Source organism: Natrinema zhouii (genome assembly GCF_013456555.2).
In the GTDB taxonomy this organism is placed as follows: Archaea; Halobacteriota; Halobacteria; order Halobacteriales; family Natrialbaceae; genus Natrinema; species Natrinema zhouii.
On the sequence record NZ_CP059154.1, the window covers coordinates 506,013 to 563,683 of the forward strand.

At 62.2% G+C, this 57,671-nt stretch carries 48 protein-coding genes, 1 tRNA gene and 2 pseudogenes (1 of these 51 only partly in view); 25 read left to right on the top strand and 26 right to left on the bottom strand.

Translation table 11 applies throughout. The features are described from left to right. The 5 genes from dnaJ to HYG81_RS21250 all read right to left on the bottom strand — a co-directional run. Positions 1-349, bottom strand: partial view of a molecular chaperone DnaJ gene (gene dnaJ, locus HYG81_RS21230; protein WP_180841688.1) — the 5' portion only. Its footprint begins 830 nt before the window's first position; only the first 349 of its 1,179 coding nucleotides appear in the window; its start codon is at positions 347-349; the stop codon falls past the left edge of the window. A gap of 295 nt (positions 350-644) precedes the next feature. Beyond that, positions 645-896: a hypothetical protein gene (locus HYG81_RS21235; RefSeq protein WP_180841689.1), complete on the bottom strand. Its 252-nt coding sequence runs from the start codon at positions 894-896 to the stop codon at positions 645-647. A 215-nt stretch (positions 897-1,111) separates the two neighbouring features. Beyond that, complete coding sequence (gene dnaK / locus HYG81_RS21240; RefSeq protein WP_180841690.1) at positions 1,112-3,067, bottom strand: molecular chaperone DnaK; 1,956 nt, start codon at positions 3,065-3,067, stop codon at positions 1,112-1,114. A 199-nt stretch (positions 3,068-3,266) separates the two neighbouring features. After that, positions 3,267-4,487, bottom strand: coding sequence for a nucleotide exchange factor GrpE (locus HYG81_RS21245; protein WP_180841691.1), 1,221 nt, complete (start codon positions 4,485-4,487; stop codon positions 3,267-3,269). A gap of 183 nt (positions 4,488-4,670) precedes the next feature. Then, positions 4,671-4,841, bottom strand: coding sequence for a hypothetical protein (locus tag HYG81_RS21250; RefSeq protein ID WP_180841692.1), 171 nt, complete (start codon positions 4,839-4,841; stop codon positions 4,671-4,673). Positions 4,842-5,206: 365 nt separating this feature from the next. Between HYG81_RS21250 and HYG81_RS21255 the strand changes: the two genes are divergently transcribed. From HYG81_RS21255 to HYG81_RS21275, 5 genes and pseudogenes are all read left to right on the top strand, one after another. After that, positions 5,207-5,860, top strand: a complete 654-nt coding sequence (locus HYG81_RS21255; RefSeq protein ID WP_180841693.1) for a ribonuclease HI family protein — start codon at positions 5,207-5,209, stop codon at positions 5,858-5,860. A gap of 306 nt (positions 5,861-6,166) precedes the next feature. After that, entirely contained in the window at positions 6,167-7,648 is a 1,482-nt protein-coding gene (locus HYG81_RS21260; protein WP_180841694.1) for a DEAD/DEAH box helicase family protein, read from the top strand. A gap of 415 nt (positions 7,649-8,063) precedes the next feature. Further along, positions 8,064-8,745 (top strand): annotated as a pseudogene (locus HYG81_RS45685) (DUF2270 domain-containing protein); the annotation flags it as partial. Between the two features lie 209 nt (positions 8,746-8,954). Beyond that, positions 8,955-9,464, top strand: a pseudogene (locus tag HYG81_RS21270) (hypothetical protein); the annotation flags it as partial. 81 nt (positions 9,465-9,545) lie between these two features. Next, positions 9,546-10,652, top strand: coding sequence for a glycosyltransferase (locus HYG81_RS21275; protein WP_180841695.1), 1,107 nt, complete (start codon positions 9,546-9,548; stop codon positions 10,650-10,652). 27 nt (positions 10,653-10,679) lie between these two features. Here HYG81_RS21275 and HYG81_RS21280 read toward each other — a convergent pair whose 3' ends face one another. Continuing rightward, positions 10,680-11,537, bottom strand: a complete 858-nt coding sequence (locus HYG81_RS21280; protein ID WP_180841696.1) for a universal stress protein — start codon at positions 11,535-11,537, stop codon at positions 10,680-10,682. Positions 11,538-12,038: 501 nt separating this feature from the next. Between HYG81_RS21280 and HYG81_RS21285 the strand changes: the two genes are divergently transcribed. Then, positions 12,039-12,320 carry a DUF2238 domain-containing protein gene (locus tag HYG81_RS21285; RefSeq protein WP_226376008.1) on the top strand — a complete coding sequence of 94 codons (282 nt, stop codon included), beginning with the start codon at positions 12,039-12,041 and terminating at the stop codon, positions 12,318-12,320. A 317-nt stretch (positions 12,321-12,637) separates the two neighbouring features. Further along, positions 12,638-13,069, top strand: a complete 432-nt coding sequence (locus tag HYG81_RS21290; RefSeq protein WP_226376009.1) for a response regulator — start codon at positions 12,638-12,640, stop codon at positions 13,067-13,069. Between the two features lie 160 nt (positions 13,070-13,229). On the opposite strand, the gene HYG81_RS21295 is transcribed toward HYG81_RS21290, so the two are convergent. After that, the gene (locus HYG81_RS21295) at positions 13,230-14,807 is read right to left on the bottom strand and encodes a sulfatase (protein WP_180841698.1); all 1,578 of its coding nucleotides are present in this window, start codon (positions 14,805-14,807) and stop codon (positions 13,230-13,232) included. Positions 14,808-14,978: 171 nt separating this feature from the next. Between HYG81_RS21295 and HYG81_RS21300 the strand changes: the two genes are divergently transcribed. Further along, positions 14,979-15,998 (top strand): lysylphosphatidylglycerol synthase transmembrane domain-containing protein, encoded by a 1,020-nt coding sequence (locus HYG81_RS21300; protein ID WP_180841699.1) that lies wholly within the window; start codon positions 14,979-14,981, stop codon positions 15,996-15,998. An 89-nt stretch (positions 15,999-16,087) separates the two neighbouring features. Here HYG81_RS21300 and HYG81_RS21305 read toward each other — a convergent pair whose 3' ends face one another. Continuing rightward, complete coding sequence (locus HYG81_RS21305; RefSeq protein WP_180841700.1) at positions 16,088-16,603, bottom strand: metal-dependent hydrolase; 516 nt, start codon at positions 16,601-16,603, stop codon at positions 16,088-16,090. Between the two features lie 121 nt (positions 16,604-16,724). On the opposite strand from HYG81_RS21305, the gene HYG81_RS21310 reads away from it, so the two are divergent. Continuing rightward, entirely contained in the window at positions 16,725-17,249 is a 525-nt protein-coding gene (locus HYG81_RS21310; RefSeq protein ID WP_180841701.1) for a DedA family protein, read from the top strand. A 248-nt stretch (positions 17,250-17,497) separates the two neighbouring features. Here HYG81_RS21310 and HYG81_RS21315 read toward each other — a convergent pair whose 3' ends face one another. Together HYG81_RS21315 and HYG81_RS21320 are read right to left on the bottom strand one after the other, a co-directional pair. After that, complete coding sequence (locus HYG81_RS21315) at positions 17,498-18,919, bottom strand: aryl-sulfate sulfotransferase (RefSeq protein WP_226376010.1); 1,422 nt, start codon at positions 18,917-18,919, stop codon at positions 17,498-17,500. A gap of 343 nt (positions 18,920-19,262) precedes the next feature. Continuing rightward, the gene (locus HYG81_RS21320; RefSeq protein ID WP_180841702.1) at positions 19,263-20,540 is read right to left on the bottom strand and encodes a cation:proton antiporter domain-containing protein; all 1,278 of its coding nucleotides are present in this window, start codon (positions 20,538-20,540) and stop codon (positions 19,263-19,265) included. A 343-nt stretch (positions 20,541-20,883) separates the two neighbouring features. On the opposite strand from HYG81_RS21320, the gene HYG81_RS21325 reads away from it, so the two are divergent. Continuing rightward, positions 20,884-21,819 carry a diacylglycerol/lipid kinase family protein gene (locus HYG81_RS21325; RefSeq protein ID WP_180841703.1) on the top strand — a complete coding sequence of 312 codons (936 nt, stop codon included), beginning with the start codon at positions 20,884-20,886 and terminating at the stop codon, positions 21,817-21,819. A 140-nt stretch (positions 21,820-21,959) separates the two neighbouring features. On the opposite strand, the gene HYG81_RS21330 is transcribed toward HYG81_RS21325, so the two are convergent. Then, positions 21,960-22,535 carry a diadenylate cyclase gene (locus HYG81_RS21330; protein WP_180841704.1) on the bottom strand — a complete coding sequence of 192 codons (576 nt, stop codon included), beginning with the start codon at positions 22,533-22,535 and terminating at the stop codon, positions 21,960-21,962. 636 nt (positions 22,536-23,171) lie between these two features. On the opposite strand from HYG81_RS21330, the gene HYG81_RS21335 reads away from it, so the two are divergent. Continuing rightward, on the top strand, positions 23,172-24,704 hold the full coding sequence (locus HYG81_RS21335; RefSeq protein ID WP_180841705.1) for a DUF790 family protein: 1,533 nt from the start codon (positions 23,172-23,174) through the stop codon (positions 24,702-24,704). A gap of 152 nt (positions 24,705-24,856) precedes the next feature. Next, positions 24,857-25,309: a response regulator gene (locus tag HYG81_RS21340; protein WP_180841706.1), complete on the top strand. Its 453-nt coding sequence runs from the start codon at positions 24,857-24,859 to the stop codon at positions 25,307-25,309. A 21-nt stretch (positions 25,310-25,330) separates the two neighbouring features. On the opposite strand, the gene HYG81_RS21345 is transcribed toward HYG81_RS21340, so the two are convergent. Beyond that, complete coding sequence (locus HYG81_RS21345) at positions 25,331-25,558, bottom strand: DUF5795 family protein (protein WP_180841707.1); 228 nt, start codon at positions 25,556-25,558, stop codon at positions 25,331-25,333. A 199-nt stretch (positions 25,559-25,757) separates the two neighbouring features. On the opposite strand from HYG81_RS21345, the gene HYG81_RS21350 reads away from it, so the two are divergent. Beyond that, complete coding sequence (locus HYG81_RS21350; RefSeq protein ID WP_180841708.1) at positions 25,758-26,087, top strand: hypothetical protein; 330 nt, start codon at positions 25,758-25,760, stop codon at positions 26,085-26,087. A gap of 18 nt (positions 26,088-26,105) precedes the next feature. On the opposite strand, the gene HYG81_RS21355 is transcribed toward HYG81_RS21350, so the two are convergent. The 4 genes from HYG81_RS21355 to HYG81_RS21370 all read right to left on the bottom strand — a co-directional run bounded on the left by HYG81_RS21355 (position 26,106) and on the right by HYG81_RS21370 (position 29,362). Continuing rightward, positions 26,106-26,885 (bottom strand): MOSC domain-containing protein, encoded by a 780-nt coding sequence (locus HYG81_RS21355; RefSeq protein ID WP_180841709.1) that lies wholly within the window; start codon positions 26,883-26,885, stop codon positions 26,106-26,108. An 80-nt stretch (positions 26,886-26,965) separates the two neighbouring features. Beyond that, complete coding sequence (locus HYG81_RS21360; protein WP_180842950.1) at positions 26,966-27,220, bottom strand: HalOD1 output domain-containing protein; 255 nt, start codon at positions 27,218-27,220, stop codon at positions 26,966-26,968. Between the two features lie 337 nt (positions 27,221-27,557). After that, the gene (locus HYG81_RS21365; RefSeq protein WP_180841710.1) at positions 27,558-28,691 is read right to left on the bottom strand and encodes an SMP-30/gluconolactonase/LRE family protein; all 1,134 of its coding nucleotides are present in this window, start codon (positions 28,689-28,691) and stop codon (positions 27,558-27,560) included. A gap of 368 nt (positions 28,692-29,059) precedes the next feature. Continuing rightward, on the bottom strand, positions 29,060-29,362 hold the full coding sequence (locus HYG81_RS21370; RefSeq protein WP_180841711.1) for an amphi-Trp domain-containing protein: 303 nt from the start codon (positions 29,360-29,362) through the stop codon (positions 29,060-29,062). Positions 29,363-29,503: 141 nt separating this feature from the next. Here HYG81_RS21370 and HYG81_RS21375 point away from each other — a divergent pair, with 141 nt between their 5' ends. The 4 genes from HYG81_RS21375 (at position 29,504) to HYG81_RS21390 (ending at position 35,067) form a co-directional block, all read left to right on the top strand. After that, positions 29,504-29,806, top strand: coding sequence for an ArsR/SmtB family transcription factor (locus HYG81_RS21375; RefSeq protein WP_180841712.1), 303 nt, complete (start codon positions 29,504-29,506; stop codon positions 29,804-29,806). 321 nt (positions 29,807-30,127) lie between these two features. Next, on the top strand, positions 30,128-31,288 hold the full coding sequence (locus HYG81_RS21380) for a sodium:calcium antiporter (RefSeq protein WP_180842951.1): 1,161 nt from the start codon (positions 30,128-30,130) through the stop codon (positions 31,286-31,288). Positions 31,289-31,465: 177 nt separating this feature from the next. Continuing rightward, on the top strand, positions 31,466-32,545 hold the full coding sequence (locus HYG81_RS21385; protein WP_180841713.1) for a sodium:calcium antiporter: 1,080 nt from the start codon (positions 31,466-31,468) through the stop codon (positions 32,543-32,545). A gap of 308 nt (positions 32,546-32,853) precedes the next feature. Next, entirely contained in the window at positions 32,854-35,067 is a 2,214-nt protein-coding gene (locus HYG81_RS21390) for a PQQ-dependent sugar dehydrogenase (protein WP_180841714.1), read from the top strand. A 93-nt stretch (positions 35,068-35,160) separates the two neighbouring features. On the opposite strand, the gene HYG81_RS21395 is transcribed toward HYG81_RS21390, so the two are convergent. The 3 genes from HYG81_RS21395 to lrp form a co-directional block, all read right to left on the bottom strand. Continuing rightward, the gene (locus HYG81_RS21395; protein WP_180841715.1) at positions 35,161-37,248 is read right to left on the bottom strand and encodes an outer membrane protein assembly factor BamB family protein; all 2,088 of its coding nucleotides are present in this window, start codon (positions 37,246-37,248) and stop codon (positions 35,161-35,163) included. A gap of 15 nt (positions 37,249-37,263) precedes the next feature. Next, positions 37,264-38,202: a twin-arginine translocation signal domain-containing protein gene (locus HYG81_RS21400; protein ID WP_180841716.1), complete on the bottom strand. Its 939-nt coding sequence runs from the start codon at positions 38,200-38,202 to the stop codon at positions 37,264-37,266. A gap of 303 nt (positions 38,203-38,505) precedes the next feature. Then, complete coding sequence (gene lrp, locus HYG81_RS21405; RefSeq protein WP_180841717.1) at positions 38,506-38,961, bottom strand: HTH-type transcriptional regulator Lrp; 456 nt, start codon at positions 38,959-38,961, stop codon at positions 38,506-38,508. A 746-nt stretch (positions 38,962-39,707) separates the two neighbouring features. Here lrp and HYG81_RS21410 point away from each other — a divergent pair. Then, a complete protein-coding gene (locus HYG81_RS21410; RefSeq protein WP_180841718.1) occupies positions 39,708-40,379 on the top strand; it encodes a lamin tail domain-containing protein in 672 nt (223 codons plus the stop codon). A gap of 329 nt (positions 40,380-40,708) precedes the next feature. Here the strand turns inward: HYG81_RS21410 and HYG81_RS21415 are convergent. The 4 genes from HYG81_RS21415 to HYG81_RS45350 all read right to left on the bottom strand — a co-directional run bounded on the left by HYG81_RS21415 (position 40,709) and on the right by HYG81_RS45350 (position 43,729). After that, a tRNA-Glu gene (locus HYG81_RS21415) sits at positions 40,709-40,783 on the bottom strand. 163 nt (positions 40,784-40,946) lie between these two features. Continuing rightward, positions 40,947-42,332: an alkaline phosphatase family protein gene (locus HYG81_RS21420; protein ID WP_180841719.1), complete on the bottom strand. Its 1,386-nt coding sequence runs from the start codon at positions 42,330-42,332 to the stop codon at positions 40,947-40,949. 54 nt (positions 42,333-42,386) lie between these two features. Next, positions 42,387-43,607: an inositol-3-phosphate synthase gene (locus HYG81_RS21425; RefSeq protein WP_180841720.1), complete on the bottom strand. Its 1,221-nt coding sequence runs from the start codon at positions 43,605-43,607 to the stop codon at positions 42,387-42,389. Beyond that, complete coding sequence (locus HYG81_RS45350; RefSeq protein ID WP_255647649.1) at positions 43,604-43,729, bottom strand: hypothetical protein; 126 nt, start codon at positions 43,727-43,729, stop codon at positions 43,604-43,606. The genes HYG81_RS21425 and HYG81_RS45350 overlap by 4 nt, the downstream gene beginning before the upstream one ends. A gap of 180 nt (positions 43,730-43,909) precedes the next feature. On the opposite strand from HYG81_RS45350, the gene HYG81_RS21430 reads away from it, so the two are divergent. The 7 genes from HYG81_RS21430 (at position 43,910) to HYG81_RS21460 (ending at position 53,521) form a co-directional block, all read left to right on the top strand. Beyond that, a complete protein-coding gene (locus tag HYG81_RS21430; RefSeq protein WP_180841721.1) occupies positions 43,910-44,710 on the top strand; it encodes a TatD family hydrolase in 801 nt (266 codons plus the stop codon). Between the two features lie 3 nt (positions 44,711-44,713). Next, on the top strand, positions 44,714-45,544 hold the full coding sequence (locus HYG81_RS21435) for a sugar phosphate isomerase/epimerase family protein (protein ID WP_180841722.1): 831 nt from the start codon (positions 44,714-44,716) through the stop codon (positions 45,542-45,544). Between the two features lies 1 nt (position 45,545). Next, positions 45,546-46,577 carry a UbiA family prenyltransferase gene (locus HYG81_RS21440; RefSeq protein ID WP_226376012.1) on the top strand — a complete coding sequence of 344 codons (1,032 nt, stop codon included), beginning with the start codon at positions 45,546-45,548 and terminating at the stop codon, positions 46,575-46,577. A 299-nt stretch (positions 46,578-46,876) separates the two neighbouring features. Continuing rightward, complete coding sequence (locus tag HYG81_RS21445; RefSeq protein ID WP_180841723.1) at positions 46,877-49,930, top strand: PAS domain-containing sensor histidine kinase; 3,054 nt, start codon at positions 46,877-46,879, stop codon at positions 49,928-49,930. A gap of 1,099 nt (positions 49,931-51,029) precedes the next feature. Further along, positions 51,030-51,878: a sugar phosphate isomerase/epimerase family protein gene (locus HYG81_RS21450; RefSeq protein WP_180841724.1), complete on the top strand. Its 849-nt coding sequence runs from the start codon at positions 51,030-51,032 to the stop codon at positions 51,876-51,878. 100 nt (positions 51,879-51,978) lie between these two features. Next, on the top strand, positions 51,979-52,716 hold the full coding sequence (locus HYG81_RS21455) for a fumarylacetoacetate hydrolase family protein (protein ID WP_180841725.1): 738 nt from the start codon (positions 51,979-51,981) through the stop codon (positions 52,714-52,716). A gap of 100 nt (positions 52,717-52,816) precedes the next feature. Then, positions 52,817-53,521 (top strand): MBL fold metallo-hydrolase, encoded by a 705-nt coding sequence (locus HYG81_RS21460; protein WP_180841726.1) that lies wholly within the window; start codon positions 52,817-52,819, stop codon positions 53,519-53,521. Between the two features lie 19 nt (positions 53,522-53,540). Here the strand turns inward: HYG81_RS21460 and HYG81_RS21465 are convergent, their stop codons facing one another. From HYG81_RS21465 to HYG81_RS21475, 3 genes are all read right to left on the bottom strand, one after another. Beyond that, on the bottom strand, positions 53,541-53,846 hold the full coding sequence (locus HYG81_RS21465) for a hypothetical protein (protein ID WP_180841727.1): 306 nt from the start codon (positions 53,844-53,846) through the stop codon (positions 53,541-53,543). Between the two features lie 155 nt (positions 53,847-54,001). Continuing rightward, entirely contained in the window at positions 54,002-55,093 is a 1,092-nt protein-coding gene (locus HYG81_RS21470) for a DNA topoisomerase IV subunit A (protein WP_180841728.1), read from the bottom strand. A gap of 49 nt (positions 55,094-55,142) precedes the next feature. Then, entirely contained in the window at positions 55,143-57,629 is a 2,487-nt protein-coding gene (locus HYG81_RS21475) for a DNA topoisomerase VI subunit B (protein WP_180841729.1), read from the bottom strand. Between the last annotated feature and the right edge of the window lie 42 nt (positions 57,630-57,671).

Sequence of the window (57,671 nt, forward strand, 5' to 3'; positions counted from 1 at the left end):
AGATGTCGCCGAGACCGCCGCCACCCATGCCGCCGCCCATTCCGCCACCGCCCATGCCGCCGAACGGGCCGCCCCCCATCCCGCCGGCACCGCCGGCGTCGCTCGCGTCGAAGCCGTGTTTCTCGGCCTGTTCGTAGCGGTCATGACCCATCTGATCGTAGGCCTCGCGCTTTTCCTCGTCGGTCAGGACCTGCTTTGCCTTCTGGATTTTCTTGAACTTCTCCTCGGCATCGGGGTCGTCGCTGACGTCCGGATGGTACTCGGTGGCCTTCGACCGATACGCCTGTTTGATCTCCTCGGCAGACGCGTCGGAGCTCACGCCGAGAACGTCATAGAAGTCCTCGCTCATTCGTTGTTCACCCGATAGTCGGTTGAGACACTTGAAACGAACGTTCCGGACGTACCTTTTTCCGCCTCGGGTTCGCTCGCTTCGCTCGGAACCACTCGGCGCAAAAATCTACGCTAAAAAGGCCGCTCGCTCCCGGTGGTCGCTCGCGGGTGCAGTGCTTGCGCCTTCACCGCAGCGGTAACTCGAACGCTGTGGAGGACTCACGTACTATAAGGCGTGAAATGCCCCCATTCGATCTCGTCTCGAGACGGATCGGACGGAGATGTTCCGAGAGGACGCCGTGCTCGCGATATTCCTAGTTTGAACCGTTTTTCGGAAACTCAGTGAAATTGGCAAGGGCTAATACGAGAAGGGCAACGACACCGGCAGCAATCACAGAACCGTCTAAACGTAAGAGTACGAACACTGCAGACATAACAATAATTACATGTACAACAATTAGTCTGGGTATATAGTTTCGTTTCTCTCCAATTATTTGATTTACCACGACAAATGCTGATCCCCAGAAGAAGCCAACTAGCAGTGATAACAGATCTATCCTAGACATGAATATTATATGTAAAATAATGTAATAACTGTTGTGGTAGAATCATGATCCGAAATAAAATAATTTCTTAGATGTTAGCAGCCGTATACCATATGATCCCCCGTCATCTCGCCGAGATGTTGAAAACTAGTCGCTTTAGACGGATCAGTCTCGTAGGCCCATCCCTTGAAGTTCTGATCGACGCTAGAATCGTCTGACGGGTTAACGAAGACTCGTTACTCGTCGTCTTCGGACTCGTCCTCGTCGAAGTCAACGTCCTCGAAGTCGGCGTCGACGAACTCCTCGCCCTCGCCGTCGGCAGCGCCCGCGTCAGGACCGGGGTTCGGGCCGTCGCCCATGCCGCCGGGGCCTGCGCCGGCCGCACCGCCTGCGCCTGCCGCGCCGGCACCCGCTGCGCCGCCGGCCGCACCGGCGTCCGCGGCACCGGCTTCCTGGTAGATCTGCTTGCCGATCTCCTGAAGTTCCTCGCTCAGGTTCTCGGTCGCCGTCTCGATGTCGTCAGCGTCGGCATCGTCGTCGTCGATCGTCGCCTCGAGGTCCTCGATCGCGTCCTCGATGTCCGCACGAAGGTCGTCATCGACCTGCTCGTCGTTCTCCTCGAGCAGCGTCTCGGCGCGCTGGATCGTGGCCTCGGCGTTGTTGCGGGCCTCGATGCGCTGGCGCTTTTGCTGGTCCTCTTCGGCGTGTTCTTCGGCTTCGCGCTGCATCTTCTCGATCTCGGAGTCAGAGAGTCCGGCGCCGCCCTCGATGGTGATCTCCTCGGTGGTGCCGCTGCCCTTGTCCTCCGCGCTCACGTTGACGATGCCGTTCTCGTCGATCGAGAACGTGACTTCGATCTGGGGCGTTCCGGCGGGGGCCGGCGGGATGCCGGTCAGGTGGAATTCGCCGAGCATCTCGTTTTCCGCGGCCAGTTCGCGCTCGCCCTGGAAGACCCGGACCTGCACCGTGGTCTGGTTGTCCGCCGCGGTGGTGAAGATCTTCGACTCCTCGGTCGGGATCGTCGTGTTCTTCTCGATGAGGCGCTCGAAGAGGCCGCCCTTGACCTCGATACCCAGCGAGAGCGGCGTCACGTCCAGCAGGACGATGTCGTCGACCTCGCCGCCCAGCACGCCGCCCTGAATCGCTGCGCCCAGCGCGACGGCCTCGTCGGGATTGACGTTCTTCTGGGGCGCTTTTCCGGTCAGCTCTTCGACCTTCTCGGCGACCTGAGGCATCCGGGTCGACCCGCCGACGAGGAGGACTTCGTCGATCTCGTCCGCATCGTAGCCCGCGTCCTCGAGCGCCTGCTCGGTCGGCTCGACGGTCCGGTCGATCAGGTCCTGCGTGAGCGACTCGAACTTGGCACGCGTCATCGACTCCTCGAGGTGGATCGGGCCGTCGTCGGTCGCCGTGATGAACGGGAGGTTGATCTCGGTCTCTTTTCGACTACTGAGTTCGATTTTGGCCTCCTCGGCGGCGTCCTTGAGCCGCTGGAGGGCCTGGCGGTCCTCGCGGAGGTCGATGCCGTGTTCGTCCTCGAACTCGTCGGCGAGCCAGTCGATGATGGCCTCGTCCCAGTCGTCGCCACCGAGGTCGTTGTCACCGTTGGTCGCGACGACTTCGTAGACGCCGCCGCCGAGATCGAGAATAGAGACGTCGAAGGTACCGCCACCGAGGTCGTAGACGAGTACGGTCTGGTCGGAGTCGTCGTCGAGGCCGTAGGCCATGGAGGCGGCCGTCGGCTCGTTGATGATGCGCTCGACCTCGAAGCCGGCGATCTCGCCGGCGTCTTTGGTTGCCTGACGCTGTCGGTCGGAGAAGTATGCGGGAACCGTGATGACGGCCTTCTCGACGTCGTCGCCGAGATAGTCCTCGGCGTCGCGTTTGATCTTCTGGAGGATCATCGCCGAGATCTCTTCGGGCGTGTACTCCTCGCCCTCGATCTCGACGGTGTAGTCTTCCTCGCCGATGTGGCGCTTGATCGAGGCGATCGTCTTTTCCGGGTTCTGAATCGCCTGATTCTTCGCGGGTTTGCCGACGAGGCGCTCGTCGTCGTCGGTGAAGGCGACGACGGAGGGTGTCGTCCGTTCGCCTTCCGCGTTGACGATAATCTCCGGATCGCCGCCTTCCATCACCGCGAACGCGCTGTTCGTCGTCCCGAGGTCGATTCCGAGAATCTTGTTGCTTGCCATAGTGGACGGGTATTGTGCGCACTTTGTTTTAAAGGTTACTAGGCAGAATGAGGATCCGAATAAAATCCGGAAACCACGGCTCTCAGCCTCGCTCGCGACAGTTGGGCTGCAGTAAAAACCAGGGTCAAATCCGGCCCTCTGTCGAGCAGTGGCAGACCGAAACGCGATACACCGACGACTCGAGCGGCGTCCGCTCGCGCTACTTGTTCGCGTCGTCTGCGTCGTCCGCTGCCGTGCCCTCGCGGTCATCGTCGGCGACTTCGCCGCCGAGTTCAATCGCCTTACCGTCGTCATCGTCGTCGGTAGTCGCCGATTCGTCGGTCTCGGTCGATTCGTCTGGGACCGTGTCGGCATCCGCGTCGGTTCCGTCGGCTGCCCCATCGTCAGCATCGGTCTCGTCAGTCGCGTCGCGCTGCTCGTCCGATTCGTCGGTCGCTACCTCCTCGTTCTCGTCTGCGCCGTCGTCGTCATCCCCGTCCCCATCTGCGAACTCACCGTTCGAGACGGTCACCTGAGCGTTCTGGATGACTTTCTCCCCCATCTCGTAGCCGGGCGTGTAGACATCGGCGATGGTTCCTTCGGGCTGGTCGCTGTCGACCTGCATCATGACCTCGTGGCGCTGCGGGTCGGCCTCGGTCCCGGGATCGGGGTCGATTTCCGAAACGTTCTCGTCCTCGAGAATGCGATCGAACTCGCGCAGCGTCATATCGACGCCGTCCCGGAGCGTGTCGACATCGCCGCTCTCCTCCTCGAGCGCGCGTTTGAGGTTGTCCCGGACGCCGATGAGGCGCTCGACGAGGTCCTCGGCGGCGCGGTCCTTGATCTGCTGTTGGCGTTTCTTGGCGCGTTTCTTGTAGTTCTGGAAGTCCGCCTGTTTGCGCTTGAGGCGACTCTTCAGGTCCTCTATCTCTTCCTCGTACTCCTCGAGTTGCTCGTCGCGCTCGTCCAAGGCCGACTCGTACTCGTCGAGCTGGTCCTGGAGTTCGCCGATCGTCTCGGCCTGGGACTCGATGCGTTCCGTGAGATCCTCGAGTTCCGCGCGCTGGTGTTTGACGGTCCCGTTGAGATCGCGGGCCTCCTCGACGATCGAGTTGACCTTGCGGGCGAGTTCGTCGTCGTACTCGGTCACCCGATCGAGCATACGCTGGACGTCCTCGCTCGTTTGGGGTGCCTCCCCGTCCTCGTCGGCATCGCCCGCGGTCGTTTCGGTCCCCGCTGCCGCTGTCTCGTCGGCTACGTCCGCGCTCGAGTCGGTCTCTGTGGCCGCTCCTGCCGATTCCAAGTCGGTCGATTCGGATTCCTGTTCCGAATCCCCGTCCATCGACGTCTCGTGATCGACGTCGGCCGTCTCGCCGTCGTCGGATTCCTCCTCGGACGGGACACCCTGGGCTGACGCGTTCGTGCCCTCGTCTTCGCTCATGTGGCAGTCAACGAACAGCGGTAATAAAAGGGTTGAGGTACGGCGGCTCGCATCCAGTGAAACGGAAAACTGAACTGATCACTACGGATGCGAAGTGAGCACTGAAGTTTTTATCAGGTTTCAATGGTATCTGGCGAGTCGTGCTGAACTGATAGCGCGTCTCTCGCTCCGCTGCTCCATTGATCAGTTGGCGATAATCCGGGCGATCCAGACGATCGGGATCACCGGGATGGCCAATCCGGTGACCAGAAGCACGATGGCGATTAGGACTTTCTCGGCGCGACTCGACCCGTGCCATATCGACTGCCACATATCATCGATCGCCTGTGCCGTTCGCTGAATCAATCCAGCCATAGATGATACTGAGAGTATAAAGACGGAAAATTTCACGGCATGCAAGGGATCGGGAGTCCCCGTTTCGCAGCGTCTGAGACAGTTGTTTTCACAGCTACCTCTTCCACTTCTCCCCGGATAATACGAGTGGAACCAGATCGCTCTATTGTGCCGGATATAGCCTCTCTATTCAGCAGGCCGTTCGTATCAGCCGCTGCGGATTTCAGGGGGCTGACTGATTCAAAGTGGTCCGCCATCGGTACCACCTGAAGCAATTATCCCGCTTGACCACCGAGGACCGATATGCAGTGGTGCGACCAGCCAGCGAAATCGTTCGGGAGCGAGGGTGTGAAGGCCCGGAACCGAAGCCAGAGGGGGCGAGTGGCGTGACCGACGACCCCCTCCCGGCAGAACATCTCTCACCGCTCGCCACGCTCGTCGACGAGGTACTCGCGGGTGTCGGGTACGAGGTAGCGGCCGCCACCGACGCCGTCGACGATACCGTCCCCGGCTACGGCGGCCTATTCGACCCCGTGACCACCCCGGCCGAGTTGCGTCGCGCGCTCGAGAGCCTGCTGGGGTCGGGACTCACCCGGCCACCCGTTCCCGAATCGACGAGCGACACGTTCGTCCTCTACATCGACGGCAGTTCACGCGGCAACCCCGGCCCCGCAGGGGCGGGCGCTGTCATCATGGACGATACGGAGGACCAACTCGCTCGTCTCGGCCGCCCCGTCGGCTCCCGGACGGGGAACAACACCGCCGAGTACGTCGCCCTCCAGCTCGGGCTCTCCGAACTGTTGGCTCGCTACGAGCCACGCAGGCTGGACGTGCGCATCGATTCGATGACGGTCATCCGAGACGTCTGGGGTGGCGATGACCCGACGGAACCGGGCGTCGAGACGTACAGCGAGGCCGTCGCGGCGGCACTCTCGAGCATCCCGGACCACCAGTACACGCATCTGGCCGACAGCGACCCGAACCCCGCCGACGCACTGGCGACAGTGGGAGCCGATATCGCGGCTTTCGGTCCTGGATAGGGGCGTTACGCCGCTTTCGATTCGAAATCCCGGCACCGTTGAAATCCGCAGAAGCGACTCGAAACCACGTACTGACTCCACCCTCTCTGTTTAGCGGTGACAGCTTCCGTTGGGCGCACGGGACTCGCTTTCGTCGATAAACGCCAGAAGATGCCTATCGCCATGGATACGTGTGCGTTCTCCGACTGTACTTGCCACGCATCACGAGTAATAGGCACCCACGTCTGGGAGAATGGGGTTGTCCACGAACCGATCGAAATAGCGCTCGTAGTGACGATCTCGAGGTCGCAAAATACCCGACCGTATATGTGGGTCTGCCCCCGATTGTGTCCCGTGACGCCGACACCGGCCGACGAATCGACCGCGATCGAACTCCGGTACGAGGACGGGACGATCCGGATCGACGGCCTCGAGAGAGCCACCGTCTCGCCGTCGTCGCTTCGCACCGCCGTCCCCGGCCCCGAGCCCGACCGGCGGACTGACGGGTGGCGCGTCCCGGCCTTCCGGTACGCCGACCTCCGTGCAGCGCTGGCGGGGACGGACGCCGTAATCGATGACCGCGTTCTCGATCTCGAGTCCGTGCCCGCCCTCGAGTCCGCGTACGAACTCCGCGATTATCAGGCGACGGCGCTCGAGGCGTGGCTCGAGACCGATCGCTGGGCCGACGGCCCGGCCGAGTCAATCGGACGAGCACCCGCCGGCATCCTCGAGCTCCCGACCGGAAGCGGCAAGACCGTCATCGCGCTGAAGGCGATCGAACGGCTCTCGGTGCCGACGCTCGTCGTCGTGCCGACGATCGACCTGCTCGAGCAGTGGCAGCGAGAACTCGAGCGCGAATTCGAGCGCCCGATCGGGCGCTTCGGCGGCGGCGAACAGCGTCTCGAACCGATCACCGTTTCGACGTACGACTCGGCGTACCTGAAAGCCGATTCGGTGGGCGATCGGTTCGGGTGCGTCGTCTTCGACGAGGTCCACCACCTCGGCGGCGAGGGCTACCGCGAAATCGCGCGACTGCTGGCTTCTCCCGCCCGCCTGGGGCTGACCGCAACGTTCGAGCGACCCGACGGCGCACACGAGGTGATCGAGGACGTCGTCGGCCCGCTGGTCCACCGCGTCGACGTGGACGAACTCGCCGGCGACCACCTGGCGAACTACGACGTCAAGCGACTCGAGGTCTCGCTCACCCCCGACGAGCGCGAGGAATACGAGCACAATCAGGAGGTGTTCACGAACTACCTCGCCCAGTCGAACATCGAGATGCGGAGCGGCTCTGACTATCAGGAACTCGTCAAGCGATCGGGCAACGACCCCGACGCGCGCGAGGCGCTGCTCGCCCGCCAGCGCGCACGGGAGATCATGTTCGGGAGCGAGGCGAAACTCGAGGCGCTGGCGGGGGTTCTCGACGACCACCGCGGCGATCGGGCGATCGTCTTTACGGCACACAACGACCTCGCGTACGACGTCAGCGAGCGGTTTCTGATTCCGACGATCACCCACCAGACCGACAATGTATTAGCAGACGGTCGTTCCGAGCGCGAGTATATCTTGGATCGCTTCCGCGAAGGTGACTATACGAGACTCGTCACGACCAACGTGCTCAACGAAGGAATCGACGTACCAGAGGCTAGTGTTGGCGTCATTCTCTCGGGAAGCGGGAGCGAGCGCGAGTTCAAACAGCGCCTCGGACGGATCCTCCGGCCAAAAGAGGACGGCGGTCGGGCGATTCTATACGAGATTATCTCCAAAAACACCAGTGAAGAACGGATAGCAAGACGTCGTCGTGACTAATGGCGATTTAGTATACCATGATCCAAAGGGGGTGATGCTACGTTTGCTCTCGTCGCGGTTAGCAGCCAGCGGACTGGTTTTGGTGGTCCAGTGTGGCGTGTGTGGATGCTTAGATGCCCGATTCAGTGCGTGATCTGCCTCTGATTTTCACGGCAACCGCTGGGGAAGATTATGGGAACATTTGTCAGTGGTAGGAATAGCCATTAGGCCGTCGATCGCAGGCTTGTAACGAATATTTGGGTGACGGTTTTGTAGCGAACTGGGAGCGTTCGGCCCTTATCCTGTACGTATTAGCCGGCTCCCGAATAGCAGATAGTCGAAGACAAGCTGCTCGGATCCAAGCCCGTTCCAAATCCGAGTAGAGTAGTCGAGGAGATGGCCCTATTAGTGTAGTCGTCGAGAGCGTATACTCGCGATGCCTCCAGAATCAGCGAAAGATATCGATCCCGGCAACGCAGAACATCGCGAAATCGGGGAGGGATTATTAGAGGAAGAAATGGCACCGAGCTCGTCGATGGCACACCTCTACCGAGGTGAGATCCATCGAATGAAATTTTGGCGCGAACGACTCGACCGAACGTCAAACTGGGCCGTTATCGTCATGAGCGGGGTCCTCACGTGGGGCTTTTCCGGCCGCAACCGACCGCATTACATCCTCCTATTGGGACTTGCGGCACTAACCGCCTTCCTAATTATGGAGGCACAGCGGTATCGCGGCTACGATCTCTGGCGTGGACGCGTTCGGACGCTCCAAAAAAAACGTCTTCGCGTACGGATTAGACCCGTCTACAGGCCTTGAAGATCCGTCGTGGCGGGAGAGGTTGAGCCAAGACTACCGGACGCCAGTTATCAAGATTACTCGAGAGGAAGCAATTGCGCACCGCCTTCGCCGGATCTACCTACTACTCTTTACAATTATGTTGGGTGCGTGGACGATCCGAGTTACCGCATTCGCACAAACACCATGGCCCGCCAGTGCATCAATCGGTGTGATCCCTGGTCTCCTCGTAACCGGTATCCTCGTCACGCTATACCTCTTCGCAGTTCTCGTCGCCGTGCGGCCGCGGACGTGGCGAGCCGAGGACGAACTCCATTCAGGGATTCCCGTGCGTTCCCAGAACACCTCTCTGGTATGGCCATGCGGCCGCGATGAGCGGTGCGACCGCTGGTTAGATTGACCGCAAACTTCACGAGTACGCGTTTCTCGACTCCTGTGATCTCCGTCTCGACAGAGACTAATGAACGACCATGACTGTACGGATATCAGTAAGAATACGTGGATCGACTCGAAAGGCCTACCCGGTTGATGGAGGATCAGCGCTTTCTCGAGTCGGAATGGGATTATTGTCTGGTGCTGGACGCCTGTCGGTACGACGTATTTAGCGAAGTGTACGATGACTATCTCGACGGAGAACTGGAAAAGCGGCGGAGTCCCGGCTCGTCGACACCGGAGTGGGCCTATCGAACGTTCACCGACGACTACGACATCGCGTACTTTTCCGGGAACCCGTTCATCAACGACCTCGGGATCCCCTTGAACGAACTCAAGTGGGGCGCCAGTTGCGATTACGAGTGGACGGCTGCTAACCACATTAGCGAGGTCTTCGACGTCTGGAAGACCGGTTGGGACGACGATCTCGGGACGGTCCCGCCGGAGAGCTTGGCGGCGGCGTTCCGCGATCACTCCGAGGCCGTCAAGCGGGCCGATCGGACGGTCCTCCACTATATGCAACCACACGCACCGTATCTCTCTCGCGGGAAGGGGCAAAAGCTCAAGCAGATCCAGAAGGGGATTCGGAGACAGGAGGAAGCCGAAACGGTGGCGAACCGGAGCGAGGCGTTCACGCTCGAAGCGGTCAGGGACCAGTACCGAACGCTCTACAACGAGGTGGCCTGAATGAAAATCGGATTCTTCACGGACAGTTACTTCCCCGAAATCGACGGTGTCACATATACGATCAAGCTTTGGCGAGAGGAGTTAGAACGAAACGGACACGAAGTGTACGTCGTCTACCCGGAGGGCGACTACGAACCCGGTGACCGCGAAATTCCGGTCACATCGGTCTCGAACCCGTTCTACCCCGGCTATCGAATCCCACTCTTTAGACGGCCGTCTACGCTCCCTGATTTGGACGTCGTCCACTGTCACGGTCCGGCACCGGTCGGCATTCTCGGTCGTTACTACGCGCGGAAACACGAACTGCCCGCGATATACACCCACCACACGCCGCTCGAGGAGTACTTCCATCAGAACGTCAAATTCGAATCGGTCGCCGCCGCGCTATCGAAGCTATATGTTCCTCTCGAGAACGCGTTTCTCCGGAGTTTCGACGCCGTGACTGCCTCGACCAAGCGGATCGAACGCGACGTCGAACACGTGCCGCTCCCGGTCGGACTCGATATGAAGTTCTTCCAGCCGACCGAGACCGACTGGTATCCGGATCAGACGGTAATCGGATACAGCGGACGACTTAGTATGGAGAAAAACGTCAGCGAGATCCTCCGCGTCGCCGAGACCCTTCCCGAGTACCACTTCGTCATCGTCGGCGATGGCCCCTACCGCGATTCCCTCGAGGCCGCCGCCCCCGAGAACGTCGATATCCGGACGTTTCTTCCTCGGGAGGAGCTGCCGATCTTTTACTCCTCGATCGATGTCTTCGTCACCGCGTCGACGGCGGATACGTTGGGTCTGTCCACGCTGGAGGCCAACGCCTGTGGCACGCCCGTCGCCGCCGCCGACGTGCCCCCGTTCGAGCAAACGATCGGTGCCGCCAACGGCGAGCGCTTCGAGTACGGCGACCGCGCGGCGATGGCCGACGCCATCGAGAGCTGTCTCCGTACGGAGCGCGATACGAGGGCCGCCATCGAACGGTACGACGTCCGGCGCACGATGGATAATCTCGAGTACCTGTATCGCAGCGTGCAGTCGTCAACCGACGAGGTGCCGACGACCGCCGACGACCGCTGGGGATTCTCCGAGGACTCGCAGGGATCGCTCGACTGACCGCCTGATCGGCGCTCCGGCGGCCACTCAGGCGTCGCGGCGATTCGTCGTCAAGACGGGGGTCGGCGCAGTGCGGAGTACTCGTTCGGAGATACCGCCGAGGAATCGCTCGTCCAGTCCCGTCCGACCGTGGGTTCCCATCACTACCAGATCGATCCCCTCGGCGTCGGCGTACGAGGTGATCTCCGTCGGTACCGATCCCGACTCGACGGCGGTCACGACGTCGTCGACGCCCGCGTCGTTGGCCGTCGCCTCGCCGTCCTCGATCAGGTCTCTCGCTCGACTCTCACGATCGGATTCCCCGCCGAGCGATCCGAGGAGCTGGTCCTCGAGAACGGCGAGGAGATGGAGCGTCGCGCCGTGGTGCTTCGCGACGGCCGCGCCCGTGCGCAACGCGGTCGTCGCGTGTTCGCTTCCGTCGGTCGGGACGAGGATAGACTCGTACGGATAGATCGGCGTGTCGTCGATCGCGCGAACCGTCAGTACCGGCATCGGCGCCGTATTGACGACCTGTTCGGCGACGCTCCCGACGACATATCGTTCCAAACCGTCTCGACCGTGGGTCCCCATCGCTATGAGATCGACGTCCTTCGTCTCGGCGTAGTCGACGATCGCTTCGTGGGGGACTCCCTGAACGATGTCCGTGGTAACGGGAGCATCGCTGTCCGCAGCCCGTTCCCGCGCGTCCGAGACGATCTCGTCGCCCTCGTGCTCGAGGACGTCCACGACGTCGGTCCCGATGCGAGTCTGACTCAGCTCGTTCGTGTCCGCGACGTAGAGGAGGGTGACAGGCGCGTCGTGATCGCTGGCGATCTCGAGCGCGTGATCCAGCGCTACCGTCGCCGAATCGCTCCCGTCGACGGGAACGAGAATGCGGTCGTACATGGCCGTCATCGACTACGACCCGGATCGGTATACCGTTTGATCCGACGACGGAGTGACATCCTCCCGTCGCCGGACATGATCGTCGACGAAGTGGCAGTGACACGGTGAACGATTATCCGGATCCCGGTAATGGTCTAGAACGGTTCGGATTCACTGTGACGGCACCAAAACCACGCGTCCGGCGAACAGGTGAAACCGGCGTTCGGCGGATCGTGAATCGCCTCTTGCACGCGGGAATTGTCGCCGCGCTCGCTGCGGGAATCCGGCGTCGCGATCCGAGCGTGATTGTCAACGGTGCCCTCTCGCTGACGTTCGGCTCGTTACCGCGATACCTCGAACGGCGATACGACGTTCACTTTCGGCCGTGGCAGCGGGAGTGGATCTCGACGGCTGCATTGGTCCACCACGCTCGGCATGCTCGGCCCGTACGATCGCATCTGGTAGTGGGACCATCTCGCACACACGCTCTCGGGGGTCGTCTTTGCCGGTGTCGCGGACGTGGTGTACCGATCCGACGTCGACGGGGAACGCCACGCTTCGAGTCGCTCTAGGACGGCGTTCGTCGCCGGAATCACGTTCGGACTCGGCTTCGTCTGGGAGGTATTCGAATACATCGTCCACGCGCTCGGCGATCGGATCGGGTTCGACCCCTTGCTCGTCCACTACGGACGGCTCGACGCCGTAGGTGATCTCGTCTTCGATCTGCTCAGGGCAGCGATCGTCCTCCTGTTCGGGCGGGATCGGTTATCGAATCTCGTCGACGCGGAGGGAGACGAATCATAACGCTCTGAACGAACTATTCTTCCTCGGGGAGATCGACTAGTTGGACCGAACTGAGAATATCAGTCCGTAACATGGATGCCTTCTCCTCGCCGAGATGATCGTTCTCTTCGAGCACGTCGATTAGCAGTAGTTGGTAGTACGGTTTCTTTATTCAGGGTTGGGAGTGAAAATCACGGTCAGTATAGGTGAAGCAGTTAACGGAACGGCTATCGATGTGACTGTTTGTCACTCCAAAATAATTAGCGAATAGATTTAACGAACTAGAGAGAGAAAACCCAGACAGCTACTGATTAAGCGATAGAGCCTCATTGATTTCTGTGACTAAAAGTAATACTACCCCTGATATTCTACTCGTAGAGGATAACCCTGGAGACGTTCGATTAACTCAAGAAGCCTTTCGAGGTGCCAAGTTTGATGTGAGAATGCATATTGCCTCAGATGGTAGTGAGGCGATTAATTTTTTAAAGGACAAGGAGTCACCGTGTCCTGATTTGGTGTTGTTAGATCTAAATCTTCCCCGCAAAGATGGATTTGACGTGTTAGAGGAAATGCAGAATGATTCTGAACTGGAGCGCGTTCCGGTGCTTGTCTTGACCAGCTCGACAGCCAGGGAAGATATTATTTCGAGTTATAAGCAACACGCGAATGCTTACTTAACGAAGCCTGATAGTCCAGAATTATTTATTGAATTAGTTAAGTCGGTTGAGGAGTTTTGGTTAAAGAGAGTACGATTGCCTCCCTGTTCTTGAGTAGATTAGAGGTAGGTAGTCACCTCGACGGTAAGTTCGCATCTGTAGTTACCGAATCACTCGATTCAGTTTCAGAGGCAACTTTAGCTAAAGAAACCATGTCACTATCTACTGTTAGTTCTACGATTGCATCGCAATAGGAGGGAATAGCGATAACGTGTTACTCGAGATAGCCGAGCTCGCGAAGTCGCTCGCGGGTCTCCTCGTCGGCGTCGGCCAGCGCCTCGTCCGGGTCGCCGGCCGCCGCGTCGGGATCGTCCCACGCACCGCCGACGGCCTCCTCGAAGCGGGCCAATGCCCGTTCGGCTGCGGCGACGGCGTCGTCGGCTGCTGGATCCACCGGTGACTCCTCTTCCGGATCTTCGTCGAGTCGGTAAGCCTCGTCGGGGATACGGTCTGCGCGGACGTACTTCGCGTCGGTTCCGCGGGCGGCTCGCATCCGCGAGTAGGCCCGGTGATCATCGGGCAGATCGATCCCGGCCTCGCTGGCCTTCTCCTCGAGGTGGTGGAGTTCGATCACTGGCTGGGCGTATTCGACGAACGCGTAATCTCCACCGCTGTCGTCGTCCTCGAGGATTGCCTGCTGGCCGGGGTCCGGCTCCGCAAACCCGTCGAAGGCGCGATACTCGTCGGACAAGAGCGATCGCGTCGAATCGAACCCGGTGAGGCCGCCGCCGTTCGTCTCGAGCGCGTCGTCGGGATCGACGTCCAGCGTTTCGAGGACGGTGTGATAGCAGTCGAGCAACTCGACGAGATCGTCGCGCCGATCGGCCTCGAGCTCGGGGTGTTTGATCAGCAGCGGGACGTTGATTAGCTGGTCGTAGAGCGCGAACTCGTGGCCGTAGAGGTCGTGTTCGCCGTGGAGTTCTCCGTGGTCGGCACAGACCACGACGGTGGTCTCCTCCCATTGGTCGGTCTCGCGTAACCAGTCGAAGAGCCGGCCGAGTTCGGCGTCCATGTGGGCGATCTCGGCGTCGTAGAGCCCGCGAATCGCGTCCCACTCCTCGTCGTCGATCTCCCAGGCGCCGGAATTGTACTCCTTGGAGTTCTGGCAGACGTCATCGGGATCGACGCCGGGGGCGAACTCTTCGCGGAACTCTTCGGGCGGATAGTAGGGTAAGTGGGCGTCCATCAGGTTGACGAATGCGAACCACCCCTCACCGCTCTCGCTATCGTCGATGAACGACTTCGTCCGATCGATGACCGACGGCGTCTTCGAATCTGCCCCTTCGCCGCTGGCGAGTTTAGAGTGGGCCATCGCACCGAGGTGGACGAGCTCCGACGCCAGATTACGTAGATAGTCGTTGTCGTTGATAGTCTGCCACGCGCTGGCCAAGGGTCCTGAGAGGACTTCGCCGGGGAGCACCTCGAAGAACGAGTCCTGCTCGTCGAATCCGTCGGTGAGACCGGTGTAGGGCGTGATCCAGGCGTTCGAAGAGTAACACGCCGTGTCGTATCCCGCCGCCGACAGGATCGACGCGAGAGTAGTCTCGTCCTTGAGGTACGAACTCCCCTGATCGGCCCCGTGCTGACTCGGGTATTGACCGGTAAACAGTGAGGCATGGACAGGAAGCGTCCACGGTGCGGGCGCAACGGTCGATTCGAAGACGGTGGCCTCCGCGGCGAACCGCGAGAGTTGGGGCGTCGTCTCCCGCTCGTAGCCGTACGGTCCGAGATGATCCTTCCGGACCGTGTCCAGAACGACGAAGAGGACGTTCGACTGCTGAGTTCCGTTCATTATCCGGGACAATTGAGTCCATCCCAATAAAACGAATCAACTCGGCACAATCATGGCACTCGTTGGAGAACTCGATTATCGTTGGCGTCGATCGACGGCGGAACGATACCAATTCCTGCCTTCTGCAGCGGTGATCAGACGTTTCAAGTTCGCTGATGATCAACACCCGCTATGGAAGAGCAGAACCGACGCGCACTCCTTATCGGCGCTTGTGGAACTATCGCCGTCTTTGCCGTCCTGTTTTTCGTCGTCGGTGCGCGCGACGTCGTCGACTCGCTTCGGTCGGCCGCGCCCTCGTTAGTTATTACAACCTTCGCTCTCGCGCTGTGCTGGCTGGCCGCGTGGAGCCTCATACTCCGGACGGTTCTCGTCTCCCTCGGCGTCGAAATTCCGATCAGCAAGGCGTTTTTCGTCTACGCTGGTACCGTCTTCGCCAACAACGTCACTCCGTTCGGCCAGGCCGGCGGCGAACCGGTCGCGGCGCTGTTGATCTCGAAAGTCTCCGACGCGCACTACGAGACCGGCCTCGCGGGGATCGCCAGCGTCGACGTGCTCAACGTCGTCCCTTCGGTGTCTCTAATCCTCCTCGGGGTCGGCTACTATGCAACCACCACTACCGTCGGGGAGCGCCTCGAGACGGCCGTCGGCTCGGCGGTCGCGCTGATCACGGGTATCGTCCTCGCCATGGCCCTCGGCTGGCGGTATCGGTCCGTGATCGTCGACCGCCTTCCCGCAGTCATCGCTCCTCCTCTCGGTCGGCTCGGATTCGCTCCGTTCGATAGCGAGACGTTTCGGGCGGACTTGACGGAGCGGCTGGAGCGATTCTTCGAGAACATCGAGCGCATCGCGACGGATCGACGGCGTCTCGGCGCCGTCGTTGGTCTCTCGTTGGCCGGCTGGCTCTTCCAGACCGCCGCGCTCACGGCCGCGTTCGCCGCGATCGGTTACAGCGTTCCGATGTACGTCCTGCTGTTCGTGATCCCATTGGCGAACCTCGCGGGAGCGGCCCCGCTCCCGGGCGGCCTCGGCGGCATCGAGGCCGCCTTTGTCGCGCTGCTCGTCCCAACAACTAGCGTCGCGGCGTCGGCGATCACCGCTGCCGTGCTCGTCTTCCGCGGAGCGATCTACTGGATGCCAGTTCTGATCGGCGGACTCTCGGTATCGGCGTTCGGCGTCCGGGCGTTGGAGTGACCGCTCGAACCCCGGATCGACCGAGCGGTCGATTTCCCTTTGGTACGAACAGTCAGGTATCCACCATTCGCGACGTCCGTCCCGAGTGGCTAGTCGGATCGTCGAGACAGCTTCTCGTCGTGCCCGCTTGCGGCGCCGCTATCGGACGATCGGTGGCGGTTCGACGGTAGTTCGTCCGTCCGCCAGAGGAGGACTCCGATCGAGGCCGTCCACCACAGTAGCGTTGCTACCATTCCGTGAACGGGAACTCCGAGGCCCGTAGTCGTCCCGAGTGGGAACAGCCATTTGATCCCCATCGGCGAGAGCGAATCGATTGCGAGATGTGAACCGATCGCCAGCCCGGCGGCGAGCGCGTCGCTTCGGTTCCGACGGACCACGTACGCACCGAACACGATTGCGGCCGCGAAAAGCGGCGTGTGTGTGAGCCCGCGGTGTACGAACGGCCAGCCCCACGCTGCGGGAAACCAGAAATCGACGTCAGGGAAGAGTCCGAGGGCGATCCCCAGTCGCGGGTCGGCGTCGGTGAACCCGCGAACGAGCGCGTAGCCCACGACGGCGTGGGTGGCGAACGCGCCGACGAGAAACAGGGCCCGTTCCGCCTCCATGGGGAAAACGTTCGGACGGCGACCCCACATAGCTTGTGATTCGATCACACGCTATGGCGACGAGACTCGAACCGGTTGAAAACCAACACTGCTTACATTCGGGACGGAATATTCCCGGCCGATGGGGCCGCTACAACTCGAGGGAATACCGACCTGGCTCGAGTCGCTGTTCACGTCGGAACTCGCGTTCGCGGTGTTGCTCGGAATCTGTATCCTCGAGGGCGCGATGATGCTACGGTTTATGCCCAGCGAACTGGTCGTTCCGGCCGCGCTGGCGCTGATCGGGTCGTCGATTCCGAAGGCAATCGCTATCGTCGCCGTCGCAGTTGTCGGTACGACGATCGGTCAATTCCTGCTCTTCTGTCTCGTCCGCCGGGCCGGGCGCGAGTACGTCATCCAGAAGCGCTGGTTCCCGCTGACTGAGTCGCGACTCGAGCGGTTCGACGGCTGGTTCGACCGTTGGGGTGGTATCGCCGTCGCCGCAAGTAATACGATGCTGGTTGTCCGGGGACTGCTCACCGTCCCCGCCGGTCTCTCCGAGATGGACGGCCGGACGTTCCTCGTCCTATCGACGCTCGGATCGCTGTCTTTCCAGTTGATTCTCGCCGCGCTCTACCTGTTCGGCGGCTACCTACTGGCGTTGTAATCCCGGACAGTTTCGATTCCGCTCAAGCGCAAGTCCGAGCCGGCCATGAATCCGATTCGGACCGTTCACGCCAATCCCGTGCGAGGGAAAACCGAGACCACTCTAGGCGGGACATATACTAGAACGTCCGCTCGCTACCGGTAGTCGCTCGTGGATGCAGTGTTGGAACCTGATCGCAGCAATGCCGCTCCCTTTCCGGTCGATTCAGTGAAATCTGGAATTCGGCCTGTCCCGTTCGATCGACCGAATCAGTCGCCCTGTCGGTAGACAGGGAGTCGGAACCGGACGCCAACGTCCCGGAGTTTCCATCTGGTCTCCAGTCCGATCCACGTCAGGCCGGTCAGCAGCGCGATCGCGACGGCGGCGAACTCGGTGGCGCCCATCCAGACCGGCGTCGCGAAGAGGAGCCCGTTGTAGACCCGGTGTGGAAGAATCGACTCGAGGAGGTCGCCGGCCCACCCGAGCGGGTTGAACCCGAAGACGCTGTCGTCACCGCCACCGCCGTCGTCGTCTGTCCGCGATTCGAGGCCGAGTTCGGCCGCGCTTTCGCCGCCCTCGCTCTCGGGCCCGGTCTCGAGGCGCTCGGCCTCGTAGGGCAGCGTCGACTCGACCTGCCAGACGATATCGCCCGACTCGTTGACTTCCATGACGCGGTTACCGTGGCTGTCGGCGATCAGCGTGTTCCCGTTGGGGAGTCGGTCGGCGTCGCGGGGCCACTGGATCCGGTCGTCCGCCCACTGCCAGGTGCGGTTCCACTCGCCGTCCTCGCGCTGGAACTCCTGAACGCGGCCGTTCTCGGAGTCGGCGACGACGATCGCGGGTCCGCCCTGCGACTCGGGAATGTAATCGGGGTTGTGCTGTTCGTACTGGATATCATAATCGTCCTCTTCCCCGAGCGTCCAGTCCTCGACCAGCCCTTCCCCGGGATCGAGGAAGACGACTTGATCCTGGTTTCGGAGACTGGCCACGATCCGCCCTTCGTGTTCCCCCTCTTCGATGAATTCGACGTCATTAATGTGGGCCCAGTCCTCGGGGTACGGTCCGCCCTCCTCGACGGGGAAGTCGCTCTGGGCGTCCCAGAGCCACTCGACGACTTCCGTCTCGGTGTTCACGACGAACACCTGATCGGCGACGATATCGGCGATCGCGATATGCGTTTCGTTGAGTCGCGTCGAGTCGTGCCACTCGCCCGCGGTCTCCTTGTAGTCGTATCGCTTGTAGATCACTTCGACCTCGCCGGTCTCGAGGTCGGCCCGCTCGATGACGTTCAGGGCGCACGGCGGGTCGCTACACGTCGGTCCCTCGCTGTGGATCGTGTCTGTCGCGGCGTACTCGACGGTCAACGGATCGCCCTCAACGGGATCGACGTCGAAGTACTTCGTCCGCGTGTTATTGTAGTACATGACTTCGCCGTCGGGCGCGTAGGCGGTGATCGTCCCTGCACGTCCCGATTCCGTCACGACCGTGTGGTTCTCCGTCGCCGGGGCCTCCGGAACGTCTTCCTCGGACGCGGTCGAGAGACCGTTCGTCGACGCGCTGGCCACGGCGGCCGCCGAGAGGAGGATAATTACCAGGAGCAGTACTCGGAGCCGATTCCGAGAGAGCTCCGAACGGAACCGAGAAAGCACCGATCGACTGCTCACGTGCGACGCCAGTGATCGATCAGTCACGGTTCGGTCACCCGCGAGTATCGAAACGCCTGCTGGAAGCCCATTGGATTTTATTTTCTAAGCGAGATATTAGTGTCTTTTGTGAACGATTTAACCGGGGGTATAGACCGGTTAGCTGTACATCTCCGGAATAACCGGGTGCAGATCTCTCGAGAACGACGTTTCGGAACGACGCCCTGCCGACAACACGAACAGCGCGAAAACTTGGTCAGGATCATCTCGAGGTTCCGTCCGGTCGGATTGACCGATTAGTACGGACGCCCGCTCGGCTCGAGTCCGCATTTGTCTCTCCCATTCACAGGAAAGGGAGAACGATCGAGAGGGCCGTACTCTGCTCGCTCGCTCACCCCTCCGAGAATGCCGACGATTGATCGCTCTCGTCCGACGACTGTGGGTTATCGATCAGATGGCCATACAGCTTCGTGAACGGCGTGGCCGTGATCCCGTGGACGAGTATCGAACTCGCGATGACGAGACTGGTCGCCCCCCAGATGATCTCGTTGCCCAGTATTCGGTGGGCGACCGTCGCGTAGAACAGCGCCGCGATCCCGATCGGGCCGAACCAGCCCGCGAACAGCGAGTCGCGAGTCCCGTCGATCGGTCGAACTGCCTGCCGGAAGATCACCACTATCGGCAGGCGCCGAAGGAGCAAGACGCCGGCCGCGAGGGCCACGCCGGCCCAACCGAGCGAAATCCATTGGTCGATCGGCAGCGCGATACCGAAGAAGACGAAGATCGGGAACGTGAACAGGCGGAGCACCGTCTCCTGGACCTTCTGGTCGTCGGATTCGTCGGTAGCGTCAGCAAACTGATTGAACAGCAGTCCGGCGACGAAGGCCGCGAGGATGCCGTCACTGCCCAGTAACTTGACGCCGCCTAGTACGGCGAAGGTGAGCGCGACGGTGACGCTCAGCAGTGACGTCTCCTCGAGGAACTCGTGTTCGCGGGACTCGCGTTCGATCCAGCCGGCGGCCGCACCGATCGCCGCGCCGACGAGCACGGCGGCGCCGACCTCCCAGAGGAGTGTCGAGACCAGCCAGTCGGTGATCGCCCGCTGGGGCGGATGCTGGAGTACCAGAATCGGAAGGAAAACGAGCGGGTACGCGAGCCCGTCGTTGGCCCCCGACTCGGCGGTGAGGAGGTCCCGGATCGACGCCGGAATGTACTGCTCTGCGGTAGTGCCCGTGACGATCGTTCCGGCGAGGACCGGGTCCGTGGGGGTGATAATCGCCCCGATGAGCAGCGCGATCCAGAGCGGGACGCCCAGAAAGAGATAGACGAGTCCGCCGCTGACGAGCCACATGCCGATCATTCCGGGAACGAGGACCGCCACCATCGAGCCGATGTGTGTCCGGAGGTACCGTTGGGGGAGACGGAGCGCGGCGGCCATGACGGCCAGGCCGACGGTGAGACGGGCGAACTGTTCCATGATCGTGAACGGATCAGCCCAGTGTGAGAGACGGAACAGTCCCAGACCGAGAGGGCCGATCACGATCCCGAGAATTACCGACGCCATTGGCTCCGAGAGAAAGTATACCTTATTTCGCATCAATCCCGCAACGAGACTCAATGCCACCGTCAGGCCACCGATTGTGACGAGCGCGATATTGAGCTCTTGCATAGTATCGCTTCCGAACGTTGGTCCAGAATCCGAATCTCCCGAAAAACGGGCGCGTGTAACGGCCGTTTGCTGAGAAATGGCATAGAGGTTCGGCCTGCGAGCGTCGCGCCAGCCGCCGCACGGTCGTGACAGTAGTACCGTCCGCCGGATCAACACACGCACTGACGCGAACCGCCGAAGAGACCGTCCACCGGCCGATGAGAGTAATGTTCGCAAATACCATCATCGGCGGTGGACGCATGAGCGTACTGTCGTAGGTGCGGAAGAGTGACCGCAACGAGGCACAATCTCCCGGCCGCATCCGGGCCAGAGCACTTGAGCGCTCATCCCGTCCGATTCCGTCATGACCAGTGGAGACGCGGGTTCGACCGACGGGACGACCGAGGACACGCGTCGCCTCATTCTCAACCCGACGAGCGGGGACGGAGATCACGTCGAGCGAGTCAGTCGACTCGCCGCTACCCACGGGTTTCGAATCGTCGAGACCGAACGCGCCGGGCACGCGATCGACCTCGCGGCGCGGACCGCCGCCGATGGCGTCGACCTCCTCGCGGTCTGCGGCGGCGATGGAACCGTCCACGAGGCCGTTCAGGGACTCGTCGCGGCCGACGCGCTCGAGGACGTGGCGCTCTGTATCATCCCGGCGGGAACGGCGAACATCGCCGCGTCGGCGCTTGGAATCGAGCACCTGCGAGACGGGTTCGCGGCCGCGGACCGAGGCGAGACGAAGCGAATCGACCTGGGAATGGCCGACGGCGAGCCGTTCGTGCTGTCGGCTATTGCGGGGCTCCCCGCAGCGGCGAGTACGGCCGCCTCCGGCGGTCTCAAAGAGCGGGTCGGCACGCTCGCGTTCGTCATCGAAGGCCTGCGGACGGCACGGGAGTTCGACGGACTCGAGGTGGCGGTCGACGCCGTCGCAGGCGACGGGGAGTACGCCTGGCAGGGCGAGGCGCTGTGTCTGGGGATCGGGACCCTTCGGCGTTTCACCGGCGAAAACGAACCGTCAAACGCCCGGAACGGTCGTCTCGAGGTGACGATCGTCGATCGAGTGCCGCCGACGGACGTGATCACCGAGGCCGTCGAACGACGATTCCTCAGTCGCGAGACGCCCCACGTGACGACGATCGAAGCGTCCCAACTCGAGGTCGTCGCGCTGAAAGACGAGCCGGTTCGGTTCAGTCTCGACGGGGAACGCCGGGAGTACGAGACGGTCGAGATCGGCGTTCGGCCGCGAGCGCTCCGCGTTTGCGTGGGGGAGGAGTACGGTTCGCGAACGTGAGCCGGGTCCGAACTCTGTTTCAGAACGGAACGCGAACACGGGCCCGTCGTCGCCGATTCAACTGGAGCGGTAGCGCGGAGTCCCCCTCCTCAAGGAACGAGCGAAGCGAGTGAGTAGGGAGGAGCGCGTTCGTTTACCGGTCAGGAATAGGTCTGGAGATTCCACTGTCCGCCGAGTTCGGTTCGCTTGGCGGTGTCGAACGACCCGCCTTTGAAGCGCGTCACGCGGCCGGTTTCCTCGCTGAGCGTCACCGTCGAAATCACGTTCTGCCGTTGGGAGGTGTCCAGCGCGCTCATGTGACGCGCCCCCATCCAGTCTTCGTACTCCGCGGCCGGTTCGTCTGCGGCCTCGAGGTCGCCGGGCGTGAGGTCCCGGAACCGAACCATCTGTTCCTGGACGACGCCGTCGACGCTCACGACGACCGCGCCGTCTCGAGTCATCGCCACCTCTCGCGCCGTCTCGAAGAACGATTCCAGATCGAGACAGACGTCGCGACAGCGGTCCGTCGGCCACGTGTTGTGCCCCATCGGATCCGCGAAGTCTGCGACCGAGGGACCGGTGACGACGGCGACGTACATCCCCGGACCCTTGACGTACTGTTCGTCCCACCGGTCGAAGTCGAGACTGATCCCCTCGAGCGAGTGAACGAGACAGTCGATCAGTTCCCGAACGCCGTCGTGGGTCTCGTACGCGATCCGGAGGTCCGAATCGACCATACGAACCGTTCGGGACCGACGGTGGTAATTTCGCTGCCTGAACGGGGTCGCTTCCGACCGAGACAGCGTTCGATCGCGAATGCAGATAGAGACCCTGCTCTCGTCTCGCTCGAGACGGGGGTTCAATACATCACTTCGAACTGATCAACCGGTGCGATGGCGCACGCTGTCGACCGACCGAGCGCTAGCGAGGGCGGCGACGACACCGTGCGAGGGATGAGCGAATAGTGCGGGACCGGAGGTCCCGCATACCATTCGAACGGGCGCAAAGCGCCCGTGAGCAGACGAAGTGAGCGTTAGCGCGGGACCGACGGTCCCGCGAACCATCCGAACGGGTGCTTCGCACCCGTGAGGAGAAATCGGTTGGAGAGGGTGTGGCGATTCCGTGCCGCCAGCATGAGTAGACCGCTCCCCCGTCACCGTCACGAATGTTCACAGAAGAGGAACGCTTTCACACCGCCATTGAACTGCCGAGCCGTCACCGGCAACCGCTAAACGGTCACGCGAATTGGCCGCCGATATCCCATCAATCGGTGCTTGCGAGATAAACCGGCACAGACCCAATCGTCCCCTAGACTCAGCCACCAATTGACTCGTCCGGGTGACTTTTGACGCTACCACACCGACTCGAGGTAGATGCTGACGAAGGACCTGCTTCGCGTCTCGCGGGCCGGCGGTGGGTATCACCCCCAGTTCGCCGGCCGCGAACACCGCCCGCTCGCGGCCCGCGTCATCGGCACGTATCAGGGCCACGTCGGCGACCCCCGTGCGGAACTCGAGACCGCCCTGGCCGAACTGGAGCGCGGCGCCGAGGACTTCAAACTCGCGCGGGGACTCGCAGCGCTGCTCGAGCGGGAGACGTCGTTCGAGACGGACGCCGAAATCGAGCCCGAACGGGCGCGTAAAGCCGCGTTCGAGGCGGCCGAAGCGGTCGGTGTCGTCACCGAGGACGAGCGCACGATGGCGCTCATCCGCGCGAGCGAATCGATTGACGTGTCGGCGGACGGCCTCGACACCGCGTTGTACGCCGATCTCGAGGAACGGCAGGTCCTGACCGCGGTCGAGCCCCGGTGGGATCCGGACGGACTGCTCGCCCAGTACAACCTCTCGCTGGCAATGACTTCTCTATTCGACGCGACCGAGGTGCGGGTGCGCTCGAGCGATCCGAAGGCGTTGATCTCGGCGATCAAGCGGTTGCGGCTGATGTACGAGATTCACCGGACCGACGGCGACTCCGCGGACGACGATGCGGGGCTCTCCGAACGCGAAGTTATCGTGACGGGGCCGACCCACCTCTTTCGTGCAACCAGGCGCTACGGGACGCGCTTTGCGCGGCTCCTGCGAACGGTCGCGAAGGCCGACCGGTGGCGCCTCGAGGCGACGATCGACGACCGCGGAACCGAGCGAACCCTCGAGCTTTCGCACGAGGACCCCGTCCGGGTGCCCGACGCGGAGCCGATCGCGGACGTGTCCTTCGACAGCGGCGTCGAGGCCGATTTCGCCGCTCGCTTTACAGCTCTGGATCTGGAGTGGGACCTCGTCCGCGAACCGGAGCCGCTTGCCACGGGAACGCGGGTGATGATTCCCGACTTCGCGTTCGAGTACGAACACGGAGACTTTCGGCTCTATTTCGAGATCATGGGATTCTGGACGCCGGAATACGTCCGGAAAAAGCTCTCGCAGCTGGCGGGTCTCGAGGACGTGGACATGCTGGTCGCCGTCGACGAATCGCTCGGTGTCGGCGAGGAGATCGCCGCCCGCGACCATCGGGCGATCCCCTACTCCGGGACGGTGCGGGTCAAAGACGTCGCCGACGTCCTCCGGGAGTACGAACGCCAGCTGGTCGCCGAGAGCGCGGCCAGTCTCCCCAACGCGCTGCAGCCGGCGGACGACGCCGTCACGGTGGACGAACTGGCGGATCGCCACGGAGTGAGCGCGGACGCGCTCGCGGACAAGGCCTTCCCCGACCACGAACGGGTCGGCCGGACGCTGGTTCGACCCGCCGTCCTCGAGTCGGTAGCCGACGAGGTCGAGCCGGGGATGGCGCTCGCGGACGCCGAAGCGATCCTCGAGGAGTCCGATCTCTCCGACTCGAGTGCGATCCTCTCGCGGCTCGGCTATCGCGTTGAGTGGGAGGGACTGGCCGGAGGGACGCTCGTCGAACGATAACGGACGTTACCGGATAACGGACGTTACCGGCCGTAATCGAGAACGGCAGAGTTACCCGGCAACGGCGGCCGATCTTCCGTCACCGGTGATATGGATCCAACGTGCTTTGTGATCAGCCTTAAGCCCCCATCCCCCGTTTCGAGAGATACGTAGTGTCCCATCAATCATCTCCCGAACCTGTTTCCATCTTACTCGTCGAGGACAATCCCGGCGATGTTCGCCTCATAGAGGAGGCGTTCAAAACGGCGGGGTTTGAGACGGTCTTTCATACGGTTGCGGACGGCACCGCTGCCCTCGAGTTCCTGCGGGAGCAGGTGCTGTCCGCGGACGGTGCCGACGTCGATCTCATGTTACTCGATCTGAATCTCCCGAGAACGAGCGGATTCGAGGTGCTCGAGGCGATCAAGGACGAGACAGCGTTCACGTCGCTTCCGATCATCGTACTCACGAGTTCGGAAGCGACCGAGGACATCGTCAGGAGTTACGAACTGTGCGCGAACGCCTATCTCACCAAGCCGAGCGATCCGGCCGAATTCGCCGAACTCGGTCGTGCGGTCGAAGCGTTCTGGATCGACGAAGCGACGCTGCCACCCGTTCCCTCGTGAGTCGAGGCGGGTTCGTCCCGATCAGTCCCGATCCGTCTCGCTCCAGTCACAGTCCTGGCACTTCCGGCCGGTGACGAGTTCGGTCACCGACGGCATGTACGTCACCGTCAGGACGGAGCCGCCACACGCTGGACACTCCTCGTCGGCCTCCCCGATGGAGTCGACCTCCATGACGGAGTCGCCCTCGACGATCTCGGCGAGTTTTTTGGCCGTCACCATTCGCCCTTGAACGACGCGATTCTCGCTCACACTCGGAATTTCGGACGGGACACCCTAAGCGTTTCCTGACGCGGTCGCCGATCGACGCGGTCTGGTCGTCAGGTCGATCCCGTTTTCGAACCACTCCCCGAGCTATCAGCCCCGGCGGGCTTCGCAGGGGCGTCGTCCGCACGATCGGCATGTGTCTGCGGGCACAACCGTATAGATGCTCTTGCTCGAACGATCGGGTATGGAGACGCGATGGGCGACCGTCGACAATGTCACCCTCGAGCTACCGGCCGACTGTACCGTCTGCGAACTCCGGGACGCCCTGTACAAACCGGACGACGCCGTACTGATCGGAGTGACGGGAGACCTCGTCTCGATCGTTCACGATGAAGACCGACCGCTTTCGGAGTTAGTCGCCGGCTGTGCGGAGACGTATTACTTCCGGCGGCCGGAGGGGCCCGACCGAAACGAGGTACTGTCCGCACCGGAACTCGAGACGGCACTGGCGGAATCGAACGGCGAACGAACGGAGGCGGAAACGACGTTCCAGCGGCCCGGAATCGATCACTGAGTCGGTCGACGATACCGTCTATTGGTCGCCGTCGACGATTTCGATCGGATCGTTCACGTGGAGGGGCTTGCCGCGATCGGATTCGGGGACGCGCGCGATGATCATCAGCGAATAGTAGTGGTCGAACGCGTCCGCGTCCGCCCAGTCGGGGAACGTTTCCTCGCGGCGTCGAACGAACTGTTCTCGAAACGCCGGGGTCGGCTCGCCAGTGTTGGGATCACGCTCCGGGACGACGCATCGGCCACACGGCGTCACTCCGTCGAACCGAACGCCGCCGACCTCGAACGCCGGCGCGTCCGCGCCGACGAATCGGTCCTCCCAGAACGGCTCCACGCCGTCGATCTCGACGTTCGCTCGGAGCCGTCGCCGCGCGCCCTCGACGGTCATTCTGTCGAACCAGTCGGCGACGGTCCGAAGCGTCGCCGTGCTGATCACCGACGGCCCCATCTCGCGTCGGTCCACGAACCCCAGCGATCGATCCCGCTTGAGTGAGAGTTCGATACCGAAGAACTCGCTCAACCAGTCCGCGGCGGCCTCACGGTCGGTCTCGAGGTCGAATCGCTGGCGCTCCCCGTCGGGCGTCTCGAGCGCGACCTCCCTCGCCTCGAGATCGAAATCGGCGTCGAGGTCGTGGATTCGATCGGTCCGTTTTCCGTTGAACACGTCGCCGTCCCCGTCGAACAGCGCGAACTCCCGGTCGTGGGCGACGGTCCCGCCCTCGAGGATGTCGGCCGTCTCGAGGTCGACGCCGTCGAGCCCCTTCACCGGATACACCCTGAGTCGCTCGAGTCGTGCCATTGGCGATCCCTACCGGCCGATGTACCATTACAGTAGCGACCGAACCACGGGCTCGTCGATACCGAACACCGTCTCCCGGCTCAATCGATCGTCACGACGGGGTCTCCGATCTCGTCGAATTCCACTCGCACCTGATGATCGGCGTACGGAAATCCGACGGAGCCCGATCGGCGTTCACCGGACTCAGTGGCTGCAAAGATCGCCGCGAGTGCATCGGGATCGACCGCGTCGAACAGCGGCGGTAACTCCATCGGATCGGTTCCTTCGAGTGCCGCGACTCCGGTGACGATCCGCTCGTGCACCTCAGCGGTGTCGACCGCGAGGGTTTGTTTCATTGGCATCTACCGCTACATCTCTCCATTAATACCTTTCGAAACTCTCATGGCTTATCGTAATTTCCATTCGCTACAAATCGTCTACTGAACACGTGAGTTTGGCACGAGGACTACCACGATGATTGCCGCGTCCGTTCTCAGACCTGGAAAGAGTGTTCCGGCCAGAAAACCCTGACCAAGAAAAACACGTTCGAGGGGCTTCGCGCTCAAGTAGTCGTCGTCATGCCATCGAAAAATCGCTGGTGAAAGCGATTATTGGAATATCGCTGGGTGTCGATCGCCTCTCAGTCGCTGGTGACGAACGCTGCTCGACTGGATACTGCACGCGTTCTCGTCGTTACTCGTTGCCGGTCGTCTCGTTCGTCTCGTTTTCGCTACGTCCGTCGTCAGCACCATCATGCTCGTCGGTCGCCCCTGTCGTTTCGGCAGCGGTCTCCGGGACGTAGCCGGCCGTTCCGACGTCGATTCTCGCGAGACTCGGTTCGGCGGCCGTCTCGTCCTCGAGGAAGGTCCCATAGGCGAAGTTCGCGATGTACAGTGACGTCATGGTTTCCTCGGTGGTGCCGAAGTGGACGCCCGCGGGGAAATCGAGGGGGTCGCCGCCAACGACCGTCTCGATCTCCTGATCGTCCGTGATGCGAACGACCTCGTTTGCCGCGTTCACCGCGACGTACACGGCTCCCTCCTCGTCGATCGTCATGCCGTCCGCACCGATCAGGCCCTCGTCCTGGACGACCTGCTCTACCTGTCCGGCACTCCCGTCGTCGGCGATCGGGACTCGCATGACCGATCCCGCATTGAGATTGTCGACGTAGACGTCGCCGTCCGGATGGACGGCCAGCCCGTCCGCACCGACCGGCGTCTCGGCTTCCATATCCGGCTCGAGCAACGGATCCGAAACCCACGGCTCGGCCTCACCATCGGTCGTCACGCGCCAGATTGCGCCACCGAGGTGATCCGAGACGAGCAGTGCGTCCGAGGTCGTCGGGTCGGTGATGACCCCGTTCGGCATCGCCTCGTCGGGTGATAGCGACGCGATTCGTTCGGGCTCGCCGGCGTCCAGATCGACGCGCCAGATGCCGTGCGTCTCCGGCTCGCCCGATCCGTTCGCGGCGTAGAGGACGCCGTCGAGAACGGTACTTCCGAGCAGCAGTCCCTGTTCACCGGTCTCGATCGTTGCAACCGACGACTGATTCCCCTCGGAATCGACGGCGCGGATCTCACCCGACGGCCCCATGCTCAGGTAAGCGGTCCCCTGCTCGTCGATCGTGAGATTTTCCGGCAGGGCGGGTGGCTCGAACTCGGCCACTGTCTCGAGGTCGCCCGCCGCATCGTCTTGCCGTCCGACCACACCGGTCGGGAGACTCACGAGCGCGCCCGCCGCGGCGATGCTCCCCAGAATTGATCGTCGGGATGCGCGCGCTCGAGAACCGGTACCGGTCGTCGTCTCAGCTGTGTTGTCAGTAGTCATGGCTGCGACGGCGGGACCGACCAGCCGATATCGTGTAAATAGCTCACACCGTTTCCCGACAAATCGACCGGTTATTGCGAGTTACACCGGCGAAAAATCTCGTTTGTCTGGTCCACGACTCATTATGTCGGCCGAGCGGGAGTTAGATCGGTCCGCGCCGACGGCAACGTCGTACATACGTCTCCTGACTGTCTCTCGAGTCGGCAGATGGCAGTACCCCTCCACTGAACCGGCCGCTGTCGGTATCCACCTTCCGAACCGATCGCTACCGGCACCGCTCGACCGAATCGACTGCCATCGGCCCCCTGTTTGCCGAACCGACTGCTACCGACACTCGCTCGCCGGACCGACCGCTCCCGGACACTCACTTACCGAACTGACAGCTCGTCACCCCCCGACGGCTCCGTGAACTCGAGTTCGATCTCGAGTTCCCGCTCTCGTTGTTCGGAGAACTCGATCTCGACCTCGACGGGGTCGCTGTAGTCGAAGGGAATCTCCCACTCCGACGCGGAGATGGTAAACGACGTTCCGGCCTCGAGTTGATCAGCGAGGTCGTGGAGGAAGGCCGCCGTCTCCTCGCGGGAGAGGTAGACCTCCTGTTCGAAGAAGCCGCTCGTGATCGTCCGCCGGTCGCTGGTTCGGTCGTCGGGAAAGTTGACGCGATCACTCATGTGTTGTCGTCCCACGAGGACGCCGATAAAACTGCGTCACGCGTATCGATAAGTCTGATCGACAGCATATTCGACCGCCTCGACTGCAAGCGTCGTGAGAATCGGCGAAACCCTTCTTGATTCAGGTGTCCAAAGACGCGTGTGACACTGATCGATGCCCTGGGGAACGGAACGCGGTTGACGATTCTCAGGGAACTCTCGCGAGAACCGATGTACGTCTCGGAACTCGCAGAGGAGATCGGAATGGACGGGAAAACTGCCGTTCACCACCTCTCGACGCTCGAGGAAGCCGGACTGGTCGAACACTACAGGCGAGGGAACAGAAAGTACTACGAACTCGCTCGGCGCATCGAGTTGCGCATCGCCCCGCCGCCGGAGCGCGCGTTCGTCCTGCAGGCCGACCCACTCGACGACGAGAGTGAGTCGGAAACGGAGTCGTCGTGAGGTTCCCCGCGTGTCCGTGCGCGAGTCGGACAGTAGCCTCCTCGTGTTTGTGCGCAGGTCGGACAGTGGTGTAGACGTCAAACAGACCCGTGTAGAGATTTCCAACGAATTTCGTGGAGGGAGTTCCCATGAACTGTCTTCCCCGGCCTGTTAGCTATATGGCACTGGTTCGCATGCAGATTCCACATGCTCGAGGTCCTCGTCGAGAACGCCACCGCGTCGCGGCAGCCGAGGCCCGTCCGTGGGATGGACGCGCTCGGTGCGATACCCCTTCCATCTCGTCGATCGATCCGACGGAGTATCGCCGTTCTTCTGGTATTGATGACGCTCGTCGCAATCCCGGTCGCGCCGGTGCTCGCACAGGGCGACGACGGAAGTGCAGATGAGGACGATGAAGCGGCAGAAGAAGAGGGCGGCCTTGAGGGAGCGATCGAGGGATTCGTCGGAGCGCAAGGGCTGTTGGGTGCGGTGCTCGTCCTCGTCGCCGGTGGCCTCTTGTTGACGGTCTGCGTCGAAAAGCTGATCAGTTATCTCACTCGAGCGGCGCTGAAATTGAAGATTTCGCTGTTCGCGCTCGCGATACTCTTCACCGGATTCGAGTTCGACGACACGATCCTCGCGCTCGTTCTGTCGGCCGGTGACCTCGAGGGTGCCGCCCTCGGGACGGCGCTCGGGACCGGACTGGCGATTATCGGCGTGACGCTCGCGCTCGCCGCGATCATCAGGCCGTTCCCGGTCGATCTCCCGTCCGATTATATCGCCCTCTTTGCACTGGCACCGCTACTGTTGATTCCGTTCGTGCTCCTCGGAACGCTGACGTTCGTCCACGGACTCCTGCTCCTCGGCGCGTTCGTCCTCATGTTCGGCTACATCATCGCTCGAGAGTATCAGCGCGACACGCCGGTCTTCCGGAACACCGAACTCGGCGAAGAGATACAGGCCGACGGCGGCGTCGCGTTGCCGACGGAGTTCTCGGAAATTTCCGAGGATCGACTCGTCGGCGGGCGCTCCGCATCCGGGTGGATCTGGCTCTCCCTCTCCGTCCTCGCACTGATCGGCATCGTGTTCGCGTCGATGTTGCTCGAGGCCGGATCAGAGGTCGTTATCGACGGATTCGGCCTCGAGGAGACCGTCTTCGGGGCGACCATCCTGACGGTGATCCTCACGTTCGAGGACGTCATGCTCACGATCGAGCCGGTCAGACGCGGCGTCCCCGAGATCGGCGTTGGAAACGTCATCGGGAGCGTCCTCTTCTCGGTGACCGGAAACGTCGGCGTCATCATGCTCCTCAGCGACCTCGAGATCTCCCGGTCCGTGCTCACGTTCCATCTCCCGACGGTGGTCGTCGTGACCGCCCTCGCCGCGTACTTCCTCTACGAAGGGGAGTTGAAACGGTGGCACGGCTTCCTCCTCGGCGGGTTCTACGTCGCCTACTGGCTGATCGCCATCGTCGTCTTCGGTGGCGTTCCGATCAGTGGCTGATCCGCGGTGAGTTCGCGGAACTGACCGCTGGCAGCGCTGTGACGGCCACGACGGTCGGGGCACCGAGGGCATTGGGCTGGCGGTTTCCCCGCACGGAGACCGACTCCAGCCGGTCCGTCGCGTTTCGTCGTGACCGAAGTCGATAATTAAGTACGACCGTGGTGTAGGTTCACGGACATGGTCGTTCCGAGTTCACCGGTGGCTCTCGTCGGCCTATTTCTCGTAGGCGTCGTGCTGGTGATCTGGTGCGTCGAGATCTTCATCGAGGCCGTCGCCCAGAGCGCCGTCTCGCTCGGCGTTTCCGGCTTCTTTCTCGCGGTCGTGCTGGCCGGCGTCGACCTCGAGAACGCCGTCCTCGGCATCACCGCGGCGTTCGTGGAACTTCCCGGGCTCGCGCTCGGGACGGTGTTCGGGGAGTCACTGTTCGTCCTCGCCGTCGCCGTCGGACTCGCGGGTATCCTCGTGCCGTTTCGAATGGACGTTCCCAGGGCGTATCTCGCGATGCTCGTTCTCGTTCCCGTCCCCGCGTTCGCGCTGTCGATCGGCGGGACGATCGATCCGCTCGAGGGCGCGGCCCTCCTCGGTCTGTTCGTCCCGCTGCTCGCCTACATCTTCTGGCACGAACGCCGCTCCGAAACGACGTATCTGCTCTCGGCGGAACTACAGGAAGTGATCGACCTCGAGGCCGAACCGGGTGAAGGTGAGAGTGCAGAAACACCGGACGGCGGCGATGAACTGGGTGGACGACGGGACCGTGAGGGGGATCTAGATCTCGACCTCGATCTCGACGAGTTCGTCCCGTCGTTCGAACACCGGAGCGGGCTCTTCAATCTCGGCATCGCCGTCCTCGCCGTAGTCGGAATGACGGTCGGGTCCGGAATCACGGTGGTCAGCGCCGAAGGGATCTTCGTCGCCTTCGGTATCTCGGGGCTCGCGTTCGGTGCCACGGTACTGAGTTTCATCGCGTCGATCGAGGAACTGGCCCTTACCGTCGAACCGGTTCGGCGGAATCGACCGGAACTCGCCATCGGGAACGTCGTCGGGAGCACGGTCTTCTACATGACGGCCAACGTGGGAATTATCGCGTTGCTCCATCCGATCAGTACGGGCGGGGACGTCCTGACGGTCCACTGGCCGTTTCTCGCCGCCTGCGTGCTCGTCGTGACGGTCATGCTCACGCGAGGCCGCGTCACCCGAGTCGGCGGTGTCGTCCTGATCGGGCTCTACCTCGTCTACTGGGTCGCAAACTACCTGTAGCCACCGACGGTAGTCTCGTCCCGAGTCGGTTCGCGGATGGAACTCGGTTTCGCTGACTCGAGGGAAATTGGCCGATGGATTCGAGATGAGTTCGAGATAGATCGAGCACGGGACTCGAGGTGAGTCGACCGCTACTCTGCCCGGAAAAACGGTCTTAGGACAGACTAACTGAATATTGTCCGCTCGGCTATCAAACAAGTCTCCCTTGAGCGGGGAACGATCGAGCCAGTTTATTGCGAGATATCGACACCACGCTATCCAGTACGCTGGGTCGGATCTCGACGAATCCGCCCGCGTACTGGACTACTATGACACGGAACGACGACTCCAAAACGGCGACATCGAGGCGACGAATCCTCCGATCGACCGCAGCACTCTCCGTCGCAGGCGTTGCGCTGCCGGCGACGGCCCAGGATGATGCCATCACCGGTGAGATCGAACTCGGCGGGCGGACAAGTGGGTGGGTCGGCATCTCGCCGGATGCGATCACGGACGAACGAAACCCGACGCTCCAGTTGGTCGCGGGCGAGGAGTATACACTCACCTGGGAGAATCAGGACGGTGCCGGACACAACTTCATCATCGAGGGCGAGGACGAGGAAGAGAACTACGTCGCGACGGACGTCCTCTCGGACACGGGCGAGACCCAGACGGTCGAGTTCACCGCCGAAGAGGGAATGTCGGAGTACTACTGCGGCCCGCATCCCCAGTCGATGCGCGGCGCGATTGAATTCGCAGACGACGCGACTGACGGGGAGGAGACCGACGAATCCGCCCCACTCATCGGCGAGGGGCCGACGGTCGGCCTCGAGACGGTCACCGACGACCTGACAGCGCCGGTCACCCTCCAGGTAGCCGACGAAGAGGCCGACCGCCGCTTCATCGTCGACCAGACGGGGTACATCTACGTCCACGGCGAAGACGGACTGCAAGAAGAGCCCTTCCTCGACGTGTCTGACCAGCTCGTCGAATTTCAGGATTTCGACGAGCGCGGACTCCTCGGGCTCGCGTTCCACCCCGATTTTCAGGAGAACGGGCGATTCTTCGTCCGGTATAGCTCACCACCGCGAGAGGGAACACCGGAAGAGTACGATCACACGTTCGTTCTCTCGGAGTTTCAGACGGCGGACGACGATCACTCGACGGCCGATCCCGATTCGGAGCGGACGATCCTCGAAATCCCGGAGCCGCAGTTCAACCACAATTCCGGCCCGATCGCCTTCGGTCCTGACGGCTACCTCTACGTGCCCACTGGCGACGGCGGCGGTGCGAACGACACGGACGAGGGCCACGTCGAGGACTGGTACGACGAAAACGACGGCGGGAACGGCCAGGACACCGAAGAGAACCTCCTCGGTGCAATCTTGCGGCTCGACGTCGATGTCGAATCGGACGAACGTGCGTACGGCATCCCGGACGACAATCCGCTGGTCGACGCGGAGGGGCACCACGGCGAGTACTATGCGTGGGGAATGCGAAACCCGTGGGGCGGGATGTCGTTCACCGGCGACGGCGAGTTCCTGATGGCCGACGTCGGACAGGAACTCTTCGAGAGCGTCAACCACGTCCAGCAGGGTGGTAATTACAGCTGGAACGTCAAGGAGGGAGCCCACTGCTTCAGCACGGAGAACCCGACGGAACCGCCCGAGGACTGCCCGGATAGCACGCCCGACGACGTCAGAGGCGGCGAAGAGTTACTCGATCCAGTAATCGAGTACCCCCACGATCTCGGGATCCTCGAGTCCGATGGTGCCGAGAGTGACGAGGCGGACGATGGTGCTGAGAGTGACGAAGCGGACGATGGTGAGGAGACTGCGAGTACCGGCGAGCCGGTCGGCGTCTCCATCACCGGCGGCTACCTCTACGAGGGCGGCGAAATCGACGACCTCGAGGGCACGTACATCTTCGGCGACTGGAGCCAGGACGGCGAGGGCCCGGGAACCCTGTTCCTCGCTCGCCCGCCGGAGGGCTGGCCCGACGACGGCGACGGAGACGACCTCGAGGATATGTTCCTCGACCCGCCGACCGACGACGGCGATGACGGGAACGGTGGCAACGAGACGGAAACCTCTGGTAACGAAACGGACATCGCTGATAACGAGACGGCCGCCAACGGTGGCGACGAGTTACACGAGGAAGAGCAGGAACGCGGCGGGAACGAGACCGAATCGGACGAAGCCGCTCCGGGCACTACCCAGGAGGGACTGTGGCCCATCGAGCGCCTGCAAGTCCAGGGGAGTGCTGCGGAAAACGGTCGGCCGACCGGATTCGTCTACGGCTTCGGTCAAGGCGCCGACGGCGAACTGTACGTCCTCACCACCAGCACGTCGACGGTAGAGGGCGACGGCGCGGTCCACCGGATCGTTCCCGCGGACGAGACAGACGACGAGGGCGACACCGACGCCGACGCGACCGAAGAAGACAGTCCAGAAGTCGAACGGGAACCGGAAACCGAGGAAGAAGCCGAGGCGAACGGTGACAACGAAACCGAGGCGGACGACGACAACGAAACGGCGGACTGAACGGCGACCGGACGGTCGCACACCTGTCGTAGTGTGACGGCCGCGGCGCTCCTCTTTTCGACGCGAAAAATAGAGACCGAGCGTTCGAACGCGCTATTCCTCGAGCGAGAAGACGGCGATCGTGTTGCCCTCCTCCTCGACCTGATTCCCGCCACCGCCGGGAATCGCAACGTACTGTTTCCCTTCGTTCGGGTCGTACCAGCTCATGGGCGCGCCGTCGACGCCGTGATCGCCGACCTCGTGAGCGGCCAAGTATTCGCCCGTCTCGGTATCGAAGGCGTGGAGCTGTCCGGTCGGGCCGCCGGCGAAGGTTACACCCGTCGCGGTCGTCAGCGAGCCGCCCCACGGCGGTCCGGCTCGCCAGCTGAACCAGTTCTGCCACTTCACGTCGCCGGATAGCGGATCGATTCCAGCGATGACGCCGGCCATCTGGTTCCACTCTGGCACTTCCTCGTCTGCGAACTGTTGGGTCTCTTCGTCTTCTTCCTCCTCCTCTTCCTCTTCTTCCGCTCCGTCGTCCCCCTCCTCTTCGTCGGTTTCATTTCGCTCCTGTTCCTCCTCGTGTAATTTGTCCCCGCCGTCCTCCGTCTCGTTACCGACGGTATCCGTTTCGTTGCCGAGGGTATCCGTCTCGTTTCCGATAGCTTCGGTCTCGTTTCCGATTGCCTCCGTCTCGTTGCCAGCGGCGTCCGTCTCGTTCCCGGGCGTCTCGTCGCCCTCTCGTTGCTCGCCGACTTCCGCCTCGTCCGCGTCCGCCGTTTCTTCGTCTTCGGGCGTCTCGTCGCCCTCTCGCTGTTCGCCCTCCTCCGCATCGACCGGCTCCGTCTTTCGCACGGTGTCCATCCCGATATAGGTCGTTCCGGGCTCGTACTCCACCTCGAACCAGGAGAACTTGATCGGGTAGTTGGTCCCTTTGACGACTAACGTCTGCGTCTCGGGATCGTACGCGCTGGGCTGTGGATTGGTCCCACCGATGAGGTCCGGCATGATCCAGGGCGCGCTCTCGAGGTCGTCGTACGGCGGCAGATTGAACGTATTGAGGTGCTGGACGTACTCGTCGCTGCGCTGATGGAGTTGCCCGGTCTCCATGTTTACCGTGTACACCCAGCCCGTCTTGCCGGGCCACGTCGCGAATTTCTGCGTCTCGCCGTCGACGTCCGCCTCGAAGACGACCGGCGGACTCGGCGAGTCGTAGTCCCACCAGTCGTGAGGCGAGTCCTGGTGGTGCCACTGGTACTCGCCGTCAGAGGCGTTGACGGCGACTTTGCCACAGGAGTAGGGGTTGTATCCGGGCCGGACGGTTCCGTACCACGGGCCGGGGTTGGCCGACGGGATAACGACCGATCCGTTTTCCGGCTCGATCGCACCGGACGCCCAGGCGGTCGCGCCGCCGTGCTGCCAGGAGTCACCGACCCACTCGTGTTCCGGCGTCATGTTGACGCGCCACTGCGGATTCCCCTCGAGATCGATCGCGTCGAAGAAGCCGCTGACCCCGAACTCGCCGCCGAAACTGCCCTTCATGAGCATCCCGTCGTAGATCAGCGGTGGGAACGACGACGTTGTGCCCCGCGACCGCTCCCATCGGAGCTCTTCGTGCATAACGTCGTCAGCGACTTCGCCGCGATAGGCGGCCGCGCCGTTGTAGTACCACCGCTCTTCGCCGGTGTAGCGGTCGATCGCGATGACGCCCAGATCGAGCGTGCTCTTGTAGATCGTGTCACCGAGCACGGCAGGGCCTCGTTCGGCGGGCGGCGTCTCGTCGGACGCACCGACGACGGGTTCGTAGAAGTGCGTCCACAGGAGTTCGCCCGTTCGCGCGTTGATCGCGTACAGCATGTCCGGCCCGACCGTCGTGTACATGATCGGCGGATCGCCGTCCACGACGATCGGCGAGCCCTGGAAATCGTTGGGATCGTCCGCGACCTCGAGTCGATACTCGGCCTCGAGTTGATCGACGTTCTCCGGCGTAATCACGTCGGCCGTCGTGTGGCGCTGGGCCTCGTAGGAGCCGCCCATGATGAGCCAGTTGGTCGGCTCCTCGCCCGTCTGGGCGAGGTCCTCCTCGGTAACGTCCACTTCGGGTATCTGGTCGATATTGCCCTGTTCGATTACTGATTCGCCCGGTTTTTCACTCCACGGTGCGTCCTCTGGCAGGTCGATGAGGTGAGATTCGTACGTCATTCGTGTTCACCGTCGTTAGTTGGGTGCTGGGTTCCTCGCTGCACGCTTGTCGTCCGTAATCCGGATGACGTCGTCGATGAGGAACTCCTGGCCGATGATCATGATCGCGGTACTGGCGGTCGTCAGCGTCGTCAGCTGGTCGTCGGCGATATCGCCGGCCGCGAGGTCGCGCGCGGCCGAGCCCAACAGGTAGTAGCCGCCGAGCATCGACTTGGCGTCCCAGAGTCCCCGGTCGATCATCTCGCTGGTGACTAGCGGCTCCCGCTGCCAGAGGTAGTAGTCGAGTCCGTCGATCCACAGCAGCGACCCCTCCGCGGCCCGCTGGTGGAGCGGCGCGACGTACTCGTGGACGACGCCGTCGTCGACGGCGTCCGCCGGCGGATAATCGGGCGTCTTCATCCACCACGATAACTGCTCGCGCGAGTTCACGATGTTGACCACCAGTGCCGTCTGTTCTTGCTCCGCGAAGCCGACCTCGGAGAGCGTCGCCGGAAGCGCGTCGATATGCAGGAGTTGCCGCGTCGTCTCCTCGATGTGTCCCGGCTCGAACGCCGGCAAGTTCTCCTCGGCGCTCGCGAAAAAGCCCACCTCAGTCAGGTGCTCGTTGATTCCCCACGCCGCCGTGGTCAGCTCTTGATACGCCGATGCCCCCTCTTCGGGGATCCCCATCGACTCCAGTTCGGGCAACAGTTCGAAGCTCTCCTCGAGCCCCGCCAGTTCCTCGTTCAACAGCGCCGCGTCGAGCGTTCCCGTCAGTCCAGCGCGAACCGCCTCGCCCATCTCGGCGAGCCCGTCCGCAGCACCGCTCGAGACCTCCGCGCGGAGATCACGCAGCGTCGCACCGGCGATACCGCCGCCGGCGATGACGCCGAGGGCTTTGAGGAAGTCACGACGATCCGCGTCGCTCACCTCCCCGTAGCTGTACCTCTCTTCGGGATTGGTACCATATGCCATGATGCCTCTCGAGAGACAGCGTCGGCCTCAATAGATGCTTCCACAGTTGCGGGTATGGAATATATTTCTTCAGGAACGTCGGTTCGCTGTATTTGCTTCGTCTCTTCCCGTTAGTTGATGGCTAGTGTCAATCAGCAGTTAGCACGGGCCCTCGACGGACAAGAGATAGTTTCCGTCCCCGAAATCGGAGTAACTCGAGACTCCGTGCGAATAGTCACAGTCGGGCTACCGCGATCAGAAAGACGGAGACGGAGCGGCTACAGTAACTTTGATTCCGCTCAACGACTCGATGACGGCAGTCAGTCACTCCGTGTCGAGTTCGAACTGTTCGTTTTCGGAGACGGCGTTGAGCACGATGCTCGTATTCGATTGGTTAATGTCAGGATCGGTGATCAGGGACTTGATCTCGTCGTTCATGTCGTCCGTGTCTTTGAACTTCCCGATCGCGATGACGTCGTAGTCCCCCGTGACCTCGTAGACGGAGATCATCTGGCGGTGATCCTTCAGCGTCTGTGTAATTTCGGGAAGCGCGCTCCCTTCGGCTTTCAGCTGCATGACAGCGGTGACATCGTATCCCACCGCGTCGTAGTCGACTTTCGGCGTGTAGCCCTCGATAACACCTTCCTCCTCGAGATCGGAGAGGTGATTCGAGACCGTCGTCACCGAGACGTCGAGTTCTTCGGCGAGGCTACGGAGGCTGGCTCGGCCGTCGTCGAGGAGTTTGTTTACCAGGTCTGAGTCCAAGTCTTCGTAGGTCATTACCGGTACAAGGTGCTCCTTCTACTAGGAGTTTACGAATATCCAGTTCTATTCGCGCCCAGTGAGTCGATGTTGTGAGATACGCGGATGTGCCGTGTATGGGTGTAGATTACTGCAAATAGACGAATCGTCATCACCTCTCCGGTGTCATGTGCATCCAGCAACCGAACGAGCGTCACTACCCGACGAACCGATCGAAACTGCTGGTATCACTCGTCCTTTCCCGATTCGGATTCTCGTCCGTGACGTTGACGACTCGAGAATTCGGTCGTCGCGAATCTGCCGTTTGGGATTTGTACTAGGTTGGGATGAGCTCACGGCTCGAGAGAAGACAGCTCTCCACGGAACAAAACCAAAGGGTTCGTTCGGTAACAAGTGACAGCGGGGTTCTCCGTCCGGGATTTGAACCCAGATATATAAAACCTGTTTCGTCGACCTATAGGCGAATCGAATTATCAGGAAAACCGGCCCTGTTGAGAGCCTATTCTTCAGATGTATTTTAGCGTGAAACACGCGGTGATATTGGGCGAGAAGGGGCCCTCATAGTTTGTTTCCTGTGATATCGGCAGATACGGCATATTATCCACTTTGCGAGTCTGTCCACCTATCCGGGTTGCCATACAAGTGAGTTGTACACGTCATCTACTATTCTTCCTAATCACTTTCTCTTCTCAAGTAATATCTATTGGTTATTGAAATTTCATGGTCGATGTTATTGTGCATGGGTGACTGAATGACTGACTGCTATGAGGCTCAACAGACGACGGTTCATCGCAGGCACAGCGCTGGCAGCAGCCGGCATTGGTATCAGTGGAAATGTCCTCGCAGATGGGCACGAGCTACCGGTCAAAATCGTTGAAGTTAATCCGACCGAGGAAACGGTTATCCTCGAGAATACAGGCAGCGAGACCGTTGATCTTGGAGGCTATCTGCTGGATTGGGAGCATGAAAACGACGAAGATCAGACTAAAGCCTTTGAAGAAGGTGTGACAATTGAACCTGGCAAGCAGCTATCAGTCTGGTCAGGTTTCCAGTCAACTCAAATAGGTGACGTTAAGGCAGACTACCAAATCGCAGACTATGATCATGGCCGAATTAATGACCAGGATCCGGACGTTATCGCTCTTCTCTCACCCGAGGGTGAACTCGTAGCGACAAGTGATGGATATACCTCCGGAGGGGACAACTCATCAGGTGACAACTCGGGTTCGGATTCAGATTCTGATACGGATTCGGACAACACTGGTGACGAGTCGTCAGCAGACACCGATGAGACCACCAACGACGATACTGACGTTGAATCCGACTCCGACACAGGCGACGAAGATGCTGGCGGAGAAGCCGACGAAGACGTCAACGCTAATGCTGACGAAGAAGAGGAAGCTGAAGCCGAAGCAGAAGCTGAAGATGACTGCTAACTAACGCAGCAGTTCCATCTCCTCGTTTTCTCTCAGCTACCGTTATTCTACTTTGAGGAGACAGTGAGGTCCCTTGGAGTCCAGAAAGAACGCTAAATGTAGAGAGTCTTAAGAAGAGGATTCGGCTAAAAGGACAAGAAAAGTCACTATATAACAATGATTTATACCACGTGTGAAAACTGCGAGACGGCGAAGCTATCTTAGTGCTCCGTCTGGGATTTGAACCACGCGAAGACGTTCCTGCTCGCTCACTTCGTTCGCTCGCGGGCTGCGACGTCTCTGATTCAAATCACAGAGCGTCCGCTTTTTGCTCACTTCGTTCGCAAAAATGCTCCGTCTGGGATTTGAACCCAGGTCATCGGCTCGAAAGGCCGAAATGATTGGCCGGACTACACCAACGGAGCGATCACGCTGTTCTCGCACCGAGGCTCGCTTCACTACGTTCAGCGACCCACCGGAGCGATCCGTCACACGCGCTGTGTGCAACTGGTCGTTGCCGGGGGCTAGTAAAAAGGGTTCCGTTCCGGGCTGGGGATGGCACACTATCACGCACGCGTCCAGTTTCGCTCACGACTGCCGAAGTGACGACCCCTCGAGCGACATCGAGAGCTCCCCCTCGAGCCCGAGTAAATCCACGATCGTCGGCGTCACGTCCGTCGCGTCGACCGGTCCGTCGCCCTCGAGTTCGGGCGCTGCTGGTCCGCCGAGGCCGAAACAGCCGTAGGCGGATTCGTCGACGCGGCCGTGGGAGCCACTCACCTGTGAGGCGTCCAGCGAGACGAGTCCCTCGTCGCCGAAGAACAACTCACAGGGGTCGAAGCCGGGTTTGGCATGGATGTCCATCTCGGTCGCGTACGGCGGCGCGTTCGCGCGGTCGTCCCACCAGTAGTACTGGAACCAGGCGTCAGGATCCGCGACGAGGACGAGGTCACCCGCGTTCGGGTGGTCGATCCCGCGCTCGGCCTTCCCCGAGTCGTCGAGCACCGCGTCGATACCCTCGAGCCCCGCGAGCGCATCGCGAGCGGCGTCGACCGCTCCCTCGGCGTAGATGTGTGCGATCTGGTGGTCGACCATCGCGAACGCGTCCGAACCGCCGATGTCGGCGTCGCCGTCCGCGTCCGTCTCGAGCAGCCCGGCCTCCCGAAGCGCGCGGTTGGGGAATATCGGTCGATCCACCTCGTGAAACCCGTACTCGCTGACGAGGGTGAGGACCGTCTCGTCCCAGCGGTCCGTTTCCGAGAGGTCGGCGAGGAACCCCTCGAGGAGGTCGTCGACGGTCTCGAGTGCCGTCGCGAAGGCGTCGCTGCCGGGGCCGTCGCTCTGTCCGGCGTAATCCAGGTGGGGGACGTAGATCCACAGCAGGTCGGGATCGAACCGGTCGATCGCCTCGCGTGCTGCCGCGAGGATCCAGCGGCTCCCCTCCTCGTTCGCACCGGGCCCCCAGTAGTTGTGCAGCGGGAAGTGGCCGAGTTCCTCGTGGAGGTCATCGTAGAAGCCGTCGGGATTCGTCCAGCAGTTCATTTCGAGGAGGTTGTTGTCCTCGTCCTCGATCGGTGACGGCGTGACCGCCACGTCGGCGCTCGTCCCGATCAGGTGCTGGAAGTTCAGCGCGCCGGTGGTCAGCCCAGCCACGTCGCTCGCGGTCTCCCAGATCCGGTCGCGACCGTCGCGGTCGCGCTCCCAGAACTCGGCGGTTTCTCGCTCGCGGTCGTATTCGCCGCTCGAGACGTCGCCGTGCTCGCTGGGACCGCGCCCGGTCGCGAGGGTGGTCTGAGCCGGAACCGTGACGGCGGGAAACGGTGGTCTGAGGCCGGTCACGCGTTCGCTTGAGAAGTGCGACTCGAGCGTCGGCGTTCGGTCGGCGTCGATGTGCTGGGGCTGGAGGCCGACGACGTCGAGGACGATCGTTCGGCCGGCCATCTGGGCCGTCTCGGGAATCGTGGGTGCAGTCATGGGATCTCAGGGGCGTGTCGGGATGCAACGGGAATCGGTGGGGATCGTTGCGTCTCAGCGATGCTCCTCGGCGTAGTCGTACAGTCGGTCCAGCTGCCGGGAGAAGTCGTGCTCGTCGACGCCGAGCGGGGCTTTGAAGAACGACGCGAGCTGGGGCTGAAGCCCGCCGTCGCCGTGTTCGTCGGCGTGGGAAATCAGCCGCACCAGATCGAGCACGAGCGGCGCGGCAAGCGCGGAGTCCGACCCTTCCCACGTGAACTGCATCTTCATCTCCGTCTCGAGGAAGCCCTCGAAGTGGATGTAGTCCCAGGCCGTCTTCCAGTCGGCCAGCGAGGGCGTGTAGTCGATCCGGACCCGGTTGTGACCGATATCGGGGAGGATCGAATCGAGCACGTCGCCCTTGCTCGCGAGCTTGCCGGCGGCGTTCGCCTCGTCCTCGAGAACGAGGCCGTCCTTGTTGCCGAGGATGTTGTGGCCCTCCCAGCTCATGACTCGCAGGTTGCGGCCGGCGAACATGGGCGCGAGCGCGGACTTGACGAGCGTCTCGCCGGTCTTCGCGTCGCGTCCCATGTGCGGAACCTCGGTTTCGGCCGCGAGTTCGCGGACTCCCCCGAGCGTGTTGGCCGTACTCGGCGTGAAGTTGACGAACGGATGTCCGCTGGATATCGCGGCGTAGGCGTAGAGGACGCTGGCGGGAAGGTCGCGGTCGTCCTCGTCGATCGCTCGCTCGAGCGCGTCGCGCGTGTCGTAGCGGTCCGACTCCGCCAGTTCGGGTTCCGTCGAGGCGACGTTGACGACGACGAGTCGCTCGAGGTCGTGGCTATCGCGGAACGTCTCGTAGTCGTCTCGGATCTGGTCGACGACGTCCCGAATGGACAGGTCTTCGGCGAGCTGTTCGCTGTCCTCGGAGACGGCGGCACCGCAGTTGACTGCCGTGCCGACCTCGATCCGCTCGTCGATCGCGGCCAGATCATCTCGAACCGCCTCGAGCGTGTCGGCGTCCGGAACGCCGTTTCGATCGCGCTGGCGTTCGGCCTGCGCGACGAGTGACTCCGGTTCGATGTCGTGGCCCCCGAAGACGAATCCCTCGACGGGCGGGAGCTCGAGGTTCGAAACCGTATCGCGCTCGGTGACCATCCCAGTGGTGTCGGTCGCTCCCTGAGCGATGGCGCGAGCGCCGACGATCGACATCGTCGCGACGTTTCCGCGTGCCCCCACGAGCCAGACCCCCGTTCGATCCGCGTCGTCGACCGCTGGATGTTCCCCGTGGCTCATCGGGTCTCATCCCCTCCCGACGGCCGCTCGGTCCGGACTGTCGACGCGCGTTCACCCGTCCCCTTCTCGGGATCGATCCACAGCGGGTTCGTCACTGCCGTCGCTCGTTCGATCAGCGTCATTCCTGCGACCGTGGGGGCCGAACGGCTTTCGTTATGACTCGCGTAGCGGGAGTAACACGGTTTTGATCGCTCGTAACGCCGTATTCCGCCGCAGAGAGGTGTTGATTCACCATCATCAACCTCGGGTTTGGCGATCGAACGATCACAGCACCAAACCGTCGGGTCGTGGGACGGCAGAATATGCGGATTATCGATCCTCACATGCACATGGTATCGCGCTCGGCCGACGACTACCGACGAGCGCGGCGGGCGGGTATCGAGTGCTGTATCGAGCCCGCGTTCTGGAGCGGCCAGGACAAACACCACGCGGGTGCCTTCTTCGACTACTTCGAACAGATCATCGAACACGAGACCGACCGTGCCGAGCGGGCCGCCGGGATGGACCACTACGTGACGATCGGGCTCGAGCCGAAGGAAGCGAACTACCGCGAGATGGCCGAGGAGGTCGTCGACCGGATCCCGGAGTACCTCGAGCGCGACCCCGTCGTCGGCGTCGGCGAGATCGGCTTCGATCAGGTGACCGACGACGAGGAGTGGGCGTTCCGCCGCCAGCTCGAGATCGCAGAGGAGCGCGAACTCCCTGTCATCGTCCACACGCCGCACACGGACAAGCCGTCGGGCACCGAGCGGATCGTCGAGATCATCGAAGAGATGGGCGTCACGCAGGAACGGATCATTATCGACCACAACACGGAGAATACGATCGACATTTCGACGCGAACGGACTGCTGGATCGGCTTCACGCTCTACCCGGGCAAGATCGAGACCGAGTCGGCGATCGACCTGCTCGAGGAGTACGGCACCGACAACATGATCTTCAACAGCGCCGCGGACTGGGACCCCTCGGATCCGCTGGCGGTGCCAAAAGCACGTGACCAGATGCTCGACCGGGGCTGGGATCGCGAGGAGGTCCGCAAGGTCGTCTTCGAGAACCCCTACGAGTTCTTCGACCAGTCGCCGAACTTCGACTACGAGGCCTGACTCATGCAGTTCGGCTTCTCCACCAACGCCTTCCGGGAGTATCAACTCGAGGACGCGATCGAGGCCATCGCCGACGCGGGCTACGACGGCGTCGAACTACTGCTCGACGAGCCCCACCTCTATCCACCGAACGCAACCGACGAAGAACGCGAACGCGTCGAAGAGGTCCTCGATACGCACGGAATCGCCGTCAGCAACGGCAACGCGTTCATGCTGACCGCGATCGAGGGCTTTCACCATCCCTCCTACATCGAACCGGACGAGGAGTACCGCCAGAAGCGAATCGACTACACCCTCGCGGCGCTCGAGACCGCGGCCGACCTCGGACTGCCCTACATCTCGATCGAACCCGGCGGGCCGATTCCCGACGGAAAGTCCCGCGAGTGGGCGATGGACACCTTCGTCGAGAGTCTCGAGCAAGTCATCCCGACGGCCGAGGCAGTCGGCGTCGACCTCCTCGTCGAGCCCGAACCGGACCTCCTGATCGAGACCGGCGACGAGTTCCTCGCGCTCCTCGAGCGAGTCGATTCCGAGCGCGTGAAGTGCAACTTCGACGCGGGCCACTTCTACTGCGTCGGCGAGGATCCGGCCGAACTCGTCGAACCGCTCTGGGAGCACACGAGACACTACCACCTCGAGGACATCCCAGCCGACCGGACCCACGAACACACCCAGCTCGGCGACGGCGCGATGGACATCGACGCCTTCCTCGGCGAACTCGAGGACCGGGGCTACGACGGCTTCGTCACCGTCGAACTCTACCCCTACGAGGAGACGCCGATCGAGACCGCGCGGGAGGCGATGGCCTACCTCGAGGAACGCGGGTGGGCGTAGGGTGGCCGGCGGGGTGTCGTCGGATCGAAACGGGAACGCGGGGTCGGATGCAGAGGCGGAGGCGGACGCAGACGCGGAGGCGGACACAATCGACGGCGAGGGTGAGGGCGAATCCGAACCCGAACGAGGCCTGCAGGCGACCCTCGGGGCGTTCGCCGAACTGGTCCGCATGCCGAACCTCTTCACCGCACCGCCGGACGTGATCCTCGGGGCCGCACTGGTGAGCGTCGCCGGCTCCGATTTCGTCCCAGCCACTGTCGCCGGACTCGCGATCGCTTCCGTTTGCCTCTACGCGGGAGGAACGACCCTCAATGACGCGTTCGACGCGCCCATCGACGCTCGAGAACGGCACGAACGCCCGATTCCCTCCGGTCGCGTGTCCCGGCGCGCCGCGTTCGGACTCGGATTCGCGCTGCTGCTCGTCGCCGTCGGGATCGCGTTCGTCGTCGCCGGCGGTCCCGCTGCCGTCGCCGCCGGACTGGTCGCCGTCGCGATCGTCGCCTACGACGGCCTTCTGAAGGGAGCCGCCGCCGGCTTCCTCGCGATGGGTGCGACGCGCGGGCTGAACGTCCTGCTGGGTACGACTGCGGCCGGAAGCGCGGTGCTCGAGTCCCCGCTCCGACTGCTCGCCGTTCCCGCGGTCATCACCGGCTACGTCGCCGCCGTCACGTTCATGGCGGCTCGAGAGACCGAGGGTGGCAACCGAGGTGCCGTCGCGGTCGCCGCTGCGGGTGCGGTTGCAGCAGTGCTCGCCGTCGGCTGGTACCTCGTCGCTGTCGGTCCGACCGCGCTCGAGGCGGTAGTCGCGACCGCGTTTGCCGTTGCCTTCTGCTGGTGGGTCAGTCGTCCCCTGCGAGCCGCGTACGCCGATCCGGTACCGAGTACCGTCGGGCCGGCGGTCGGCGCGTGCGTCCTCGGACTCGTGTTGCTCGACGCGGCCTTCGCCACCGCAGCGGGGGTTCGCTGGGGACTTGCTGCCGGCGTCTTTCTCATTCCGGCGGTTGGTCTCTCGCACGTCTTCGACGTGACGTGACTACCCACATGTGGTGGTGCGCTGTGACGTCGCGGTGGCGCGCGCTGGGCCGCGGCGAAGAGTGAGTATCGACCTCTCAGAAGGATGCCAGAAATGGCGTGCTGAATATAGAACACGAGTTTAGCACAGTGGCTCCGGCAATGGTGTCCTCAGGCGACCCGCTCACTAAGCGTGAGACTGGTTCCTGAAACCCGAAACGAGAGAGCAACCCGCCGTCTTATGGTATCCAATCTAGGAGTGGTTCCAGACTCGGTTAGTACACGACGAACTTATCCAATCTGGGATTCATCATTGTTCATATGAGCGATCAAGCAGGGGCTCCAGGGGGCGGATTTTGGGCGGACGCTGCCGGCGAACGTGCACTCGATCGCTACTCTACGCTCATTAATATGATCGACGACGGCATCTACCAGCTTGACGCCGAGGGGCGGTTCGTCGCGGTTAACGACACCATCGTTGAATTAACGGGCTACTCTCGAGAGGATCTCCTCGGCGAGCACGCGTCACTTGTGCTCATCGACGAGGACGTCAGTCGTATCCAGCACGAGATCGTCCGGCGGCTCACTGACGACCGCCAGAACGAGGCTATCGAGTTCACAGCCTTGACGGTTGACGGCAACACAATCCCATGCGAGTTGGAGATGCACCTCCTCGTCGAGAATAGAACGTTTCAGGGGTCCATAGGGGTTGTGCGCGACATCACCGAGCGCAAGCAGGCGGAACGTGAACTCCGACAGGAACGCGATCTCGTCAAAGGAATCGTCGAGACCAGCCCCATCGGAATCGCGGTCATCGACGCCGATGGCGAGGTGACCTTCGCCAATGAGCGCGCCGAGGAGATATACGGTCGCTCCCGCGACGAACTCGGCGGTTTCTCCCACGACGACCCTCGCTGGGATCTCGTCAATGAGAACGGTGAGCCGCTTGAGACCGGGGAAGCACCGTTCGACCGTGTGGTCACGGAGGAAGAGGCGATCTACAATCAGGTCCTCGGCCTTCGCAAGCCCTCCGGTGAGCGCGTGTGGCTGGCAGTCAACGGTGCCCCGCAACAGAACGAAGACGATGAACTGGAACAGGCCGTATTCGCGTTCGAGGATGTGACTGAGCAACGCGAGAACGAGCGCAAACTCGAGAAGAGCGAGCGTCGGTACCGGACGCTCGTCGAGAACTTCCCGAATGGATCGGTAGGAATGTTCGACGAGGACATGCGGTACACCGCCGTTGGTGGACAGCTCTTGAAGACGCTCGATATGGAGCCGGAGGACCGAATCGGGAGCACCATCCACGAACTCCATCCGGACAGTCTCGTCGAACAAATCGAGCCATACTTTCAGGGCGCACTCGAGGGAGAGGCCGATACCTTCGAGATCGAGTTCGGGAGCCGACACCTCCACGCGCACGCTCTCCCGGTCAGAGACGCCAAAGACGAGGTGTTCGCCGGCATGATCGTCGTCTGGGATGTCACCGAGCGCAAGGATCGCGAACGCGAACTCGAGCGAAATAAAGAACAGTTCGAGACTCTGTTCGAAGTGATCCCAGTCGGTGTCGTCGTCGCGGAGGCTGACGGGGAGATAATCGAGGCCAACGATACTGCACACACTATCTGGGGCGGGGACGTGTTCGATGCCGACTCCATCGAGGAGTACGACCAGTACCCAGTGCGATGGGCTAATTCGGGCGAGCCGGTGCCCCCGGAGGAGATGACGCTGGCCCGCGTAGTCGATGGCGAGGAAGTGACCGAGCCAGACATCTTCGAGATCGACACCGCTGACGGCAAACGACGGATCATCCGAGCGGAGGGCATGCCGATCCGGGACAAGACTGGCAAGGTGACCCGCGGAGTCGTCACCCTGAGCGACATTACCGAGCGTAAGGAGGCCCAGCGTCAGCTCGCAGAATCTGAGCGACTCTACCGCACATTGGCCGAGCACTTTCCAAACGGGACGGTCGGCGTCTACGACCACGACCTCCGGTACACGCTGGCGGCAGGGGAGAAAGTGGGTGATCCCGCACCCAGCGCAGAGGAAGTCGAAGGGACACGAATGCCAGAGCTATACCCCGACGATGCCGTGGCGGATCTCGAGCCGTTGTTCCGGACTGCCATCGAAGACGGCGAGACCGGAACCATCGAAACCGAGGTCGTCGGTCGTGACTGGCGGGTGTGGGCCACGCCGTTACGGGATGCGGACGGCGAGATATACGCCGGACTGAGCTTCGCCCAAGATATCACCGAGCGCAAGGAGCACGAACGCGAACTTGAACGGGCACTCGACTTGCTCGAGCGGACTGAGCGCATCGCGGACGTCGGCGGCTGGGAGATCGATCCGCAGACCCAGGACGTGTTCTGGACCGACCACATCTTCGAACTCCTGGAGGTGCACACCGATGAGGAACCGCCCCTGGACGAGGCCCTCGACATGTACCACGAAGCGGACAAACCGATAGTCGAGGAGGCCGTTGAGGACGCGCTCGCCTCCGGCGACCCCTTTGATATCGAGGTACGGCTCCGGACAGCAGCCACCGATGAAATACGCTGGCTTCGACTTCAGGGGGCTCCGGAGACCGTCGGCGATAAGGTCGTCTCGTTCCGCGGGGCGGCTCAAGACATCACCGAACGTAAACAGCGCGAGCAGCGACTCAAAGAACTGATCGACAAGCTCGAGGAATCCAACGAACGCCTCGAACAATTCGCCTACGCCGCCTCCCACGACCTCCAAGAACCCCTGCGGATGGTCTCGAGCTATCTCCAGCTGCTAGAAAATCGCTATGCTGACGACCTCGACGAAGACGCGCAGGACTTCATCGAGTTCGCGGTCGACGGCGCCGACCGAATGCGCAACATGATCGAGGGGCTCCTTCAGTACTCACGAGTCGAGACACGGGGTGACAACTTCGAGTCAGTCGAACTGGACGCCGTCGTCGCGGACGTCTGTGATGATCTTCAAGTTCGGATCAAGGAGACCGACACTGAGATCACCGCTGACTCGCTGCCCCGTGTTGACGGAGACGAGGGGCAGTTGCGTCAAGTGTTCCAGAACCTGCTGGACAACGCCATTGAGTACAGCGGCGATGAACCGCCCAAGGTGGATATCTCAGCCGAGCGAAACGGGGCTAAATGGGTTATCTCGGTCAGCGACGAGGGGATCGGTATCGAGCCGAAAGACGCCGACCGCGTCTTCGAGGTGTTCCAGAGCCTCCACACCCCAGACGAACACTCCGGTACCGGGGTCGGGCTCGCGTTGTGCGAGCGCATCGTCGAGCGCCACGGCGGCGACATCTGGATTGACTCCGTACCTGGCGAGGGGACGACATTCTCGTTCACACTCCCTGTGGCGAGTGGCCAGAAGAGATAGACTCGCTTTACACTCGGTTTAATTTGTTGATTTGACACCGTCCGCAGTGATGCGTACGCGCCCTCTATTCAGTAGACGTGGACGAGATTCTCAATGCAATAGCATGAGAACGGTTGAGGGGTGTCTCATCACAAGCAACCCGCCACTGAGTGGGCGAATCGGCACCGAAAAGCACTGACGACCCGGCACACCCACGAAGATGTCCTCACCGACCGGCAGTTCGAACTCCTGCTGGAAGCGTGTTCAGCACTCCCAGAGCCGCACAACTTCGAGGCATGATTTATCTGTCTCACTGCAGGGCGACTCGGGCTACGCGCCGGGAAAATCGGTCATTTCCAGACCGGGTGGGTGAACTGGAACCGCCGAACGATTCGCATCTCGCAGCACGAACCATGCGGTGTGGGTACTGCCGACGGCAGGCCCGACAGGAAGCCGCCCACAACGATAGTCTGTCCGTCGCAGATGCTATCGCGTCTCGGTGGCATCCAAAGACTGTCGCCTCGGCTCGACTTCCTCTATCGATTTGTAGTCGCTTTCGAAAAGATTGCTGCTAAGTACTGAATCCATTTTTGTGATCTCTCGCGGATCAGACCCAATAGGCGCTTCTAATCTGGATCCACGATTTCGTAGACTCTCACGTTCGTATCACCGAGCACATCAATGAGATTACAGTCGGCCATCTTAGATGCTGTTCAGTACAGGTGGCATACTTATCGAAGAGCAACACGGTACAGCGATGATACAATGACTGCTTCGAGATAAAGAACAACGAGTGTAATCACCCATGAGACGATTCCACTTCCAATTCCGGGGATGAAAGGGGGTACAGTTAGCGCAAAATACGTAAGTGCTGGAACGATCACTTCTCTAAGATTCTACTGCGAACACAGGTTTCCTGCTCGCGTGGCCACGAGGGATTTTCCCGTCCTCCCCAACCGACTCGGTCGGTCGCGATGCTTCCTCCTTCGTCCCTCGTACGGCTCCGTGCCACGGCTTACCGCCGGTTCGCGGTGCCCTCCAGCCACCGCTCACAATAATCGCGCTTCGAGTGTGACGGGCCAACGAATTAGTGCCCCTCCGGTGTACGAGCCTCAGATCGATGGTCGAACTCGCTTTCTCGACGAATGCGTACACGCGTCACTCGCTCCCCGAAGCTGTCCGCCGGATCGCCGACCACGGCTACGCCGGCGTCGAACTGCTCGGCGACGACCCTCACGCCTACTTCCCCGACTTCGAGGACGCCGATCGCGACGCGCTGCTCGAGGCCCTCTCGAACACCGACCTCGCCGTCTCGAATATCAACGCGAACACGGCGATGGGCTACTACGACGACGCGCCGCCGTCGGCGTTCTTCGAGCCGAGCGTGATCCGTGCCGACGACGAGGCCCGCGAGTGGCGCGTCGAGTACACGAAGCGAGCGATCGACCTCGCCGAGACGGTCGACTCGCCGGCGATCTGTCTGGCGACCGGCCGTCCCCTCCCGGGAACGGCGCCCGAGGAAGCCCGCGACTACCTCCGCGAGTCGCTCCACGAGATCCTCGACTACGCCGAGGCCCGCGATGTGGAGGTCGGCATCGAGTTCGAACCCGAACTGCTGATCGAGAACACCCACGAGGTGCTCGAGTTGATCGACGAGATGGGCCGGGACTCGCTGGGCGTCAACCTCGACGTCGGCCACGCGGCCGTCTACGGCGAGGACGTGACCGAAAGCATCCGCGCCAGCGCCGGCTCCATTACGGGGGTTCACCTCGAGGACATCGTCGGCGGCCGCCGTGGAAAGCACTATCACCGGATCCCCAGTGACGGAGACCTCGACTTTCGGACGATATTCGACGCCCTCGCGGACATCGGCTACGACGGGTTCGCCACGCTCGAGCTCTACACCTATCCCGACGAACCTGACCGAGCGGCGCGGGAGGCGTTCGAGGCGCTCGAGGAGTACGTGTAGCGTCCCCACCTGCCAGACCCACCATCGGCTCATCGGTTCGAACACCCTCAAGCGCGCCGCCTTCTCAATCCTTTTTACCCCCTGCGACCATCCATCGACTATGAAATACGTCCGATTCCGAGACCCGGCCGGCGCAGTTCGCCGCGGCGAGTACGAGAACGGCACCGTTCACTTCGCGAACGAGAGTTACAGCCTCGAGAGCGACGAGATCGACGTTCTGCCGCCGTCGGAGCCCTCGAAGATCGTCTGTATCGGGAAGAACTACGCCGACCACGCGGCGGAATTCGACTCCGAACTCCCCGACCGACCGATGCTCTTCCTGAAGCCGCCGAACGCGCTCGCGGCCCACGGCGACACCGTTACCCTGCCCGCGGGCAAGGAGCGAATCGATCACGAGGCGGAACTCGGCGTCGCCATCGGCGAGCAGTGTCGCCACGTCCCCGAAACCGACGCGATGGACGTCGTCGAGGGCTTTACCTGCGTCAACGACCTCTCGAACCGCGACGACCAGAATCGGGAACAGAACTGGATCCGCGGCAAGGCCTTCGACGGTGCCGCGCCGATGGGGCCCGTCCTCGCGACTCCCGACGAAGTCCCCGCGGATGCCGCCGTCCGGACTCGCGTCAACGGCGAGACGAGACAGGACGGCTCCCGCGAACAACTTGCGTTCTCGATCCCCGAACTGATCGCCGAGATCACGACCTATCTCACCCTCGAGCCCGGCGACGTGATCGCGACCGGCACGCCCGAGGGCGTCGGCCCGCTCGCTGACGGCGACGAGATCGAGATCGAAGTCGAGGGCGTCGGCACGCTCGAACACTCGGTCCGCATCCCCTGAGCGCTACTCCGTTCCCGGTGTCCGCCCTCGGCCCGCGATCGATCCGATCCGAGGCGATCGGAGTGGAACGCTTTTCGGCCCGCTTGAGAAACGGTCTCGCATGACCGTCCGATTCGACGCGGTGACCGCCGACTGGTTCGGCCACGCGGCCGTCCGACTCGAGGGGCAAACCGGCACAGTCGTCTATCTGGATCCCGATCCCGAAGAGTACGGCGTTCTCGATGGGCTCGAGCCCCGTGACGGCGATCTGATTCTCGTCTCCCACGATCACCACTACGATCCCGAGTCGATTCGACGCGTCGCTCGCGAGGACGCGCTGGTCGTCGTTCACGAGTCGATCGACGCGAGCGAGATCGGCCGCGTCGACGAGCGACCGGAAGCGCTCCCGTTCGCGGTCGAACGCGTCGCCGCCGACGAGTCGTTCGTCCTCGGGCCGCTCGATCTGTTCACGACGCCGGCGTACAACGATCCGGACGGTCCACACACCGACGAAAACGGAACGCCGTCCCATCCCGAGGGGCGGGGCTGTGGCTTCGGCGTCACCATCGACGGCATCACCGCGTTCTGGCCCGGTGACACCGACGTGCTTCCGGTTCACGAGGACGTTCCGGTCGACCTCTTCCTCCCGCCGATCGACGGTACGTCAACGATGGATCGCCACGAAGCGGCGGCGCTGGCCGACCGCCTCGAGCCTGATCTCGTGCTTCCGGTTCGCTACGATCCCGCCGCGGCGACCGAAATTGACGTCGACGCGTTCGTCGTCGACGTTGCGCACCGGGGCGTTCCGGTCGTCCTCGACGAGTGACGGCCGGCGGCGCTGTCAGTCAGACGCCGACGCGCGACCAGGCGAACACGGCGATGACGACGAGAACCAGCACTCCGAACGCGATCCACTGCCCGAAATTGGTGTCGGCGATCGGTGCGAAGACGTCGACGAGACCGGTCCCCTGCAGGAGCCCCAGCGCTAGGACGACGACGGCCATGATCGAGATCAGACCGATCGTGACTCCCTCTTTCATCATCCACGCGGTTTCATCGGCCTCCTGCGCACCGGAGGTCGTCGGTTCGTCTATCGCTTCCTCGTCCGGGTCGCTGTGCATCGGCCGTTCGCTGTCTTTGTCGTCCGCCATATCACTGATTCTAGATGGTGACAAGCCGCGCGGACGGGAACCGGTTGCACCTGCAGACACAGGGCGTCACCGAATGGTCGTTTCAGAAACCGTCGAAAATCACCGTCAAACGAGGCCTCGAGCCGAACTTCGAGATACCACGGTTCGAAGAGTCTCTAGAGGATGCCCATATCGCCCAACCGCTCGGGCAGATACGTATCCGTCACGAAGTCCAGCCCGTGTGACGCCAGCGATTGCTGTTCGGACTTCTTTCCGATATCGAGTTGCAACTCGATCTGTTCCGTCCAGTAGTCGGTCTTGAAGCGCGGGTCCTCGAGTTCGCTCTCGAGAGCGTTGATGTCCGAATCCGAGAGCGGATCGGTCGGCAGTTCGTATTCGACGATGTCGCTGGGCTGGATACCGATGAAGTCAGCCTCGGGGGTCGCGAGGTACTCCGAGAGGTGAGCGGACTTGATCGAGCCGTAGGCGACGGAGCCGTAGATGCGGTACGACCACGGGTCGCCGTCAGTGAACACCACCACGGGGAGGCCGAGTTCGTCATGGAAGCGCTTCGTCAGTCGACGCGTGGCGCGCGCGGGCTGGCCCCCGAGGTGGACGACGATGGCGTTGTACTCCTCGTCGAAGCCGTTCTCGACGAGCCGGTCGCGCATGCCACCGGTCTCCACGCAGAGGACGAAATCGGCATCGTGGTCGAGGAACTCGATCGTGTCGGGGTTGTTCGGAATCTGGTATCCGCCCTGTCCCACGTCGAGCTGACAGTGGATATCGCGGTCGCCGCGGTTCGTTTGCTCGCGGATATGGAGTGGCCCCATCACCTTCGCCCCCGACTCCTCGGGGCGCATGTGGAAGTCCTCTCGAGTGACCCCGGAGACGATCTCTAAGTCCTCGATCATGCCGTTCGACTCGTCCTGGCTCGTGAACTGGGCCTCGTCGTTGTCCCAGCTCTCCGAGAGGTAGTAGAGTTCACGCAGCGTGGACGAGCGGTCTTCATCGAGTTGCTCGGCGAGGAATTCGATGGTGTAGACGGCCTTGAGGAGCTTCCGGGCGCCCCGAACCGAGTTCGCCGACCGGGTCGACTCGCGGTCACCGTAGACCCAGACGGACAGCTCCTCGTCGTACTCGATGTTGTTCTTCGTCCGCGTCGGCACGGACATGTGGGGGATCTCGCCCAGTTCGAACTGGTCGTAAAACTGCGCCGCGAGATCGATCAACTGCTCTCGTGCCTGCTGATTGTCGTCCGTGCTCATTGTTTCACCGTAATTTCGATTCGCTCATTCCGAGCCATCATTCGCACGCTCATGATGACACCGTCAGCTTCTCGCTTTCGACGCCTTTGACGTCCAGATCGAACGTTGTGCCGTCCGGTACCTCGTACTCGAGCGCTGCCTCGTCGTCGCTCGAGACCTCGGGTTCCCACGTGACGAACCACTCACCGTCCATCTCGACGACGTTCGCGCCGTCGGAGAGGTTCGTCGGCTCGGCCGAAACGATGTCGGTCACCTCGAGTGACTCGTTCGTACTCGAGTTGTTCTCGACGACGACGGAGACGGCCGTTCCGTCGCCGTTTTCCTCGGTCCGACGCTCGACGAGGACGTTGTTCATGATGCGCGCGATCGCGTCGTCAATGTCGGGTTCATCGCGACCGGTGACCTCGGCGACCTTATCGGCCATCTCCGGGAGGATCTTCCCGAGGACGTTCTGTTTCTTCCGGCGCTTCTGCATCGACCGGCGCTTGTTGAGGAAGCTCTTGAGGTCCCGAGCCGCTTCTCGAATGGCGAGTTCGATCTCGTCTTCGATCTCGGGGACGTTCGCGACGGCGTCCTTCGATTCGCTGGTGAAGGGAACGTTCGTCGAGGCGACGTGGACCATGATCACGACCGGCCCGTTGGGCAGGCCGGAGCCGCCGGGCTGATCCAGGCCGTAGTTGCGCCAGCCGATCGATTTGACGACGTCGGTCGTCGCACAGGCACCGCGCTGGTAGACCAGCGGGACCCGGTTCGCAAAGCGCATGACCTGCCCGGTCCCTTCGGCTGGGAGTTCGCCGCCGTAGGCGATCCCGGCCTCGACGATGAACGGATCACCGCCGGAGACGCCGGCGTCGCGCGTCGCGGACGCGTAAAAGTCGGCGTCGAACTCCTTCTCGAGGCCGGCGGTGATGAGGTCCTCGGAGATGGGCGCGAGACACCGCGTCGGCGGTGCCATGATATCGGTCGCGCGCATCGCGTCGACGAGGTTGCTGGTGGCGTCGCGGTCGCCGTTGAGTTCGCGAACCAGCGGCGGATCGTCCGGGACGGTCGCCATGACGTCCCAGATCGCCTCGATGACGTTCTCTCGTGCCGTCTCGCCGAAGGAGACGTCGTCGTACTCCTCGGTGAGATCCGCGGCCCGGTCGACGTGCGCTCGAAGTCGCTTCTGGGTGAGTCGGTGACGGACGTTTTCGTCCGCGTGTTCATCCTCGAACCTGGCCGCGAGGCGGTCGGCGAAGGCGTGAATCACCTCATCGTCCTTGCGGGTACTCGTCGCGTCGTCCGCGAGGTCGTACAGGTCGGCGACCAGCCGCGAGTCGCCGTCGACCCCGCTCCCGTCCTCGCTGTCCTCTGCGTCCGCTGCCGTCTCATCGTCCGCTTCGACGGCGTCGATCAACTCGAGCCAGACCGCCTCGACGGCGTTTTCGCGGACGGTATCGCCGAACGTCGAGCCGTGGTCGTCCGCGACCGCGTCAGCGGCCGATTCGACGGCCTCGCGCAGTTCGGAGTGGGCGATGCGGGGGGAGCCCTCGACGGCCTCGGTGATGGCGTCGGCGAACGCGGCCGTCGCGTCGTGGCCCTTGTTCGCGGTCGCGTCCTCGACTGCGGCGCGGAGGTCGACGGGTTCGTGTGAAGCGGGGGAACGCCACCGCATCTCGCGGCCGTAGTGGCGGTCACGAAACTCGTCGATGACCGAGTCGGCGGTCTTCTTCCCGACGCGGGTAAACTCCTCCTGCAGGAATCCCGAAACCGTCTGGGAATCCGTCGCCGTCAGCATCTTCATCACGGTGCCGAGTTCGACGCCGTGAGGGTGCGGGCGAATCTCTTCGGTCTCCTCGGGAAGCTGGTCGGTCGCCCGCTCGAACTTGAAGTGTTCCTGCGGTTCGCGCAGCTCGAGGCGGGCGTGAGGGTTGACGACCGCCGTGTGCTTGATGTAGTCGTGGAGCTGCTGGCGGGCGCGCATGTTGGCTTCCATCTCGAGTTCAATGCGCGTCCCGTGGGGTCGATCCCAGGTGGTCGTCCCCTCGACGCTGATCTCGGGCTCGTTGTCGTCGGTATTGATGATCAGCTCGAAGTACTCGGCTTCGCTCGAACCCTGGGTTCGGCTGGTGATTTTGGCGGGTTTCCCGCTCGTGAGCTGCGAGTAGAGGACGGCCGCTGAGATACCGATCCCCTGCTGGCCGCGGGACTGTTCGCGCGCATGAAAGCGAGAGCCGTAGAGGAGTTTCCCGAAAACCTTCGGGAGCGTTTCTTTCGTGAGTCCCGGTCCGTTGTCCTCGACGATCAGGCGGTAGTAGTCACCGGCTTCCTGAATCTCGACGTAGATATCCGGGAGAATGCCCGACTCTTCAGCGGCGTCCAGGGCGTTGTCGACGGCCTCCTTGACGGCCGTGACGAGGCCTCGAGCACCGCTGTCGAAGCCGAGCATATGCTTGTTCTTCTCGAAGAACTCGGCGATGGAGATCGACTGCTGACTTTCGGCCAGCTCCTCGGCGATCCCCGCCTCGTCACCGAGTGTCGACTGTAACGACGTCATCGTCTTCTCTTACTAACGGGGAGGCTAAAAGGTGTGTGCTAC

What these genes read in the sequence shown, in the direction of transcription:
- HYG81_RS21235 (WP_180841689.1), bottom strand. Translation starts at nt 896, where the DNA reads ATGTCTAGGATAGATCTGTTATCACTGCTAGTTGGCTTCTTCTGGGGA.
- dnaK (WP_180841690.1), bottom strand. Translation starts at nt 3,067, where the DNA reads ATGGCAAGCAACAAGATTCTCGGAATCGACCTCGGGACGACGAACAGC.
- HYG81_RS21245 (WP_180841691.1), bottom strand. Translation starts at nt 4,487, where the DNA reads ATGAGCGAAGACGAGGGCACGAACGCGTCAGCCCAGGGTGTCCCGTCC.
- HYG81_RS21250 (WP_180841692.1), bottom strand. Translation starts at nt 4,841, where the DNA reads ATGGCTGGATTGATTCAGCGAACGGCACAGGCGATCGATGATATGTGG.
- HYG81_RS21260 (WP_180841694.1), top strand. Translation starts at nt 6,167, where the DNA reads ATGTGGGTCTGCCCCCGATTGTGTCCCGTGACGCCGACACCGGCCGAC.
- HYG81_RS21275 (WP_180841695.1), top strand. Translation starts at nt 9,546, where the DNA reads ATGAAAATCGGATTCTTCACGGACAGTTACTTCCCCGAAATCGACGGT.
- HYG81_RS21280 (WP_180841696.1), bottom strand. Translation starts at nt 11,537, where the DNA reads ATGTACGACCGCATTCTCGTTCCCGTCGACGGGAGCGATTCGGCGACG.
- HYG81_RS21295 (WP_180841698.1), bottom strand. Translation starts at nt 14,807, where the DNA reads ATGAACGGAACTCAGCAGTCGAACGTCCTCTTCGTCGTTCTGGACACG.
- HYG81_RS21300 (WP_180841699.1), top strand. Translation starts at nt 14,979, where the DNA reads ATGGAAGAGCAGAACCGACGCGCACTCCTTATCGGCGCTTGTGGAACT.
- HYG81_RS21305 (WP_180841700.1), bottom strand. Translation starts at nt 16,603, where the DNA reads ATGGAGGCGGAACGGGCCCTGTTTCTCGTCGGCGCGTTCGCCACCCAC.
- HYG81_RS21310 (WP_180841701.1), top strand. Translation starts at nt 16,725, where the DNA reads ATGGGGCCGCTACAACTCGAGGGAATACCGACCTGGCTCGAGTCGCTG.
- HYG81_RS21320 (WP_180841702.1), bottom strand. Translation starts at nt 20,540, where the DNA reads ATGCAAGAGCTCAATATCGCGCTCGTCACAATCGGTGGCCTGACGGTG.
- HYG81_RS21325 (WP_180841703.1), top strand. Translation starts at nt 20,884, where the DNA reads ATGACCAGTGGAGACGCGGGTTCGACCGACGGGACGACCGAGGACACG.
- HYG81_RS21330 (WP_180841704.1), bottom strand. Translation starts at nt 22,535, where the DNA reads ATGGTCGATTCGGACCTCCGGATCGCGTACGAGACCCACGACGGCGTT.
- HYG81_RS21335 (WP_180841705.1), top strand. Translation starts at nt 23,172, where the DNA reads ATGCTGACGAAGGACCTGCTTCGCGTCTCGCGGGCCGGCGGTGGGTAT.
- HYG81_RS21350 (WP_180841708.1), top strand. Translation starts at nt 25,758, where the DNA reads ATGGAGACGCGATGGGCGACCGTCGACAATGTCACCCTCGAGCTACCG.
- HYG81_RS21355 (WP_180841709.1), bottom strand. Translation starts at nt 26,885, where the DNA reads ATGGCACGACTCGAGCGACTCAGGGTGTATCCGGTGAAGGGGCTCGAC.
- HYG81_RS21360 (WP_180842950.1), bottom strand. Translation starts at nt 27,220, where the DNA reads ATGAAACAAACCCTCGCGGTCGACACCGCTGAGGTGCACGAGCGGATC.
- HYG81_RS21365 (WP_180841710.1), bottom strand. Translation starts at nt 28,691, where the DNA reads ATGACTACTGACAACACAGCTGAGACGACGACCGGTACCGGTTCTCGA.
- HYG81_RS21370 (WP_180841711.1), bottom strand. Translation starts at nt 29,362, where the DNA reads ATGAGTGATCGCGTCAACTTTCCCGACGACCGAACCAGCGACCGGCGG.
- HYG81_RS21380 (WP_180842951.1), top strand. Translation starts at nt 30,128, where the DNA reads ATGACGCTCGTCGCAATCCCGGTCGCGCCGGTGCTCGCACAGGGCGAC.
- HYG81_RS21385 (WP_180841713.1), top strand. Translation starts at nt 31,466, where the DNA reads ATGGTCGTTCCGAGTTCACCGGTGGCTCTCGTCGGCCTATTTCTCGTA.
- HYG81_RS21390 (WP_180841714.1), top strand. Translation starts at nt 32,854, where the DNA reads ATGACACGGAACGACGACTCCAAAACGGCGACATCGAGGCGACGAATC.
- HYG81_RS21395 (WP_180841715.1), bottom strand. Translation starts at nt 37,248, where the DNA reads ATGACGTACGAATCTCACCTCATCGACCTGCCAGAGGACGCACCGTGG.
- HYG81_RS21400 (WP_180841716.1), bottom strand. Translation starts at nt 38,202, where the DNA reads ATGGCATATGGTACCAATCCCGAAGAGAGGTACAGCTACGGGGAGGTG.
- lrp (WP_180841717.1), bottom strand. Translation starts at nt 38,961, where the DNA reads ATGACCTACGAAGACTTGGACTCAGACCTGGTAAACAAACTCCTCGAC.
- HYG81_RS21410 (WP_180841718.1), top strand. Translation starts at nt 39,708, where the DNA reads ATGAGGCTCAACAGACGACGGTTCATCGCAGGCACAGCGCTGGCAGCA.
- HYG81_RS21420 (WP_180841719.1), bottom strand. Translation starts at nt 42,332, where the DNA reads ATGACTGCACCCACGATTCCCGAGACGGCCCAGATGGCCGGCCGAACG.
- HYG81_RS21425 (WP_180841720.1), bottom strand. Translation starts at nt 43,607, where the DNA reads ATGAGCCACGGGGAACATCCAGCGGTCGACGACGCGGATCGAACGGGG.
- HYG81_RS45350 (WP_255647649.1), bottom strand. Translation starts at nt 43,729, where the DNA reads ATGACGCTGATCGAACGAGCGACGGCAGTGACGAACCCGCTGTGGATC.
- HYG81_RS21430 (WP_180841721.1), top strand. Translation starts at nt 43,910, where the DNA reads ATGCGGATTATCGATCCTCACATGCACATGGTATCGCGCTCGGCCGAC.
- HYG81_RS21435 (WP_180841722.1), top strand. Translation starts at nt 44,714, where the DNA reads ATGCAGTTCGGCTTCTCCACCAACGCCTTCCGGGAGTATCAACTCGAG.
- HYG81_RS21445 (WP_180841723.1), top strand. Translation starts at nt 46,877, where the DNA reads ATGAGCGATCAAGCAGGGGCTCCAGGGGGCGGATTTTGGGCGGACGCT.
- HYG81_RS21450 (WP_180841724.1), top strand. Translation starts at nt 51,030, where the DNA reads ATGGTCGAACTCGCTTTCTCGACGAATGCGTACACGCGTCACTCGCTC.
- HYG81_RS21455 (WP_180841725.1), top strand. Translation starts at nt 51,979, where the DNA reads ATGAAATACGTCCGATTCCGAGACCCGGCCGGCGCAGTTCGCCGCGGC.
- HYG81_RS21460 (WP_180841726.1), top strand. Translation starts at nt 52,817, where the DNA reads ATGACCGTCCGATTCGACGCGGTGACCGCCGACTGGTTCGGCCACGCG.
- HYG81_RS21465 (WP_180841727.1), bottom strand. Translation starts at nt 53,846, where the DNA reads ATGGCGGACGACAAAGACAGCGAACGGCCGATGCACAGCGACCCGGAC.
- HYG81_RS21470 (WP_180841728.1), bottom strand. Translation starts at nt 55,093, where the DNA reads ATGAGCACGGACGACAATCAGCAGGCACGAGAGCAGTTGATCGATCTC.
- HYG81_RS21475 (WP_180841729.1), bottom strand. Translation starts at nt 57,629, where the DNA reads ATGACGTCGTTACAGTCGACACTCGGTGACGAGGCGGGGATCGCCGAG.